This is a genomic window from Propionivibrio limicola (genome assembly GCF_009469695.1).
GTDB lineage: Bacteria > Pseudomonadota > Gammaproteobacteria > Burkholderiales > Rhodocyclaceae > Propionivibrio > Propionivibrio limicola.
In genome coordinates this window covers 1-57,671 of record NZ_SSSR01000013.1, presented here as the reverse complement: position 1 = coordinate 57,671, position 57,671 = coordinate 1, and the positions used below count along the sequence as shown (strand labels likewise).

At 61.2% G+C, this 57,671-nt stretch carries 42 protein-coding genes and 5 tRNA genes (1 of these 47 running past the window's edge); 33 read left to right on the top strand and 14 right to left on the bottom strand.

Annotated elements, in window-relative coordinates:
• Positions 1-197, bottom strand: partial view of a hypothetical protein gene (locus tag GH659_RS10050; protein ID WP_153111272.1) — the 5' end (the start) only. It extends 466 nt beyond the left edge of the window; 197 of the gene's 663 nt are visible here — the first part of the coding sequence; it begins with the start codon at positions 195-197; its stop codon lies off the left edge, out of view.
• 15 nt (positions 198-212) lie between these two features.
• Positions 213-1,115 carry a LysR family transcriptional regulator gene (locus GH659_RS10045; RefSeq protein ID WP_153111271.1) on the bottom strand — a complete coding sequence of 301 codons (903 nt, stop codon included), beginning with the start codon at positions 1,113-1,115 and terminating at the stop codon, positions 213-215.
• 158 nt (positions 1,116-1,273) lie between these two features.
• On the opposite strand from GH659_RS10045, the gene GH659_RS10040 reads away from it, so the two are divergent.
• The 3 genes from GH659_RS10040 to GH659_RS10030 are packed head-to-tail and all read left to right on the top strand — an operon-like array spanning position 1,274 to position 3,067.
• Positions 1,274-1,843, top strand: a complete 570-nt coding sequence (locus GH659_RS10040; RefSeq protein WP_281349732.1) for a cytochrome b — start codon at positions 1,274-1,276, stop codon at positions 1,841-1,843.
• A 34-nt stretch (positions 1,844-1,877) separates the two neighbouring features.
• Positions 1,878-2,459, top strand: a complete 582-nt coding sequence (locus GH659_RS10035; protein ID WP_153111269.1) for a YceI family protein — start codon at positions 1,878-1,880, stop codon at positions 2,457-2,459.
• A gap of 44 nt (positions 2,460-2,503) precedes the next feature.
• Entirely contained in the window at positions 2,504-3,067 is a 564-nt protein-coding gene (locus tag GH659_RS10030; RefSeq protein WP_153111268.1) for a YceI family protein, read from the top strand.
• Positions 3,068-3,129: 62 nt separating this feature from the next.
• On the opposite strand, the gene GH659_RS10025 is transcribed toward GH659_RS10030, so the two are convergent.
• A complete protein-coding gene (locus tag GH659_RS10025) occupies positions 3,130-3,855 on the bottom strand; it encodes a DUF6933 domain-containing protein (RefSeq protein WP_153111267.1) in 726 nt (241 codons plus the stop codon).
• Between the two features lie 19 nt (positions 3,856-3,874).
• Positions 3,875-6,187, bottom strand: a complete 2,313-nt coding sequence (locus GH659_RS10020; RefSeq protein ID WP_153111266.1) for a Tex family protein — start codon at positions 6,185-6,187, stop codon at positions 3,875-3,877.
• A 180-nt stretch (positions 6,188-6,367) separates the two neighbouring features.
• Between GH659_RS10020 and fliW the strand changes: the two genes are divergently transcribed.
• The 9 genes from fliW to GH659_RS09980 all read left to right on the top strand — a co-directional run bounded on the left by fliW (position 6,368) and on the right by GH659_RS09980 (position 14,154).
• Positions 6,368-6,796, top strand: coding sequence for a flagellar assembly protein FliW (gene fliW, locus GH659_RS10015; RefSeq protein WP_153111265.1), 429 nt, complete (start codon positions 6,368-6,370; stop codon positions 6,794-6,796).
• 275 nt (positions 6,797-7,071) lie between these two features.
• Positions 7,072-7,383, top strand: a complete 312-nt coding sequence (locus GH659_RS14795) for a hypothetical protein (protein ID WP_170285868.1) — start codon at positions 7,072-7,074, stop codon at positions 7,381-7,383.
• Positions 7,384-7,477: 94 nt separating this feature from the next.
• On the top strand, positions 7,478-7,753 hold the full coding sequence (locus GH659_RS10010; RefSeq protein ID WP_153111264.1) for a hypothetical protein: 276 nt from the start codon (positions 7,478-7,480) through the stop codon (positions 7,751-7,753).
• Positions 7,750-8,754, top strand: coding sequence for a glycosyltransferase family 4 protein (locus GH659_RS10005; protein ID WP_153111263.1), 1,005 nt, complete (start codon positions 7,750-7,752; stop codon positions 8,752-8,754). Before GH659_RS10010 ends, GH659_RS10005 begins: the two co-directional genes overlap by 4 nt.
• A 265-nt stretch (positions 8,755-9,019) precedes the next feature.
• Positions 9,020-10,207, top strand: coding sequence for a PQQ-dependent sugar dehydrogenase (locus GH659_RS10000; RefSeq protein WP_211364193.1), 1,188 nt, complete (start codon positions 9,020-9,022; stop codon positions 10,205-10,207).
• Positions 10,208-10,217: 10 nt separating this feature from the next.
• The gene (locus GH659_RS09995; protein ID WP_153111262.1) at positions 10,218-11,330 is read left to right on the top strand and encodes a VIT1/CCC1 transporter family protein; all 1,113 of its coding nucleotides are present in this window, start codon (positions 10,218-10,220) and stop codon (positions 11,328-11,330) included.
• Positions 11,331-11,735: 405 nt separating this feature from the next.
• Positions 11,736-12,746, top strand: coding sequence for a pyridoxal phosphate-dependent aminotransferase (locus GH659_RS09990; protein ID WP_153111261.1), 1,011 nt, complete (start codon positions 11,736-11,738; stop codon positions 12,744-12,746).
• Positions 12,739-13,383 carry a class I SAM-dependent methyltransferase gene (locus GH659_RS09985; protein ID WP_153111260.1) on the top strand — a complete coding sequence of 215 codons (645 nt, stop codon included), beginning with the start codon at positions 12,739-12,741 and terminating at the stop codon, positions 13,381-13,383. The genes GH659_RS09990 and GH659_RS09985 overlap by 8 nt, the downstream gene beginning before the upstream one ends.
• A gap of 36 nt (positions 13,384-13,419) precedes the next feature.
• Positions 13,420-14,154: a ZIP family metal transporter gene (locus tag GH659_RS09980; protein ID WP_153111259.1), complete on the top strand. Its 735-nt coding sequence runs from the start codon at positions 13,420-13,422 to the stop codon at positions 14,152-14,154.
• Between the two features lie 220 nt (positions 14,155-14,374).
• Here GH659_RS09980 and GH659_RS09975 read toward each other — a convergent pair whose 3' ends face one another.
• Together GH659_RS09975 and GH659_RS09970 are read right to left on the bottom strand one after the other, a co-directional pair.
• Positions 14,375-16,573 (bottom strand): PAS domain S-box protein, encoded by a 2,199-nt coding sequence (locus tag GH659_RS09975; RefSeq protein ID WP_153111258.1) that lies wholly within the window; start codon positions 16,571-16,573, stop codon positions 14,375-14,377.
• Entirely contained in the window at positions 16,566-17,753 is a 1,188-nt protein-coding gene (locus tag GH659_RS09970) for an FIST N-terminal domain-containing protein (RefSeq protein WP_153111257.1), read from the bottom strand. The genes GH659_RS09975 and GH659_RS09970 overlap by 8 nt, the downstream gene beginning before the upstream one ends.
• 277 nt (positions 17,754-18,030) lie before the next feature.
• On the opposite strand from GH659_RS09970, the gene GH659_RS09965 reads away from it, so the two are divergent.
• The 17 genes from GH659_RS09965 to GH659_RS09885 all read left to right on the top strand — a co-directional run bounded on the left by GH659_RS09965 (position 18,031) and on the right by GH659_RS09885 (position 41,858).
• Positions 18,031-18,990 (top strand): DnaJ C-terminal domain-containing protein, encoded by a 960-nt coding sequence (locus GH659_RS09965; protein ID WP_153111256.1) that lies wholly within the window; start codon positions 18,031-18,033, stop codon positions 18,988-18,990.
• A gap of 2 nt (positions 18,991-18,992) precedes the next feature.
• Positions 18,993-19,325 carry a chaperone modulator CbpM gene (locus GH659_RS09960; RefSeq protein ID WP_153111255.1) on the top strand — a complete coding sequence of 111 codons (333 nt, stop codon included), beginning with the start codon at positions 18,993-18,995 and terminating at the stop codon, positions 19,323-19,325.
• A gap of 9 nt (positions 19,326-19,334) precedes the next feature.
• Positions 19,335-20,285 (top strand): M48 family metalloprotease, encoded by a 951-nt coding sequence (locus GH659_RS09955; RefSeq protein ID WP_153111298.1) that lies wholly within the window; start codon positions 19,335-19,337, stop codon positions 20,283-20,285.
• A gap of 89 nt (positions 20,286-20,374) precedes the next feature.
• Positions 20,375-21,664, top strand: a complete 1,290-nt coding sequence (locus GH659_RS09950; protein ID WP_153111254.1) for an EAL domain-containing protein — start codon at positions 20,375-20,377, stop codon at positions 21,662-21,664.
• Positions 21,665-21,786: 122 nt separating this feature from the next.
• Complete coding sequence (locus GH659_RS09945) at positions 21,787-23,925, top strand: methyl-accepting chemotaxis protein (RefSeq protein ID WP_153111253.1); 2,139 nt, start codon at positions 21,787-21,789, stop codon at positions 23,923-23,925.
• A gap of 65 nt (positions 23,926-23,990) precedes the next feature.
• Positions 23,991-26,156, top strand: coding sequence for an ABC transporter substrate-binding protein (locus GH659_RS09940; protein ID WP_153111252.1), 2,166 nt, complete (start codon positions 23,991-23,993; stop codon positions 26,154-26,156).
• Positions 26,157-26,232: 76 nt separating this feature from the next.
• A complete protein-coding gene (locus GH659_RS09935; protein WP_153111251.1) occupies positions 26,233-27,438 on the top strand; it encodes an AAA family ATPase in 1,206 nt (401 codons plus the stop codon).
• Entirely contained in the window at positions 27,435-28,019 is a 585-nt protein-coding gene (locus GH659_RS09930; RefSeq protein ID WP_153111250.1) for a DUF4276 family protein, read from the top strand. Before GH659_RS09935 ends, GH659_RS09930 begins: the two co-directional genes overlap by 4 nt.
• Complete coding sequence (locus GH659_RS09925) at positions 28,016-29,488, top strand: DUF3375 domain-containing protein (RefSeq protein ID WP_153111249.1); 1,473 nt, start codon at positions 28,016-28,018, stop codon at positions 29,486-29,488. Before GH659_RS09930 ends, GH659_RS09925 begins: the two co-directional genes overlap by 4 nt.
• Positions 29,489-29,513: 25 nt before the next feature.
• Positions 29,514-30,209 (top strand): DUF4194 domain-containing protein, encoded by a 696-nt coding sequence (locus GH659_RS09920; RefSeq protein ID WP_153111248.1) that lies wholly within the window; start codon positions 29,514-29,516, stop codon positions 30,207-30,209.
• Entirely contained in the window at positions 30,199-33,630 is a 3,432-nt protein-coding gene (locus GH659_RS09915; protein WP_246167799.1) for an ATP-binding protein, read from the top strand. Before GH659_RS09920 ends, GH659_RS09915 begins: the two co-directional genes overlap by 11 nt.
• A 206-nt stretch (positions 33,631-33,836) precedes the next feature.
• Entirely contained in the window at positions 33,837-34,976 is a 1,140-nt protein-coding gene (locus GH659_RS09910) for a J domain-containing protein (protein WP_153111246.1), read from the top strand.
• 27 nt (positions 34,977-35,003) lie between these two features.
• On the top strand, positions 35,004-36,203 hold the full coding sequence (locus GH659_RS09905; protein WP_153111245.1) for a DUF3322 domain-containing protein: 1,200 nt from the start codon (positions 35,004-35,006) through the stop codon (positions 36,201-36,203).
• Positions 36,204-36,252: 49 nt separating this feature from the next.
• Complete coding sequence (locus GH659_RS09900) at positions 36,253-37,290, top strand: PDDEXK nuclease domain-containing protein (RefSeq protein ID WP_153111244.1); 1,038 nt, start codon at positions 36,253-36,255, stop codon at positions 37,288-37,290.
• Positions 37,291-37,293: 3 nt separating this feature from the next.
• Complete coding sequence (locus GH659_RS09895; RefSeq protein ID WP_153111243.1) at positions 37,294-38,271, top strand: ABC transporter permease; 978 nt, start codon at positions 37,294-37,296, stop codon at positions 38,269-38,271.
• Between the two features lie 114 nt (positions 38,272-38,385).
• Positions 38,386-39,813: an ABC transporter permease gene (locus GH659_RS09890; protein WP_153111242.1), complete on the top strand. Its 1,428-nt coding sequence runs from the start codon at positions 38,386-38,388 to the stop codon at positions 39,811-39,813.
• Positions 39,810-41,858 (top strand): ABC transporter ATP-binding protein, encoded by a 2,049-nt coding sequence (locus GH659_RS09885; RefSeq protein WP_153111241.1) that lies wholly within the window; start codon positions 39,810-39,812, stop codon positions 41,856-41,858. The genes GH659_RS09890 and GH659_RS09885 overlap by 4 nt, the downstream gene beginning before the upstream one ends.
• Before the next feature lie 76 nt (positions 41,859-41,934).
• Here GH659_RS09885 and GH659_RS09880 read toward each other — a convergent pair whose 3' ends face one another.
• Both GH659_RS09880 and GH659_RS09875 read right to left on the bottom strand, forming a co-directional pair.
• The gene (locus GH659_RS09880; protein WP_153111240.1) at positions 41,935-43,356 is read right to left on the bottom strand and encodes a TonB-dependent receptor; all 1,422 of its coding nucleotides are present in this window, start codon (positions 43,354-43,356) and stop codon (positions 41,935-41,937) included.
• A 317-nt stretch (positions 43,357-43,673) separates the two neighbouring features.
• Positions 43,674-45,428 (bottom strand): LysM peptidoglycan-binding domain-containing protein, encoded by a 1,755-nt coding sequence (locus tag GH659_RS09875; RefSeq protein ID WP_170285867.1) that lies wholly within the window; start codon positions 45,426-45,428, stop codon positions 43,674-43,676.
• 313 nt (positions 45,429-45,741) lie between these two features.
• On the opposite strand from GH659_RS09875, the gene GH659_RS09870 reads away from it, so the two are divergent.
• The 4 genes from GH659_RS09870 to GH659_RS09855 are packed head-to-tail and all read left to right on the top strand — an operon-like array spanning position 45,742 to position 55,324.
• Entirely contained in the window at positions 45,742-48,492 is a 2,751-nt protein-coding gene (locus GH659_RS09870) for a PAS domain S-box protein (RefSeq protein WP_153111239.1), read from the top strand.
• A complete protein-coding gene (locus GH659_RS09865) occupies positions 48,489-52,490 on the top strand; it encodes a response regulator (RefSeq protein WP_153111238.1) in 4,002 nt (1,333 codons plus the stop codon). Before GH659_RS09870 ends, GH659_RS09865 begins: the two co-directional genes overlap by 4 nt.
• Positions 52,491-52,492: 2 nt before the next feature.
• The gene (locus GH659_RS09860) at positions 52,493-54,112 is read left to right on the top strand and encodes a GAF domain-containing protein (RefSeq protein ID WP_170285866.1); all 1,620 of its coding nucleotides are present in this window, start codon (positions 52,493-52,495) and stop codon (positions 54,110-54,112) included.
• A 21-nt stretch (positions 54,113-54,133) separates the two neighbouring features.
• Positions 54,134-55,324, top strand: coding sequence for a response regulator (locus GH659_RS09855; protein WP_153111236.1), 1,191 nt, complete (start codon positions 54,134-54,136; stop codon positions 55,322-55,324).
• A gap of 91 nt (positions 55,325-55,415) precedes the next feature.
• Here the strand turns inward: GH659_RS09855 and GH659_RS09850 are convergent.
• From GH659_RS09850 to gltX, 6 genes are all read right to left on the bottom strand, one after another.
• Positions 55,416-55,492: transfer RNA gene (locus GH659_RS09850), tRNA-Asp, on the bottom strand.
• Between the two features lie 59 nt (positions 55,493-55,551).
• A tRNA-Glu gene (locus GH659_RS09845) sits at positions 55,552-55,627 on the bottom strand.
• 31 nt (positions 55,628-55,658) lie between these two features.
• Positions 55,659-55,735: transfer RNA gene (locus GH659_RS09840), tRNA-Asp, on the bottom strand.
• 59 nt (positions 55,736-55,794) lie between these two features.
• Positions 55,795-55,870, bottom strand: a tRNA-Glu gene (locus GH659_RS09835).
• A gap of 23 nt (positions 55,871-55,893) precedes the next feature.
• A tRNA-Ala gene (locus GH659_RS09830) sits at positions 55,894-55,969 on the bottom strand.
• A gap of 102 nt (positions 55,970-56,071) precedes the next feature.
• The gene (gltX, locus tag GH659_RS09825; protein WP_153111235.1) at positions 56,072-57,466 is read right to left on the bottom strand and encodes a glutamate--tRNA ligase; all 1,395 of its coding nucleotides are present in this window, start codon (positions 57,464-57,466) and stop codon (positions 56,072-56,074) included.
• Between the last annotated feature and the right edge of the window lie 205 nt (positions 57,467-57,671).

Genomic DNA, 57,671 nt, shown 5'->3' with positions numbered 1-57,671 from the left:
AGCACACGTTGGTTGCTTTGCAGTTCTTTGCGGGCGAGGACGGTGATCGACTTGTAGTCGTAAGAGGTATTCAGCGTCACCGGCTCTTCGATCCGGCGCAGGGTGACCGAAGGCGGTGGCAGATCGCCGCACGCTTGTGCATGGGCGGGAAGGGGCTGGGTGAGCAAGCTCAGGAGCAGCAATGTGGCGTATCTCATCCGTCTACCTTCTTGTCATTTTTCCCATTCCGGAATTGGACCCAGATGATGCGCCAGAAAATCCATCAATATGCGGATCCGGTGCGGCACGAGCCGGTTGCTGGGAAGCACGGCGTAAATGCCCAGTTCAGCGATCGGGAAATCGTTCAGTACCTGTCTCACCTGACCGCTGCGTAGCGCTTCGGCGGCAATGAACATCGGCGCGCGGGTGAGCCCGAAGCCGGCGATGGCGGCTTGCAGCAGAACGTCGCCATTGTTGGTCTGCAGGCGGCTGCGTATCGGAAAGGCGTGTGCGCGGCCATCGACGATGAACGGCCACTGGCTGGGTGTTGGCGCGGCGGTGTAGCCGAGGCAGTGGTGGTTGACGAGTTCCGAGGGATGGCGCGGTTCGCCATGCCGGGCCAGATAATCTTCCGACGCGACCACGGCCAGCCGGCTTGTACTGATCCTGCGGGCGATGTCGCTGGTGTCGAGCCGGTCGGTGATGCGCACGGCCAGGTCGATGCCTTCCTCGAACAGCTTGCTGCGCCGGTCGGTGTAATCGACATCGAGCGTAACCTCCGGGTATGTTTTCGCAAATTCGAGCAGAAGCGGACTCAGATGGCGCAGGCCGAAGCTGAGCGGGACGCTCAGGCGGATTGTGCCGCGTGGCGTTTGGTGCTCGCCACCGAGGTCGGTTTCCGCGGATTCGACGAGGGCAAGGATTTCCCGGCACTTTTCCAGATAGGCGGCGCCGGCCGAGGTCAGGGAAAGGTGGCGCGTGCTGCGCGCCAGCAGCTTGACGCGCAGGTGCGATTCGAGGGCGGCGATCTGCCGCGTTACTACCGAGCGGGCAACATTCATCTGCTGCGCGACGGCGGAAAAGCTACCGGCGTTGGCAACCCGCACGAACAAGTGCATGGCATCGATTCGGTCCATTGTTGCTCCATATGCAACCAATAATTGCAGATTGTCATCTATTTTCAGGCGATTTGTTCGGCTACATTGCCGATACGTCGCCGGCAACTGGAACTGGCGCGGAACAAAGGTAGAGATACGACAATCTGATTGCCAGCAGCGCCAAGCGAAAGCGAATCCTGTCCCATGCACTGGAGAAACCGATGAACGAACGCTATACGGGAACTGCCATCACCCTGCATTGGCTGATGGCAGTGCTGCTGATCACGCTGGTCGGTGTCGGCTTTTACATGCAGAACCTGCCTGTTTCACCGTGGAAACTCAAGCTGTATTCCTGGCACAAGTGGGCCGGCATCATTGCTTTTGCGCTGCTTCTCGTGCGCCTTGGCTGGCGTGCTACGCACCGTCCGCCCGAACTTCCCGCCACGATGACCCCGTTGATGCGCCTTGCCGCCCACGCCGGCCACGGCCTGCTTTATCTGCTCATGCTGGCGATTCCGCTGTCGGGCTGGCTGATGAGTTCCGCCAAGGGATTCCAGACGGTGTTCTTCGGCGTGCTGCCGATCCCCGACCTGTTGAGCAAGGATCTTGAGCTGGCGCACACCCTCGGTGAAGTGCATGAGGTGTTGAACTTGCTGCTGATCGCCGTCGTGGCGGGACATGTCCTGGCCGCGCTCAAGCATCATCTGATCGACAAGGACGACGTGCTGACGCGCATGGCGCCGCGTCATGGTTGCCGCCAAGGGTGATACGTCGCTACGCCGATTTTTCATGGAGTCAAAAATGACCAGATTTTCCGTATTCGTTGCCAGTTTTTTGTTTCTCGCCGGAAGTGCCGGCGTGAGTAACATCGCCCATGCCGCGGAGTTGAAAGCCATTCAGCACGACAAAAGCAACCTCACCTTTGTCTACAAGCAGATGAACGTGCCTGTCGAAGGGCGGTTCAAGAAGTTCGCCGGCCAGCTCAGTTTCGACCCGGCCAAGCCGGAGAGCGCGAAGGTCGTGCTCGATATCGACTTGATGGGCATCGACGCCGGCTCGCCGGAAGCCAATGCGGAGGTGGCGGGCAAGGTCTGGTTCAACACGGCGGCTTTTCCGCAGGCGAAATTCGTTTCCAGTAGCTTCAAGCCGCTGGGTGGTAACAAATACGCCGTGACCGGCAAGATGACGCTCAAAGGACGCACGCAGGAGGTTACCGCCCCCTTCACCTTTACCCCGCAAGGCAGCGCCGGCCAGTTCGACGGCGCGCTCGTCCTCAAGCGCGCCGACTTCGCCATCGGCGAAGGGCCGTGGGCCGATTTCGGCACGGTGGCCAACGAGGTGCAGATCAAGTTCCGCCTGTTGGCGCATACGACGGCGAAGTGAGCCGCCTTGCTTTAATCCGCAACATGATCACAAGGAGTCGCCCCATGAAACGCCTCGCCATTCTTTCGCTGTTCGCCGCCCTGTCATTGCCTGTACTGGCGGCGCCGGAAACCTTTGCCGTCGACAGCATGCATACGTTCCCGAGTTTTTCTTACAGCCACTTCGGCTACAGCGTGCAGACCAGCCGCTTCAACAAGACGACGGGCAAGGTCGTGCTCGACAAAGCCGCGAAAACCGGGTCGGTCGAGGTCGTCATCGACATGAAATCGGTCGAGACGGGCTCGATCCTGAACGAGCACATTCAGGGCGAGGATTTCTTCGATACCGCCAAGTATCCGACGGCAACCTTCAAGTCGATCCGCGTGATGTTCGACGGGGATAAACCGGTTGCCGTCGAGGGCAATCTCACCATCAAGGGCGTCACCAAGCCGGTGACGTTGAAAGTGACCGGCTATCAGCTCATGCCGCATCCGATGATGAAGAAGGACGTGCTCGGCGCCAATGCCACGACCACCGTCAAACGCAGCGAGTTCAACGCCGGGAAGTACGCGCCGTACGTCGGCGACGACGTGACCATCACCATCGCGATCGAAGCGATCAAGGAGTAAGGAATCGGCCGGAGGGGGCGAGCGGCCGGCCTTCTGCGAACAGCGCCTGGCCGCCTTGGCGCTCAGGAGTTGAGCGCTCCTGTCGTCGGCAGCGGCATGGCTGTTGCGGCGGCTTCGTGGTTGCCGGCCCGCAAGCGTTCGCGAATCGCGGCGGCGCCGTCCGGCGTCAGACCGCCGAACGTCGCCATCCATTGACACAGCATTTCGGTCGCGGGGACGAAATGGTCCCGCCGGCCTTTGACGCCACGCAGCAGCTGGTTGATCGACGCATCGACAACGGCACACTCTTCATGCGTTTCCGGCCATTGTCCGGTGCTCTCGACGTGGTCTTCGAACGCGCGGGCAGCATCGAGAAGATGCGTCATCGTGCTGCGATCGTAACGCAGAAAGAACTGGAAGCGTGCGTGGTACTCCAGAAATTGCGCCCACATCGTTTCGAAGTCAGCCATCATGCCGACGCTCTGCGCAGCGAACACCATCTGATTGACCAGCCGCTCGGCAAAGGTATTCAAGAAACTCGCGGTATTTCCCTTGCCAACGTTGGTGAATACCATCGCATAGCGGGTATCGATATCCATTGCCAGCACGCACGGCTTGCCGCGCACCTCGATGAGATGGGCCAACCATTGCTGCACATGGCGCGGCGGTTCGCCGTCGGCGTCGATGAGGTGCGGCCCATCTTCCGAAGGGCGCGGAGAAGGCGGTTCGCCCACCAGTCGCACTTGCCCGGTGGGCGCCTTCGGTTCGATGAACTCGGCAAACGCCTTGCTGCAGTTGAAGATGAGCATGTCGTGACGGGCGTCCCGGTTAGCGTTTGAGCTTGGCGAATGCGGCGGCCATCGCCCCGGCCGGTTCCGGTTGCCGGGTCTGTTGCTGCCTGGCCTTGTTCGTCATCGGCACGTTGCCTTTCTTCTGCGCCGGAGCCGCGTCGTCGGTCAGGCGCATGGTCAGCGCGATGCGCTGGCGCGGCAGGTCGACTTCGACAACCTTGACCCGGACCACGTCGCCGGCCTTGACGACTTCGCGCGGGTCCTTGACGAACTTGTTGGCGAGCGCCGAGATGTGCACGAGGCCGTCCTGATGCACACCGATGTCGACGAAGGCGCCGAAGTTGGCGACGTTGGTGACGACGCCTTCGAGGATCATGCCTGGTTGCAGATCCTTCACTTCCTCGACGCCATCCTTGAATACGGCGGTCTTGAACTCGGGGCGCGGGTCGCGGCCGGGTTTTTCGAGTTCCTTGAGGATGTCCTGTACGGTTGGCAGACCGAACTTCTCGTCGGTGTATTTCGTCGGCTGCAGCGACTTGACGAGGCGTGAATCGCCGATCACGTCCTTGATGCCCTTCTTGATGTCGGCCAGGATGCGCTCGACGAGCGGGTAGGCTTCCGGGTGCACCGAGGAGGCGTCGAGCGGGTTGTCGCTGCCGTTGATGCGCAGGAAGCCGGCGGCCTGTTCGAAGGTTTTTTCGCCGAGACGCGGCACCTTGAGCAGCGCCTTGCGGTTCGGGAAGGCGCCGTTTTTGTCGCGGTAACTGACAATGTTCGCGGCCAGCGTGCTGTTGAGTCCGGAAACGCGAGTGAGCAGCGGCGCCGAGGCAGTATTCACATCGACGCCGACGGCGTTAACGCAATCCTCGACGACGGCGTCGAGCGCGCGCGCCAGCTTGGTCTGGCTGACGTCGTGCTGGTACTGGCCGACGCCGATCGACTTGGGATCGATCTTGACGAGTTCGGCGAGCGGGTCTTGCAGGCGGCGGGCGATCGAGACGGCGCCGCGCAGGCTCACGTCCAGCTCGGGGAATTCGCGGGCCGCGTATTCCGAGGCGGAATAGACCGAGGCGCCGGCTTCGGAGACGACGATCTTCGTCATGCGCAGTTCTGGCACCATGCGGATCAGGTCGGCAGCGAGCTTGTCGGTCTCGCGTGAGGCGGTGCCGTTGCCGATGCTGATCAGGTCGACGTTGTGCTTCTTCGCCAGTAGCGCCAGCGTGTGCAGCGCGCCGTCCCAGTCGCGGCGCGGTTCGTGCGGGTAAACGGTGGCGGTGTCGAGCAGCTTGCCGGTGGCGTCGACGACGGCGATCTTGCAGCCGGTGCGGATGCCGGGGTCGATGCCCATGGTGGCGCGCTGGCCCGCTGGGGCGGCCAGCAGCAGGTCGTGCAGGTTGGTGCCGAAAACGCGGATCGCCTCTTCCTCGGCGCGCTCGCGCAGGGCGTTCATCAGGTCGAGTTCGAGGTGCATGAAGACCTTGATGCGCCAGGTCCAGCGCACCGTGTCGGCGAGCCATTTGTCGCCGGCGCGGCCCTGGTCGGTAATGCCGAAATGCTTGGCGATGCGGCCTTCGCAGGGATTGTGTCCGACCGGTTTGTTCGCCTCGTCGAGTTCGGAATCGAGCACCAGCGCAACCTGCAACGCGCCTTCGTTGCGGCCGCGGAAGAGAGCCAGCGCGCGGTGCGACGGAATCGCGGTGACCGGCTCGGAATAGTCGAAATAGTCGCGGAATTTCGCCCCTTCGGTCTCCTTGCCTTCGACGACGGTCGATTTGACGACGCCGTGCTCCTCCAGATACTCGCGCAGCTTGCCGAGCAGGGCGGCGTCCTCCGAAAACTGTTCCATCAGGATTTGCCGGGCGCCGTCGAGCACGGCCTTGGTGTCGGCGAAGCCTGCATCCGTATTGATGAACTTCGCTGCTTCGTCCTCCGGCTTCAACGTCGGATCGGCGAGCAGCGCCTCGGCGAGCGGCGCGATGCCGGCTTCGCGGGCGATCTGCGCCTTGGTGCGGCGCTTTGGCTTGTACGGCAGGTAAAGGTCTTCGAGGCTCTGCTTGGTCTCGGCACCGCTGATTTGCGTGGCGAGTTCCGGAGAGAGCTTCCCCTGTTCGTCGATTGACGCGAGGATCGCGGCGCGGCGCTCTTCGAGTTCGCGCAGATAAGTGAGGCGCTCGTCGAGCGTGCGCAGCTGCGTGTCGTCGATGCCGCCGGTGACTTCCTTGCGGTAGCGGGCGATGAACGGCACGGTGGCGCCTTCGTCGAGCAGCGTGACGGCGGCGAGGACTTGTTCCTTCTTGCAGCCGATTTCTTCGGCGATTTTCAGGATGATGCGGGTTTCGGCGGCGGACATCGGCGTTTGTGGGAAGCGAAAAAAGGGCGAACTATGCGCAATCGGATAAGAAAACTCAAGCGCGCAGCATTTATCCGAGGGCTGGCGCCGATGCGCCACCTTGTCGGTTGCGCGGACTATTCGCTTCGGGTTAAATGGGCCGTTCTATAACCCGGCAGTGCCGCAAGGAAGGGAGTGTCAATGAAAGTCGATATCGAGCGTTTTGGCCTGAAAAACGTCACCGTTGATCCGGAAACCTTATTCACGTTTCCGGAGGGCGTGGCGGCTTTCGAGCATTGCAAGCGTTTCAAGCTGTTCCACGAGGAGGGAAAATCGACGGTTTTCTGGCTGCAAAGCGTCGATGACCCGACCGTGATGTTCCCCATCGTCACTCCCGATTCGATGGATCTGGCCTATGAGATCGAGTTGTCCGATGCCGATTGCGCGTTGATTGAGCTGGACAACCCGGAGGATGTGGCGGTCGTCGTATTCATTTACCGTGATGCAGCGAATGGCGGAAAAATTGCGGCCAATACCCGTTCACCGGTGATCCTGAACCTCAAGAAACGCAAGGGTATGCAGAAAATTCTGCAGAATATCCGCCCGTCCGTGGTGTATCACGCAAGCTGAACGCGCGGGGAAAATAAATCCGCTGCAAACCCGCTACGGTGCCAGGCCGAAGCGGGTTTTTTTGCGCGTATGTTCCGGCGCCGGCCGGCAAATTCGAATTTCGCGTTTTGTGTCTATAGTGAAAGCGGAATGTGGAATGAGCCGTACAAGGCGAATGCCGGTTTCGCTCCGGTTTTCGGAGTCGGTCCGGTCTTCGGATGACAAGGATTCCGCTGCGGTTGCTCGTCTCCGATCGTTCTGGCGACCTTGCCAAGAATCTTTGAGGGAGAAAAGAAATGACCCCGCCTTCACTATTTTGCCGGTGCGCGACAGTGCTTCTTCTTTGTCTCGCCTGCAATGCCGGGCCGCCGGTGGTGCTCGCGGCCGAACCGGAGCGGTCTGCATCCTCAAGTAGCGCGCCAAGCGACAGCGCTCGCACCGCGCCGGAAGATGAAGCGGTTGCCCCGGAGGGGGCAGGCAGGGACAGAGCCGGCGAGGCGAAAGAGAGCACAACGGCGGCGGAGACAAAAGAGAAGTCCCGTCAGCGGGAAGGTGAACGTACCTTCTCGACGCTGCTTCTGCTGGAACTGTTGCGCTGCCATCGATGAAGCGGTCGCCAGAGAGGCCGTGACATATCCCTGTAAAGTCGGGGCGTAATCATCACGCCAAGCGGCTATTTCGCCGGTTGGAGAAGGGACTGCGATGATTACGATCACGGACGACGTGTTTTGCTATCACTGCCGGCGTTACCATCCGGCGGCTGAAATGACCCTTGTCGAGACCAAAGGCGCCAAGCGGTGGCGGTGCCGCAAGAGTCTCGAACATGGCCGGACCAGTCCGGCCCGGCGCGATGACTTCGGGCGCTTGATCACCGAACAGAACCAGCGTATCCGTGCGAGCAGCACCGCCAAAACCATCCCGTATTGCGTCAAGGAAATGCTCGGCTTCGGCGCCGCCTCGACCAGGGAGACGGCATGAAGGTTCTGATTGTGAGCGATGCGTGGGAGCCTCAAGTCAACGGCGTTGTGCGTACGCTACGGATGACGCGGTGGGAACTCGAACGGCGCGGGCACGAAACCGGGCTTATCTCGCCGCAGGAGTTCCGTTCCGTGCCCTGTCCGACCTATCCCGAAATCCGGCTGGCGATGACCACGCCGCGCGCGCTGGCGCGCCGGATCGACTGTTTTTCCCCCGATTGCCTGCACATTGCCACCGAGGGGCCGCTCGGATGGATGGCGCGGCAGATCGCGATCAAGCGCGGCTGGCCGTTTACCACGGCCTACCACAGCCGCTTTCCCGAATACGTCGAAGCCCGTTTCCGGATTCCTGCCGACTGGACGTACCGGCTGCTGCGTCGTTTCCATAACGCCGCACGGTTTACGCTGGCGCCGACGCCAGCCATTGTGGACGACTTGCTGGCGCGCGGTTTTCGCGGCGCTCGTCTTTGGTCGCGCGGTGTCGATCTTGAACTGTTCAGCCACATTGGCGAGCGCGAGAAAACGCCGGGTCGGCCGGTGTTCCTCTATGTTGGCAGGATTGCCGTCGAAAAACAGGTCGATGCATTTCTCGATCTCGATTTGCCGGGCGAGAAATGGGTCGTCGGCGACGGCCCGGAGCGGGCGCGGCTGCAGGCGCGCTATCCGGAAGCGCGCTGGTTTGGCGTGCATAAGGGCGAGTCGCTGGCGCGCCTGTACCGCTCGGCCGATGTGATGGTGTTTCCCAGCGTGACCGATACTTTCGGATTGGTGATTGTCGAATCGATGGCCTGCGGGACGCCGGTCGCGGCGTTTCCCGTGCCGGGGCCGATCGACGTCATCGGCGAATCGGACGGTGGCGTGATGCATTCCGATCTGGGGACGGCCTGCCTGAAGGCGCTCTTTCTGTCGCGGGAAGCGGCCCGGAAAAGAGCCGAGCAATTCTCCTGGCCCGCGGCCACCGAGCAGATGCTGGCGGCGTTGCAGTTGATCCCCGGTCGTTGAGGGTTGCATCTGGGCTGTTAGCGAATCTCAAGATAGAAAGCAGGCTGGTTTTTGCTATCGTGTAGAGAAGGGCCGCGGTTTTTCTTGTCGGTAGTCCGTCATGTTGAAAGCCAAGGATAACCACGTCATTCCGGTGGATTCCGGATCAAGTCCGGAACGACGGATTCTCTCAGGTCGTTTTGATCCATCATGACCACCTGCTGGCGGCTAGGTCGGCTCGCTCAGCTTCTTGCTTGCGATTTGGGGATGCTTGATCGGGGGTGCTATGAATAACCGACAGTCTTTCGCCCTGCTACGCCTTCGGCACCCGATTTTCCACACGGTAGCAATGTTTCTGGCGTTGCTTGGGGCGGTTGGTCCGGCCCTATCGGTCGAGCCCGCCGAATCATCCTTCCAGACCGTCGTTGTTGCCGAAGGGCTTGAACATCCCTGGGGAATGGCTTTCCTGCCCGATGGGCGGATGCTGGTGACCGAGCGCCCCGGGCGCTTGCGCGCGGTGACGGCCGCTGGCCAGCTTGACCCGCGCCCGGTTTCGGGGCTGCCTTCCATCGCCGCCGTCAATCAGGGCGGCTTGCTCGATGTGGCGTTGCACCCCGATTTTGCGAAGAACGGCTGGTTGTATCTTTCTTACGCCGCCCGCGGAACGGGCGGGTATGGGACCGAGGTGTTGCGGGCGCGGCTGGACGGCCATGCATTGCGTGACGTGAAAGTCATCTTCTCGATGCGGCCGAAAACAGTCTCTGGGCATCACTTCGGTTCGCGCCTCGTCTTCGACCGCCAAGGCTATCTCTACATCACGCTCGGCGACCGCGGCGAGATGGAACGGGCGCAACGGCTCGACGACCACGCCGGCTCGGTGATCCGGCTGCACGACGATGGTCGCGTTCCGGTGGGCAACCCGTTCGTCGACCGGCAAGGCGCGCTGCCGGAGAAATACACCTACGGGCACCGTAACATCCAGGGTGCGGCGCTACATCCGGAAAGCGGTCGGCTCTGGATTCACGAGCACGGCCCGCAGGGTGGCGACGAGATCAACATCATCCGGGCCGGCGCGAATTACGGTTGGCCGGTAATCACCCATGGCCGTAATTACGTGACCGGCACGCGGATCGGCGAGGGCACGGCAAAGCCGGGGATGGAACAGCCGCTGCTGCAATGGACGCCGTCCATCGCCCCGTCCGGCATGGCCTTCTATACCGGCGATGAGTTCCCGGCTTGGCGCGGCAGCCTGTTCGTCGGTGCCTTGCGCGGACAGATGCTCGTACGCCTGGAACTGGATGGCGAGCGCGTCGTCAGCGAAGAGCGTTTTCTGGAAGGCAAGGTCGGGCGTATCCGCGACGTTCGCAGCGGGCCGGATGGGCGGATTTACCTTCTGACGGACGAGGCGCGCGGGCGCCTGATCCGCCTCGATCCCGTCCCGGGCACCGGCCGCCTGACTTCGCGCCCTTTGTAAGGAGAAACGTATGGGTGAGATTCAACGTTATCGCGACAATCTTCAGGACGAGATCGACGGTGCCGCGCTCTATGCCGCCCTCGCCGAATCGGAGGCCGATCCAACGCGCAAGGATTTGTTTTTGCAACTCGCACAGGCCGAAAACGAGCACGCCGATGTCTGGCGCGGCAAGCTGCTGGCGGCCGGCGTGCGCGATTTTCCCGAGCGGCCGGGCCTCAAGACACGGTTCATGATCCGCCTCGCACGGTATTTCGGGCCGACTTTCGTTCTGCCGGTGGTGGCGGCCAATGAATATTCCGACCGTAATAAATACGCTGGCCAGCCCGATGCGTTGGCGCTTTCTGCCGAAGAGCAGGGGCATGCGGCGGTGATCCGCGCGGCGGCCGGCCATGCCGGGATGGCGGCGGATGGCTCGGACATCGTACGGGCGGAAAGCTGGCACCGCGGCGCGTCCGGCAACGAACTGCGCGCGGCGGTGCTCGGCGTCAATGACGGCCTCGTTTCCAATTTTTGCCTCGTGATGGGCGTTGCCGGGGCCGGCAGCGCCTCGCCGACCGTTCTTTTGACCGGACTGGCGGGTTTGGTGGCCGGTGCCCTGTCGATGGCGCTTGGCGAGTGGTTGTCGGTGACCAACGCCCGCGAACTGGCGCGTACCCAGATCGACAAGGAAGCCGAAGAGCTGGAACAGACGCCGGAAGCCGAGAAAAAGGAACTGGCGCTGATCTATCAGGCCAAGGGCATCGCGCGCGACCAGGCCGTGCAGATCGCCGCCAAGGTAATGGAAAACCGCGAAACGGCGCTCGATACGCTGGTGCGCGAGGAACTCGGCATCGACCCGGCCGAGCTGGGCGGCAATCCGTGGAGCGCCGCCGGCGTTTCCCTGCTGCTCTTCGCGCTCGGCGCGATTTTCCCTGTAGCTCCCTTCATGTGGCTGGAAAACTCGACAGCCATTGCTGCCAGTGTTGCGTTGAGTCTGCTCGGGCTTGGGGCGGTCGGCATGGTCACGGCGCTTTTCAACGGCCGCAGCTTCAGCTATTCGGCCCTGCGCCAAGTCCTGTTCGGCGGCGTGGCGGCGGCGATTACCTTTGGCGTCGGTATTATGTTCGGGGCGTCGATTGCCTGAGGGCGGTTCTGGCTGTCTTGAAATTCAGGGTCCAGGGCGGCTAATCAGGGTAACGCCAGGCCTGCTACATGACTGGGGTTCTTCCGCTCAGATAAAAGTGCGCGCTGGTCCGGTGAGGCCAAGTAGTGAGTTGGACAAAAGGGGATTCTCTGGCTATGGTAAATATGCCAGTCGCACTTCTGCAAAAAGGAGAAAAAATTCCCGGACTGAGAAGAGGATCATGTCTCTTTGAGCAGAAATCCACCCAACGGGGTCTCCTTGAAGGAGCGGGGGGATACAAAAATGGCGCGGGGTGAGCGCATCTGTCCCAACTTGCTGCCAGACAGTTCCATGCGGGGGCTTGAATGAGTGCAGCCCCCGATGCGGCGCGCCTTCCCGTTTCGCCTCTTTGGATAGGACGGAAACATGACGAGTCAGGCGGAAAAAGGCGGTGGTACCTTCCAGGGTATAAAGCTCCTGCTATGCGAAAACCCCCTGCCACCGATTGAAGAGGCAATCGCAGCGGCCCGAGCCGAGGTGCCACGCAGCAACTATTACACCGAGCCATATTCGGCGCCCTTGCGCAGCCTGATCAGCGAGCGATTGGGTATCCCTCAACGGTTCATCCACATCAACGCCGGTTCCGAGTTGATTCTGCGCCAGTTGTTCGATCGCTTTGGCCAGCAGGTGCACCTGCTTACGCCGACCTATGTGCTCTTTCCCGAGATCGCCCGGCACTACACGGAACAGCGCTTGCCGCCGGACAGGGACTTTGCCTTCGATCTGGCCGATCTGGACATCCCCGAGGGCACTACCCTTGCGGTCATCGTCAACCCAAATAACCCCAACGGTGGCGTCTTCGATATGTCGCCGCTACCGGACCTGTTGCGTCGTCACCCCAAGACCCTGTTTCTGGTGGATGAAGCCTTCATCGGTCTTGCCGGGCAGTCGGTCGCGCACCGGGTGCCTGAATTTTCCAACCTGTTGGTGACTCGCACCCTGTCCAAGGCGCACAGCCTTGCCGGTTTCCGCATCGGCTACGGCGTCTTCCCCGGGGCCGTCGCCGACGACCTGAACGGCCATAACGACGCCTATCCATTGACCCGGCCGAGCGAGGCGGCGGCCATCGCGACCTTGTTGCACGAGGAAAAGATCCGCGCCCGCAGCGTGCAGTTACGGGAATGGACCGAGGAACTCGCGGCGGCGCTGCGCGCCCTGGGCGTGCGTACCTTCCCGACCCAGACCTATTTCTTCCTCGCCGACTTCGCGCCCCATGACGCAGCAACGCTCTCGGCCAGCCTCAAGGCGCTGGACATCCTCGTCAAGCCCCTGAACGACCCGTTGCTCGGCCCCGGGTATATGCGCATCACCACGGCGCTGCCCGAGGACAACCGTCGCTTTATCACCGCCCTGCGGGAGTTGCTTGACCATGCCTAGAGCCGCCACCTTCGAGGCCCACCACGAGCGATACGAGGCGTGGTTCGGCAGACATGAGGCTGCCTATGTTTCGGAGTTGCTCGCCTTGCGTCCCTTCTTGCCTTGGGAGGGACTGGGCCTCGAGATCGGGGTCGGCAGCGGTCGCTTTGCCGCGCCGCTGGGCGTACAGGTGGGAGTGGATCCTGCTGCGGCGATGCTTGCCCTCGCCGCAGCGCGCGGCATCGCGGCCGTGCAGGGCGTGGCGGAGGATCTGCCTTTCCAAGCCGATGCATTCGACCATGTCCTGGTAGTCACCACCCTCTGCTTTGTCGATTCTCCGGAAAGGATGCTCGTTGAGGCGCGCAGAGTGCTCAGGCCAGGTGGCCGTCTGGTGATCGGCTTCGTTGACCGTGACAGTGCTCTAGGCTTGGACTATCGGGCGCATCAGGCTGAAAACGTGTTCTATCGCGAGGCCACGTTCTATTCTGCCAACGAGGTGGCGCGTCTGCTGCTGGAGGCCGACTTTGCGGTGGATGCCTGGGGCCAGACATTAGGGAGGCCCCTGGCCGAGACGAGGGAGATCGAACCTCTGCGGCGGGGTTACGGACAATGCGCATTCGTGGTGGTGGCGGCAAGCAATCGTAAAGGCCAGCTCTGATCGGGCACTATTCCGCCACAGTGGGAGAGGACAGATATGGGAAACACATTTTGGACGGCACTGGCCACCAGCACCGTCGCCGCTTTGGTCACCTCCCTGGGTATCTACACCATCCGGCGCTTCGCTGATTGGGGATATCGAAACACTACCTATTTCATGTGCTTTGCCGCCGGGGTGCTGATCTCAGCCTCTTTTCTGCACATCATCCCGAAGTCCCTCTCCATGAATCCCGAAGCGCCGGTCTGGCTGTTGGCCGGCTTCCTGGGGCTGCACCTGTTCAACCGCTTCCTCACCGCCTTCGTATGCGAGCGAGACCCGAAGAATACAGAATACGCCATCGGCGTCGTTCCCATGCTGGGCATCGGCTTTCATTCCTTCATCGACGGCTTTATCTATTCCATCGCCTTCACCGTCAGCATTCTTACCGGCTATTTGGCCACTCTGGGCATGGTGCTGCACGAATTCCCGGAGGGCATCATCACTTACCTGCTACTGGTGCGTGGCGGCTTCGACGAACGCAAGGCGATGGTCATGGCCTTCCTGGCCGCCGCCGCGACTACACCGCTTGGAATGTTAATGTCCTATCCGCTTATCAGCGTCATTGATCGAGAGACCTTGGGCGCTCTGCTTGCCCTTTCGGCGGGCGCCCTGATCTATGTGGGCGCTACCCACCTGTTGCCGAGGGCAGAGCGGGAGAAGAAGGAATTGAGCCTGGTGGCCCTTGCGGGCGGTGTGTTGGTGAGCGCCATCATCGTCGCCTCCAAGCTCTGAGCACGACGGCGCATGGCGCGTGGCCTGTGGCGGATACCGGAGTGAAATTCTTCATCATGGTTCACGAGATGGTCATGATGTTGTCTTTCTCGCCAACTTCGGTTGTCACGAGGAGCACCGGTCCCGGTTCCAGCAGCGTGAACGCCTTGTTCAGTTCCAGCTGACGGATGGGATTACCTCCGATAGTTGAGCCAGGCCTGCCTGAGGCAGCGTTTGTTTTTTAGTGCTCCGACGGCGGTTTTAGCCAGCGTTGCAGGGTTGCGATGAGGTTGTCCGGATCGACGGGCTTGGCGATGTGGTCGTCCATGCCGGCGGCGAGGCAGCGTTCGCGGTCTTCGGCGAAGGCGTTGGCGGTCATGGCGAGTATCGGCAGGCGGGGGCGGTCGGGCAGCTGGCGGATGCGTCGGCAAGCTTCCAGTCCGTCCATGATGGGCATCTGGATGTCGAGCAGGATCAGCGCGTAGTCGTTTGTCCGTGCTTTTTCGGCCGCTTCCTGGCCGTCGCGGGCGATGTCGGCGTGCATGCCGGCATCTTCCAGCAGGAACTGGATGACTTCCTGACTGACCGGGTCGTCCTCGGCGACGAGGATGCGGTGAGTCACCGACGGGGCGCAAGGCGTAGCGCGTGCGCCGGAAGTGCTGCGAGTGGCGACCGATGGCGTGCTTTGCGCGTAGCGCAGGCGGGCGGTAAACCAGAAGGTGCTGCCGCGTCCGGGGCGGCTGGTGACGCCGACGGTGCCGCCCATCAGGTTGGCCAGTCGCTTGGCGATGGTCAGCCCGAGTCCGGTGCCGCCAAAGCGGCGGGTCATCGAATTGTCGGCTTGGGTAAAGGGGCGGAATAGGCGGGTTTGTTGCTCCGGTGTCAGGCCGATGCCCTGATCGGTGACGTCGACGCGTAACAGGAGTTCGTCGCTCCGGTGTTCTACTTCGGCGGGATAGGCTTCAACCCGGATTTCGCCGTGGGCGGAAAACTTGATCGCGTTGTCGATGAAGTTGATCAGCGTCTGCTTGAGCCGCAGGGAATCGCCGCAGAGGGCCGCGGGCAGGTCAGGCGAGATGTGCAGCGAGAGGGCGATGCCCTTGGCGCGGGCGCGTTCTTCGTGCATGAGAAACGCTTCGTTGAACACCTCGACGAGCCGGAAATCATTTTCTTCGAGCGTCAGGCGGTCGGCCTCGATCCGGGAAATGTCGAGAATGTCGTTGATGATGGCCAGCAGATGCCGCGAGGCGCGGGTGCTTTTTTCCAGCTGATCGATCTGGACCAGATCGGTGGCCCGGCGCAGGGCCAGGTCGGTCATGCCGAGGATGCCGTTGAGCGGCGTGCGCAACTCGTGGCTCATGTTGGCGAGAAAGATGCTCTTGGCCCGGTTCGCCGCTTCCGCCGCATCGCGCGCTTCGGCGAGTTCAGAGGTGCGCGCGAAGACGAGGTCTTCGAGGTGGTTCCGGTGTTGTTCAAGTTCGGCCAGCGTTTGTTTTTGCGCGGTGATGTCGCGGATGACGCCGATGAAGCGGATTGGCTGTCCCGGTTCCTGATAGGCCGGCAGCAGACACAACTCGTTCCAGAAGGTGCTGCCATCCTTGCGGTAGTTGATCAGTTCGCCGACAAACGGTTTGCCGTTCCTGAAGGCGCTGGCGATGGCTTCGTCGGCGTTCGGCTCGGTCAGCGGCCCGTGCAGGGAATGGTAGGTGCGGCCGAGTATTTCCTCCTCCTCGTAGCCGGTAATTGCGGAAAAGGCGTTGTTGACGCTCAGGAAGCGGCCGTCGGCATCGATGGTGACCACGCCTTGCGTAATGGTGTTGAGCGCCAGATCGCTCATCAGCAGTTTGGCCTCGGCTTCCTTGCGTTCGGTGATGTCGTGAATGATGGAAAAAAGCTGGGTCGTGCCGCGTGCCGTGATGGGGGCGCTGTGGACTTCAACCGTCCGTATCTCGCCCGAGGCGATGCGGTGCGGAAAGATAAACGTGCTTTTTGTGCCGACCGCTGCGGCGCGGCGTTCGCTCTCGATCTGACTGGTCGGAAGCATGTTGATGTCGCTCGTCCGCATGCCGATCAGCACGTCGGGCGGGTAACCGTAAAAACGGATCGCGGCCTGGTTTGCGTCGAGGATTCGGCCGCTTTCCGGTTCGATGAGCAGCATGACGGCTGCGTGGTCGCGGAACATGCGGGCAAAGCGCTCTTCCGACTCGCGCAGGCTAACGTTGATGCGTTCGATCTCGTGCAGGGCGTTTTCCAGTTCCGAGGTGCGCAGCCTGACGCGGTCTTCCAGCATGATCGCCGTCTGGAAAAGGGTGAAATCGGAGTCTTCAAAGCGTCCGGCCTGTTCGGCGCGGTCCATCAGGGCGTCGATGATCTTGTGCAGACGGGCGATTTCGGCGTGGAGTTCCGCCTCGCCCATCGTGGTGCAATCTTGCTTACGCATGGTTTGACTCTTCTGCTATCTGGAGCGGAGCGTCGACGGGCAATGAGCCCCCAAACGCCACGCCGACAAATGTCTGGTTCATGTGCGCGCCGCGGTATTGCTCGCCGTAGGTGCAAAAGCCGGTGGTGCCGTTATTGACGAGCAATTCGACGATTCGATCACGGTCGGCGTTGCATTCGATGTCCAGACGGCGATGTATGCAGTCGAAACCAAGGATGAAATGTGGCGGGCCGATTTCGGCGTGGATGCGTGAAAAAAGCTGTTCGAGGTTCTTTAGCAGGTCCTTGCTGCGGGTGGCCCGCAGCACCAGCCCGCGCTCAATGGCGCAGAAGAAAGTGAGGCTACCGTCTCCATTGATTTTCTGGACTGAACGGACATGGCTTTCATCGTTCACGAGGACTGAAACGGAGTGGCAGGCGAAGTGGCTGATGTCGAGTTCCCGCTCGGCGAGGCCGAGAATATTCGCGAATTCTTTTGCGGCGGGGCGTCCGTTCAGTTCGTAAACGATGCGGCGGGCGGGATCGGCGGCGGTAACGACCAGCCGTTCGTTCATCGGCTCGAAGTGGTGGGTCATGAACGGCGCGAAAGGGAGCGGTGTGGCGAGCAGGACGAGTACGGCCGTGTCGGATAGAAAGCGGCCGCCGAAATAGATGCGGGTGTGTTGTAAGCCCATGTCGTCGCCGGCCGAGCCGCCGACGAGCGGTGTGCCGCCGAGCGCACTTTGCAGGCTGCGGGTGACGGGCTCCTCGCGCACCGAAAGTCCGTCGATCAGTTGCAGGGCGACGCACTTGCCATTTTTCGGGCCGGCTGGCTCTGCGGCCAGACGCTGCTTGAGCTGATGCACGAGTTCCTGGCCTTGCACCGCTTGAAAACTCTGGAGGTTTTCGATGCAGCCGCTGACGGCCCTGAAATGGCTGGCAGGAAAACTCGCGCCGTTGAGCGTGGCGCTGACGTAACCCGCCGGGCCGATTTCGCCAGCCGTTGTGCATCCAACGACCTGGACGCCGGCAAAACGGCGCTGCATTTCATCGGCGATAACGTCGAGATCGTAAGTGCTCGAACAAAAGAACAGCACCAGTGCCGTGTCCGGCTGGTTGACGGCGGCGTGAAACTCGCGCACCGCTTCGCGTGCGTCGCGGGCGTGGGACTGCCCCCTCAGGATGCCGGTTTGACAACTCATGCCGGATACCTCCTCTTTGACGTTTTTCCCTGAATGCCTTGTTGGTCTTGGTGCGGCTTTGTCTTGTTGCCCGTAGAACGTCGGGATAAGCGCGGCGACCGCAGGCAACAGTTTCTGCAGTGTATGAAACGAATCTGACGCCGTCTACCTGTGGGGAAAGGTTTGGGAAAGGTTTCGGCGGACTTCGCTATTGCATCGGTGGTCTTGAATTACCCGATGAGCGGTGCCATTTTGAGAACGTAGCGGCCATTCGAGAGCCCGTAGAAATGGAGCTTTCATGCAATTCAAGGACTATTACCAGACTTTGGGTGTCAAACGCGAGGCGACGGCGGAGGAGATCAAGAAGGCCTTCCGCAAGCTGGCGCGCAAGTATCACCCCGACGTATCCAGGGAGCCCGACGCCGAGTCGCGGATGAAGGAGCTCAATGAGGCGTACACGGTGCTGTCCGATCCCGAGCGGCGCGCTGCCTACGATCAGGTTGGACAGGGCTATCAGCCGGGGCAGGATTTCCGTCCGCCGCCCGACTGGGACGCCGGTTTCGAATTCTCGACGCACGGTTTTTCGCCCGGCGAGGCGGCCGATTTCAGCGACTTCTTCTCGCAACTGTTCGGCCAGATGGGCGGGCAGTTCCGCCCGCATCGCGACGCATCCAGGAGACGTGGCGAAGACCATCACGCCAAGGTGTTGCTCGACATCGAGGACGCTTTTCTTGGCGCGACGCGGCAGATTTCGCTGCGCGTTCCGACGATCGACGCGCAGGGGCACGTCTCCCTTGAGACGCGTACGCTGAACGTGAAGATCCCGGCCGGCGTGCGCGAAGGACAGGTGATCCGGCTGGCCGGGCAGGGAGCGCCCGGATTGAACGGGGCGCTCTCCGGCGATTTGCTGCTCGAAGTCCACTTCCGTCCGCATGAGCGGTTGCGCGCCGAGGGGCGCAACCTGCATCTCGATCTGCCGGTGACGCCGTGGGAAGCGGCGTTGGGCGCGGTCGTCGGCGTCGATCTGCCGGGCAGTCATCTGAACGTGCGCGTGCCGGCCGGGGCGCAGAGCGGCGGGACGTTGCGCGTGCGTGGCAAGGGGATCCCCGGCAATCCGCCGGGCGACCTGATTCTTGCCTTGCAGGTGGTGTTGCCGCCTGCCGATACGCCGAAAGCGCGGCAGCTCTATGAAACGATGGCACGCGAGATGGATTTTAATCCACGGGCCTTCAATCCACGCCGCCCGTTCGGGAGTTGATCATGCACGAAAGAGAATTACGCGAGTTTCCTGCCGACATCCTGGTCGGCACTTTGCTCGAAGAGAGCTGGCTGACGCTCGAACAAATGGCGTTGGCGTGCCGCGTCGAAACCGACTGGTTGCTGTACCACATCGACGAAGGCTTGCTCCCCGGTGCCGAGCGCGTGGCCGGCATCTGGCGTCTTTCCGCCGCCAGCCTGCAGCGCGTCCGGCGCATGCGCGAACTTGAGCGTGACTTCGATGCGGTGCCCGAATTGGCGGCGCTGGTCGCCGATCTTCTCGAAGAGATGGACGAGCTGCGTCGAATCGCCAACCGTCCGTCGCGGCGCGGGTGAGGCGTGTCGATGCTGTCCGAGCGCTGGCAGCGACACGCGTGGAGCAACCGGCTCCAGACGGCGCTGCTGATCGGGGCGATGCTCGGCATTGGCGCGCTGGCCGGCTATCTGCTGACCGGGCCGGATGGTCTGTGGGTGGCGCTGGTCGCCAGCGCGATCGCCCTGCTGGTCGAGCCGTCGACAGCGCGGCTGACCTTGCGCCTGTATCGCGCGCGGCCGATCCATCCGCACGCTGCGCCCGGTCTCTGGCGGCTGATGGAGGAAATCGCCGGAAGGGCCGAATTGCCCGCTGTGCCCGAACTGTATTACGTGCCGAGTCCGTTCATTAACGCCTTTACCGTCGGCAACCGGCGCGAGTCGGCGATTGCGCTGACGCATGGGCTGCTGGAACAACTGACGCCGCGCGAAATTGCCGGCGTGCTGGCGCACGAGACGGCGCATATCGCGCACGGCGACTTGCGCGTCATGGGGCTGGCCGATTACGTCAGCCGCCTGACCAGCGTTTTCGCCTTGCTCGGCCAGTTCATGATCCTTTTTTCGTTGCCGCTGTGGGCGAGCGGCGAGGGGGAAATCAACTGGCCTGCGTTCTTGCTGCTGGTTTTCGCGCCGCACTTGGCCATGCTTTCGCAGCTTGGCCTGTCGCGCGTGCGTGAATTCGATGCCGACCTCACGGCGGCGGCGTTGACCGGCGATCCGCGCGGACTGGCTTCGGCATTGGCGCGCATCGAACGCGGCAGCCGGTCGTGGCGCAGCCTCCTCATGCCCGGTTGGGGCAACCCGGAACCGTCCTGGCTACGCACTCACCCGGCGACGGAAGAGCGCATCCGTCGCCTGCTCGAACTCGCTCCCGAAGGTGATCGGCTCGATGCCGGGATGGAGCGAACGCTTTATGAACCGGGGGCGCTGGCCAGCCGTGTCCGCTCGCATCCGCGGTGGACGATCGGTGGTTTGTGGCACTGACTGAAAAAGTCCGCAAAAAGTTGAACTTTTTTCTGGCCTGTTAATTGCTTATTGGCTGCTTCCGATTTTTGCATGAGCCAAGGCAAAAAATGCAGTTTCAGGTTTCAACGGCAAGTCATTGCCGTAGCAGTTCCATTCATGCTGCCCGTCCGTTTACCGATTGCGCCGGTTTCGCCGGCCTTTCTTCGCAAACCGCCCAGTTTGGCGGCTATACGCTGACCAGCCATTTTCAGCCGATTTATGGGTTGTCCCATCAGCGTCCCATCGGTTACGAGGCGCTGTTGCGGTCGAAAACGGAAAGCGGAGCGCCGTTTTCTCCTTATTCCCTTTTTGGAAGTCTCCCCGCCGACGGGCGCTCGCGGCTGGACCGGCTGAGCCATCGCCTGCACTTGCGCAATTACCTCGGTGTAGCCGACGAGCGCAGCTGGCTTTTCCTCAACATGACGCCGGAGGTGTTCCTGAACTCGCGCAAGGCGCAGGAGGGGCGTTTCTTCGCCAATCTGCTCGAGGAGCTCGGTTTCCCGCCGCACCGGCTGGTCATTGAGGTGCTCGAAGAGCATGTGCGCGATGACCGCGATTTCGAATCGGCAGTCGCTTATTTCCGCGATTTGGGCTGCCTGATCGCGCTCGACGATTTCGGCGCCGGCAGCTCGAATTTCGACCGCGTCTGGAAGATCCGGCCGCAGATCGTCAAGCTCGACCGCAGCCTGATCGTGCAGTCGGCAAGCAGTCGCCAGATCCGGCGTCTGTTGCCGCAAGTCGTGTCGCTGTTGCACGAAGCCGGGGCGATGGTGCTGGTCGAAGGCATCGAAACGGCGGAAGAGGCGTGCATTGCGCTTGATGCCGATGCCGATTTCGCCCAAGGCTATCTGTTTGGAAAACCGGCCCCCGAGCCGTGCGTCAGTGACGAGACGGACGAACTGGTCGGCAAATTGTGGGCGACGTTCGAAGACAACTGGCGCAAGGATCGCAAGCAGCACAAGGAGTATTTGTCTCCGTACATAAACGCCATCGGCTATGCCTCCGTACTCCTTTCCGCCGGGCGCCCGGTGGCCGAGGCGTGCGCGTCGTTCCTCGAACTGCCGCTGGCCGATTTCTGCTATCTGCTCGACCACGAGGGGCGCCAGATCGGCGTCAACGAATGGTCGGCCGAGTTCAGTCCGGACAAGGATCTGCGTCTCGCGCCGCTGTGGGATTCGAGCGGTGCCCGCTGGGCGCGCAGCCCGTATTTCCGCCGCGCCATCGAGAACTTCGGGCGTGTGCAGGTGACGCGGCCGTATCTGTCGGTATCCAGCGCGCGGCTATGCATCACGGTTTCCGTCAGCTTCAAGATCGGCGACCGGACGTGCGTCATCTGCGGCGATCTGCGCAATCCCTAAGTTCATCCATAGAAGTTGATCAGGCTGGCACACGATTGGTGCGCACATGGCACCAGCATGGTGCGTTTGTCATGGTCGCTACGTGTTTTTTAAGACAAAACAGTTCAAAAAGGGAGTTCTGAATGTTGGCAAGTGATTCGATGGCGCTTTCGACGGAAGAAAAAGGCTGGCTACCGTGGTTCGGGAAAACGGGCAAAGTGGTCATGCGCTGGGCCACGCTTCTCAATAGGCAGCGTTATCCGTGGCTGGAAACGGCGTTCGAAGGCGTCGCCCAGACGCGCGTGCGCATCCTGACCGATTGGGCCAACCAGCAATGGGCCCATCTGGAAGGATTTGCGCGTTCGCTGCCCTGCGAGAAGGCGCTGACCGGCGACTGGCTGGCGGCGCGGCTGCGCATTTGCCGCGACTGCTCGGAACTCTTTGTGCTCGATCCCAAGGGGAGCGTGATCGCGTCGAGCTACGCGCAGCACAAGGGAAAAAGCAGCGTGCCGTCGCGGGTGCTGGATCTCGCCGCCAAACAGCCGCTTCTTTACGGCCCCTACGTCGATCCGCTGACGCTGGAAATCGGGCCGAGCAGTTCCAACTTTCACGACGCCGTGACCCTGCTGTTCTTGCGGCCGGTCGTGCGCGACGGGCAGCTGCGCGCCATCCTCTGCGTCCGCGTGCCGAACGATGTGGTCGGCGACCTGATTCAGCGCGAGGGTGGCCACGTCTTCCACGAATCGGGCGACAACTACCTGTTCATGGCCAGAGCTGTGCTCGATGGCAGCATCCAGCCCGGCGTGGCGCTGTCGCGCTCGCGCTTCGAGGATCGCTCGTTTTCGCTCGGCGACAACCTCAAGGACGGCGTCAAGACCGATTTCGGCGTCGTGCGGGTCAAGGATCACACCGAATTCGAACTCGTCTTCAACGATCCGGCGACCGGGCGACTGCATCCGGGCGTGCGCGAAACGATCCGCAAGGGAAGCAACCTGTTCGTGACTTATCCCGGCTATTCCGATTACCGCCATATCCCGGTGATCGGCAAGGGCGTAACGTTCCAGATGCCGGGCTCGCTCGACACCTGGGGCATGATGTGCGAGGCGGACTTGGAAGAGGTCTATCGCCCGCGCCCGGTGAGCTACCGGGCCAGCAAGGGACTGCTGGTGACCGGTCTGTTCGCCATGAGCGGCGCGGCGGCGCTGACGCTCGGACTCGGTCTGAGCGGCGCCGAGTCGCTTTTTGCACAGGCGGGTTGTTTGCTGGTTGGCGCGTCGCTTTTCCACCAGCTCTTTCTGAAGCGTCTATCGCGCCGCATCAGCCAGATGGCGATCATGGTGCAGAACATCGCCGAGGGCGGCGGTAATCTCTCGCTACGGCTGGAAAAACCTGGCGCCTATCGTGACGAGATCACGGCCACGGCGCAGTGGATCAACAGCCTGATCGACAGCATGGAATCGATGCTGGCGCGCATTCTCGGCATCAACGGCGAAGTCAGCACGGCCAATCAGGCGCAGGTGAAGACGAGCCGGGTGACGAGCCAACGATCGCAGGAAGTCTTCAACTCCATGCGCCAGATTCTCGACTCGCTTGAAGAGCAGATGCTGGAAATCAACACCGCCGCCAACCAGGCGGCGAGCATGCGCTCGGACATGGCGCGGACGTTCAGCGGGACGCAAAAGCAGTTCGAGGATTTGCAGGGGATGTCGGCCGATATTCGCGAGCAGATTTCACATTCGGCGACGACGATCAGCGAGTTGCAGAAAAGCACGACGGAGATTGACCACATCGTGCTCGTCATCAAGGAAATCGCCGACCAGACCAATCTGCTCGCGCTCAATGCCGCCATCGAGGCGGCGCGGGCCGGCGAGGCCGGGCGCGGATTTGCCGTCGTCGCCGACGAGGTGCGCAAGCTCGCCGAGCGCACGCGCACGGCGACCGTGCAGATCGGTGGCATGATCGAAGGCGTGCAGGGCCAGGCCGACCGCGCCGTGGACGCCATGCAGCAGGGCATGGGCGAACTCGAAGCCGGGCTCAAGATGGCGGTCGAGAGCGTCGCCGATCGCGGTGGCATGGAAACGATGGTCAATAACGTCCTGTCGACGATCAACCACATCGCCGAAAGCAGCAACACGCACAGCCACCACATCCGCTCGGTGGCGGGGACGGCCGAGGCGATGCGCATGGCGCTGATCGAATCCGAGCAAAGCCTCGAAGAAACGGCGGCCGCGGTGCATAAGCTGGAGGGGCTGGCCGCGCAGTTCAAGGTGAATCGCGCATGATTTGAGTCGGGCGGGGGAGTGGCCGAAAAAGCGTGATTGGCATCAATCGCGTTAAACTTCACCCCATGCCGTTTCCCCGTCTGATTTCTCTCTTTTTGTGCCTGTTGCTAGCCGCCTGCGGCAGCGAGCAGAACGATCCGTATCCGGCCAGCGAACGCGGGCAGAACATCCTCTATTCGGCGTTCACCGAACGCCCCAAGCATCTCGACCCGGCGCAGTCCTACACAGAGGACGAGGCGACGTTTACCGCACAAATCTACGAGCCACCGCTGCAATACCACTACCTGAAGCGGCCGTACACGCTGGCTCCGGGAACGGCCGAGGCGGTGCCGGTGCCGACGTTCTACGATGATGCTGGCAACGAACTGCCGGCCGATGCGCCATCGTCGGAAATTGCCAGCAGCGTTTATGAAATCCGTATCCGGCCCGGCATCCGTTACCAGCCGCATCCGGCGTTCGCCGTCGATGCAAGCGGCAAGCCGGTGTATGCCGATCTCGATGCTGAAAAGCTGAAAGACATCGCAACGCTGGCCGATTTTTCGCAGACCGGCACGCGCGAACTGACCGCCGACGACTACATCTACCAGATCAAGCGGCTGGCGCATCCGCGCCTGCATTCGCCGATCTTCGGCATGATGGCGGCTCACATCGTCGGCCTCAAGGAGCTGGGTGAGACGCTGGAGAAAGCGGCTAAGTCGAAAAACGATGCGTGGCTTGACCTCGATCAGTTCCCGATCGACGGCGTGACGCGCGTCGACCGCTACACCTACCGCGTCAAACTCGTCGGCAAATACCCGCAGTTCCTCTACTGGCTGGCCATGCCGTTCTTCGCCCCGGTGCCGCGCGAGGCCGACCGCTTCTACAGCCAGCCGGGCATGGCCGAGAAGAACCTGACGCTCGACTGGTACCCGGTCGGCACCGGCCCGTACATGCTGACCGAGAACAACCCGAACAGCCGCATGGCGCTCGAGCGCAATCCGAATTTCCATGGAGAGACGTATCCATGCGAAGGTGAGCTCGGTGACAAGGAGGCCGGCTTGCTCGCCGATTGCGGCAAGCCGCTGCCGCTGATCGACAAGGCCGTGTTCGCCCGCGAGAAGGAAAGCATCCCGTACTGGAACAAATTTCTGCAGGGCTATTACGACGCCTCGGGCATTTCATCGGACAGCTTCGATCAGGCCGTGCGGCTCAACGTCGGCGGCGACGTGCAGTTGTCCGACGAGATGGCGGAGAAGGGCATCAGCCTGTTGACCAGCGTGCGTACCTCGACCTTCTACATGGGCTTCAATCTGCTCGACCCGGTCGTCGGCGGAAAAGAGGGGGTTGGTGAGGAACGGGCGAAGAAATTGCGCCAAGCGCTGTCGATCGCCATCGACCAGGAGGAATTCATCTCGATCTTCATGAACGGACGCGGCATCGCGGCGATGAGCCCGCTACCGCCGGGCATCTTCGGCTTCGAAGAAGGCGAGGCGGGTTTAAACCCGGTCGTCTACGACTGGAAAGACGGCAAGGCCGAACGCAAGCCCATTGAAGTCGCCCGGAAACTGCTCGCCGAAGCCGGTTGGCCGAACGGACGCGACGCCAAGACCGGTGAGCCGCTCGTGCTCAACCTCGACACGACGAGCGGCGGCATGGGCGACAAATCGCGCCTCGACTGGCTCTACCGCCAGTTCGCCAAGCTCGACATCCAGCTCGTCGTGCGCTCGACCGACTTCAACCGCTTTCAGGAAAAACTGCGCAAGGGCGCCGTTCAGCTCTACTACCTCGGCTGGAACGCTGATTACCCCGATCCGGAAAACTTTTTCTTCCTGCTCGCCGGCAACGAATCCATGGTCGCCAAGGGCGGCGAGAACAAGTCGAACTACGCGAATCCCGAGTTCGACCGCCTGTTCGCCGAGATGAAGGATATGGACAATACCCCGGCGCGGCTTGAAATCGTCAAACGCATGAACCGCATCCTGCAGGACGACGCGCCGTGGATCTTCGGCTTCCACCCCAAGAGCTACACCCTCGGCCACGCCTGGCTGCACAACCGCAAGCCGAACGACGTCGCCAACAATATCCTCAAGTACCAGCGCATCGATGTCGCCGAACGGGCGAAGCGGCGGCAGGAGTGGAATTCACCGGTGCTGTGGCCGCTGGCGGTGATTGTCGTGGCGCTGGCGTCGGTCATCGTGCCGGCCGTGGTGACCTATCGTCGGCGCGAGCGTGGCACGGCGAAAAAGCCATGACCGATCAAGTGAAGATCGTGTTGAAACGCAGCTCATCTGCTGCTCTGATTGAATTTTGCTGAATGGGAAGAAGTCGATGAACACATCGGTTTTCATTACAAGAGTGGTGCTCAGGAATTACAAGAGCATCGGGTTCTGCGATGCTCGGTTTGGGCCCTTAACCTATCTTGTTGGAGCGAACGGTTCGGGAAAAAGCAATTTTCTCGATGCGTTGCACTTCGTTCGCGACGCACTTTCCAGTTCGCTTGATAATGCTCTTAATGAGCGGGGCGGCTTGGGGGAGGTGCGACGTCGCTCCAGTGGGCACCCGAATCACTTCGGGATTCGCCTGGAGTTTCGACTCAAGAATGACCTGTACGGTCACTACGCCTTCAATATCGGGGCGCTGGCCGGTCGAGGGTACGAAGTTCAGGCAGAAGAGTGTGTTATCGGAGGTGTCGGCAAAGGCCCTTTTTTTCAGATCGAAGGTGGGCGGTTGAAAGCGAGCAGTGAGCCAACGTTTCCTGCGATTACCGCCGATCGGCTGGCACTGGTTGCGGCGTCGGGTCTGCAGGCCTTCCGGCCGGTTTTTGACGCGCTGACGGCGATGGGTTTCTATAATCTCAACCCCAAATTGATGAGGGAGTTGCAGAAGCCGCAGGAAGGACGTTTGCTCAAGCCCGTTGGAGAAAACATCGCCAGCGTCATCGGCCATCTTGAACGCGTTGCGCCCGAACAACTCGGGATCGTTCAGGAATACCTGCAAACCGTGGTGCCTATGGTGCACGGCGTCGAGCGAAAGCAGATTGGCCCGATGGAAACCCTTGAATTCAGGCAGGAAATGGCAGGAGCGAAGCATCCTTGGCGATTTTTGGCGCAGAACATGTCCGACGGAACCTTGCGAGCCTTGGGCGTGCTGGCTGCATTGTTTCAGGGGAATCCCGATTATTCGCCGAGTCTGGTGGGGATCGAGGAACCGGAAACGGCGCTGCATCCCGCGGCCAGCGCGGCGTTGCGCGAGGCGTTGGGAAAAGCGTCCGGGCAAACCCAGGTGATCGTCACCAGCCATAGCCCCGATCTGTTGGACGATCTGGCGCTGAGTTCGGATTCATTGTTAGCCGTCGTTTCCGATCGGGGAGAAACGCGGATTGCTCCGTTGGATGATGCCTCGCGCGACGCGATCCGCCAGCAGCTTTTTTCAGCCGGTGAGTTGCTGCGTTTAAATCAGCTGGTTCCCGATCCTGCCGATCTTGCGGCACAGGAACAGCGCCAAACCGACCTGTTTGGGGAATCTCTTTTATGAGCGGTGTCGCGGCCATCGTCGAGGGGGATGGGGAGGTTGCCTCATTGCCCATATTGTTGCGGCGTTTGAACCAATGGTTAACGCCGGAAAGGCCTACGCAGGTTCCTGCGCCGATACGTGTACACCGCGATCGATTCCTGAACCGCGAAGAGGAATTTCGCCGGCATCTGCTTCTCGCTGCCGCAAAATGCGGCGAACAAGGCTGGATTCTGGTGCTGCTGGATGCCGACGATGATTGCCCTGCGCAACTTGGACAACAGATTCTGGAACGGGCAAGGCAGGTCGTACCGCATCGGCGCATCTCCGTTGTGCTGGCTAACCGAGAGTACGAGGCCTGGCTTATCGCTGGAGCCCGTTCTTTGAGCGGTCAGCGCGGTTTTTCTTTCGGGGAAGCAGAGGCCATTGATGCCGAAACGCCCAGAGACGCCAAAGGCTGGATAAAAAAGCACATGGCTTCCCGGTCCTATGGCGAAACGACCGATCAACCAGCGTTTTCTTCACGGGTCGATTTACAGCAGGTGTTTGAGGGCAGTCGCTCTTTCCGGAAACTGTGTTCGGAGTGGAAGACGCAAAGCGCATGACCCTCGACTACGCCACCCTCGACGCCCTGCGCAGCCACCATCCCGCATGGCGGCTCTTGCGTTCGGATCATGCGCCGCTCGTTGCGAGTTTTCTTGAACGGGTGTTCGTCATGCCCAACGTGCGCGTCATGGCGGCGGCCGATCTGGCCGAGGCGCTGGAAGATGAGTTGTATGCCTTGCGTCAGCACTTGGGCGACGACGCTTTCCCGAAAAGCGCGCGCGACTACCTGAACGACTGGGCCGCGCCCGACAAGGGCTGGTTGCGCAAGTTTTACCGGCAAGGGTCGGACGAGGCGCAGTTCGACCTGACGCCGGCGACCGAGAAGGCGATCGCCTGGCTCGGCACGCTGACCGAACGCAGTTTCGTCGGCACCGAATCGCGCTTGCTGACGCTGTTTCAGCTTCTGCGCCAGATGAGCGAGGGGAGCAATCCCGATCCGGACAAGCGGGTGGCCGAGTTGCAGAAGCGGCGCGACGAAATCGACGCCGAGATTGCCCGCGTGCTCGGCGGCGACATGGCGCTGCTCGACGAGACCGAACTCAAGGACCGTTTCCAGCAATTCACGCAACTGGCGCGCGAACTCTTGGGCGACTTCCGCGAAGTCGAACAGAATTTCCGCCGGCTCGATCGCCGTGTGCGCGAGCGCATCGCCTTGTGGGAAGGCAGCAAGGGCGCGCTGCTCGAAGAAATCATGGGCGAACGCGACGCGATTGCCGATTCCGATCAAGGCAAGAGTTTTCGCGCCTTCTGGGATTTTCTGATGTCCAGCCGTCGCCAGGAGGAACTGACCGGCCTGCTCGACGACGTGCTGGCGCTCGAACCGGTGGCCGCCATGCGGCCCGACGCCCGTCTGCGCCGCGTGCACTACGACTGGCTGGAAGCCGGCGAGCACACGCAGCGCACGGTGGCGCAACTCTCGCAACAACTGCGCCGCTTCCTCGACGATCAGGCCTGGCTGGAAAACCGCCGCATCATGGACCTCCTGCACGGCATCGAAACCAAGGCACTGGCCTTGCGCCCGCATCCACTGGCCGGCGAGGTGATGCACATCGCCGAAGCAGTGGCCGACATCGAACTGCCGATGGAACGTCCGCTCTACCAACCGGCCTACAAGCCGAGTCTGGCCGACATCGAGTTGCAGGCCGGCGATGACGATCTTGACGCGGCCTCGCTGTATTCACAGATCGTTGTTGATTCCGCGCAACTGGCGCGCAACATCCGGCAGTCGTTGCAGGGACGCTCGCAAATCAGCCTGCACGAACTGATCGACGCGCACCCGCTGCAGCATGGACTCGCCGAGCTGGTGGCCTACCTGCAACTGGGCAGCGGCGCGTTCGTCAGCACCAGCGATGAAACCGTGACCGACGAAATCCGCTGGTCCGTCACTGCCGACGACGGCGCGGTAATCCACAAAACGGCGCGCTTGCCCCGCCTGATTTTTGTCCGAAAAAACGCGGTAATCGCTTGATGGCTGCGTGACCATGCAAATTTCCATGACCTTTCCCGAAAACGATTTGCCGGGTGTTGAGCCCGAGATTCAGCCCCGGCCTGAGCTATCGACGCTCGTGATCTCTCTGCTCAAAGGCGTGATCTACCGCGAAGCCGACGAGCGCTTGTGGGGCGCGCTGCTCGACTTGCGGGTGCCGGTGCGCGATTACGTGGCCGTGCTGGCGCTTGAACTGATCGTCGACGAGGCCGAAGGCTACGCTTTCCTGAAAAGCCGTCAGGAGGCGGGCGAAGACGAGGCTGGTGCTGGCTCCGCCCCCAAGCCGCCGCGTCTGATCGCCCGGCGTCCGCTCTCTTTCCCGGTCAGCCTGCTGCTCGCGCTGCTGCGCAAGAAATTGCTGGAATTCGACGCCGGTGGTGGGGTGGCAAGCGGCGACGGCGGCGTGCGTCTGGTGCTCACGCGCGACGACATCGTCGAGCTGGTGCGCGTCTTCCTGCCCGCGTCGAGCAACGACGCGCGGCTCATCGACCAGATCGAAACGCACATCAACAAGGTCGTCGACCTCGGCTTCCTGCGCCGCCTCAAAGCAGGCGCTGGCAGCCCGCCGACCTTCGAAGTGCGGCGCATCCTCAAGGCCTTCGTCGATGCGCAGTGGCTCGCCGAGTTCGATTCCCGGCTGGCGGGGTATCAGGCCCAACTGGCAGGCGAGTCCGACATGGCCGGAGATACGGGTGATCGATAAGGCGTTTGATGCACCGAGCGGCGAGCTGGATTTTCCGGGTGACGGGGCGGAGGGGAGTCTCTCCGGCTTTCGCCTGCAACGCCTGGAAGTCTTCAACTGGGGTACCTTCGATGGTCGCGTATGGACGCTGACGCTCGACGGACGCAACGCGCTCTTGACCGGCGATATCGGTTCGGGCAAATCGACGCTCGTCGACGCGCTGACCACCCTGCTCGTACCGGCGCAGCGCATCGCCTACAACAAGGCGGCTGGCGCCGATGCCCGCGAACGCACGCTGCGCTCCTACGTACTCGGCCATTACAAGTCGGAACGCAACGAAGTGACCGGCGCCGCCAAACCGGTGGCGCTGCGCGACAACAGCAGCTACTCGGTGATCCTTGGCGTCTTCCGCAACGCCGGCTACGACCAGACGGTGACACTGGCGCAGGTGTTCTGGATGAAGGAAGCGCAAGGGCAACCGGCGCGCTTCTTCCTTGGTGCTGAACGCGAGCTGTCGATTGCCGAGCATTTCTCGAATTTCGGCGCTGATATCACCCGGCTGCGGCGCAAGCTGCGCGGACTCGGCGCCCAGATCGAGGACAGCTTTCCGCCCTATGGCGCCTGGTTCCGGCGTCGCCTTGGCGTCGGGCGGGGCATGGGGAATGACGGTGAACAAGCGCTGGAACTCTTTCACCAGACGGTTTCGATGAAGTCGGTCGGCAACCTGACCGACTTCGTGCGCGGCCACATGCTCGAACCGTTCGACAACGCGCCGCGCATTGGCGCGCTGATCGGGCACTTCGACGACTTGAATCGCGCGCACGAAGCCGTGCTCAAGGCCAAGCGCCAAGTGGAACTACTTACGCCGCTTGTCGCCGATTGCGACCAGCACCAGCGGCTCTCGGCGGAAATCGACGCCCTGCGCGCCTGCCGCGAGGCGCTCAAGCCCTATTTCGCCGAACTCAAGCTCGGCTTCATCGACCGGCGTTTGCAACTGCTCGCCGCCGATGGCGAACGCCTGACGACGCAACGCGATCGCCTCGCCGAGCAGCGCGACACCCAGCGGCGCGAGGAAGATCGCCTGAAGCGTGCCGTGGCCGAACAGGGCGGCGACCGGATCGAACAACTGGCAGCGGAAATCCGCGAGCAGGAGCGCGAGCGTACCCGCCGCCAGCAACGCGCCGAGCGTTTTTCCGCCTTGCTCGACAAGCTGGACGAGCCGGCGATCACCGACGAGCCGGCCTTCGCCGCGTTGCGTCAGGCGGCCGGTGCGCGCCGCGAAGCCTTGGCGCAGCAGGAAGCCGACCTCCAGAATCGGGTGATGGAATGGGGCGTCGCCCTGCGCGACGGCAAACGTGAGCACGACGCGCTGCGCGCCGAAATCAACAGTCTCAAGACGCGGCTGTCCAACATCCCGGCGGCGCAGGTGGCGATGCGCGCCGCGCTGTGCGAAACCATCGGGATTGACGTCGCCGCGATGCCGTTTGCCGGCGAGTTGTTGCGCGTGCGCGAGGAGGCACGCGTCTGGGAAGGCGCGATCGAGCGCGTGCTGCACAATTTCGCGCTCGCCTTGCTGGTGCCCGACGCCCATTACGCGGCGGTGGCGGCGTGGGTCGACCGCACTCATCTGGCGGGGCGGCTCGTGTATTTCCGCATCCGGGGCGTGCGCGCCGACGAATTGCCGGCGTTGCACCCCGATTCCCTCGTCGTCAAGCTGGAGATCAAGGACGATTCGGCCTTCTTCGGCTGGCTCGAACGCGAACTGGCGCACCGCTTCAACTATGCCTGTTGTGCGACGCCGGAACAGTTCCGCCGCGAGACGCGCGCGCTGACGCAGAACGGCCAGATCAAGGCGCCCGGCGAGCGCCACGAGAAGGACGACCGGCACCGCCTCGACGACACCAGCCGCTACGTTCTCGGCTGGAGCAACCTGGCGAAGATCGCCGTGCTCGAAGTTCAAAAGCGAGTAATCGAGCAGAAGCTCGGCAAGATCGCCGGCGATATTTCCCGAACGCAAACGGCGCAACGCATGTTGCGCGAGCAGCTCGAAGCGCTGGCGGCGCTGGCCGAATTCATTGATTTTCGCGACCTTGACTGGGGCGCTTGTGCTGCGGCGATTGCCCGCCTGCAGGAAGAAAAAGACCGGCTGGCGCGTGCCAGCGACACGCTGCGCGAACTCGCCGCCCAGCTCGCGGCCGTGCAGACGACGCTGGCCGACAGCGAGGAGGCCATGACGCGGCTTGTCGGCGAGATCGGTGGCGTCCGCGTGAAAGCCGAAGCGGCCGAAGCGCTACGGCAGGAGACCGCCGCGCTCGTCGTGAACATTGCCCCGGCGCCGCGCGAGCAACTGGCGGTCTTGCGTGAGGAAGCACTCGGCGAGCATCAGCTATCTGTCGAATCCTGCGACAAGCGCGAACACGAACTGCGCGACTTCATCCAGACGCGGATGGATGCGGAGACGCGCCGGCTGGCGCGGCTGGCCGAAAAAATCGTCAAGGCCATGTCGGCCTTCAAGGAGGACTACAGGCTCGAAACGGCCGAATTCGACGCCAGCGTCGACGCGGCGGCCGAGTACCGGCAACTGCTCGATCAACTGGGGCGTGACGACCTGCCGCGCTTTGAAGCGCGTTTCAAGGAACTGCTCAACGTCAATACGATCAACGAAATCGCCAATTTCAACGCCCAACTGGCGAAGGAGCGCGAAACGATCAAGGAGCGCATCGGGCGGATCAACGAATCGCTGACGCAGATCGACTACAGCCCGGGGCGCTTCATCGTGCTCGAATCGCAGCCGACTCCCGATGCCGACGTGCGCGACTTTCAGGCGCAACTGCGCGCCTGTACCGAAGGCGCTTTGTCCGGTGCGTCGGGGGACGAAGACGCCCAGTATTCCGAAGCCCGCTTCATGCAGGTCAAGGCCATTATCGACCGGTTTCGCGGGCGCGAAGGCTTGTCGGACCTGGATCGGCGCTGGACGGCCAAGGTCTGCGACGTGCGCAACTGGTTCCTCTTCGCTGCCAGCGAGCGCTGGCGCGAGGACGGTAGCGAATACGAGCACTACTCCGATTCCGGCGGAAAATCTGGTGGGCAGAAGGAGAAACTGGCCTATACGGTGCTGGCCGCCAGCCTTGCTTACCAGTTCGGTCTCGAATGGGGTGAAATCGGCAACACGCGTGGAGCCGCGCGTTCGCGCTCGTTCCGCTTCGTGGTCATCGACGAAGCCTTCGGGCGCGGTTCCGACGAATCGACACAGTACGGGCTGAAGCTGTTCCGGCAGCTCAATCTGCAACTGCTGATCGTCACCCCGCTGCAAAAAATCCACGTCATCGAACCCTTTGTCGCCAGCGTCGGTTTCGTCCATAACGAAGACGGCCGCTCGTCGCGCCTGCGCACCCTGTCGATCGAGGAGTACCGGGCGGGGAAAACGGAAGCGGTGCCATGAGACGGGTAGTCATTTTGGGCGGAATGGATCAAATCTTTACCACCAAGCCACCAAGAGCACAAAGATTTACCAAGAAAACAGGGATTTATCTTGGTGCTTTCTTGGTGTCTTCGTGACTTAGTGGTTCGCCTTTTTCGTGGACCATTTGCTAAGAAATATCTGCCGTCTTCCACCCCAATTCTTTTTTAGTGAACACTCGAATAACCGTGCGTAAAACTCACCTCCAACCGATCGGCGTTGCTTCGTCCGATGAAAAACCGCTCTTGTCGAAAGCGCAAAAATCCTTCAATTCCTTGATCAAGCAAATCGGGACGCAGCGTGCGTTGCTTGCGGAATGGGAGCACGCGATTCCCCGCTATCAGGAGAAATACACGCGCGAATTCGTGCCGTTATCGGAGGCTCTTACAGACTTTCAGGAGAAGATGGTCTATCGCCTTGACGTCGCGTGGGACGGGAAAGGGCTGAGCAAGCCCGAGAAAAGTTTTCTTTCGATGTTCATCGCCGATATGGCATTGGTGCTTTGCCAGCAACGGGAAGGTAACGAGGCGCTCAAAGCGATCTACACCAAGCATTCCGGGGAGGATTACGACCGGAAGGAAGCCGAGGGCATGCAAGACATCCACGCGATGATGGAGGATGTTCTCGGGATCGACCTGGGCGAGGAAGCGAGCACGATGTCGCCTGAGGAATTGCTGGCGCACGCGAAGGCGAAAATGGAGCAAATGGCGCAAAGTCGGGCCGAAGCGGAGGAGGCGCGTCGAGCTACGCGGAAAAAATCGGCCAAGCAACTGGCCAAAGAGGCAGAGAAAGAATCGGCCGAAAAACAGGTCAGCCAGTCAATCCGCGAGGTTTACCGGAAGCTGGCCAGCTCGTTGCATCCGGACCGCGAATCCGATCCTCTGGAGCGCGAGCGCAAGACCTTGCTGATGCAGCGCGTCAACGACGCTTATGCGAGCAACAACCTGCTGACCTTGCTCGAACTTCAACTCGAACTGGAACACATCGACCAGTCTGCCATCGATTCGATCAGCGAAGAGCGGCTTGTCCATTACAACAAGGTGCTCAAGGAGCAGGTTGCCGAATTGAAGCAGGAAAATCTGCGTGTCGAAGGCGAATTCAAGATTCGGTTCGGCATTGATCCGTTTGCACGTCTATCGCCAAGAACGATCCTGCGCGACCTTGAAATCGACATCATCGAATTACACACCGCGAATCGCGGGATCGAGGAGGATTTGGAGATGTTCGGCGAGATCAGGAACATTAAGGCCTGGCTCAAGGAGATGAAGAAGGAGATGGCGCAGGATGTCCCGCATGATTTGTTCAGAGATCTACTGGGCGGTTTTTGAGCCAATCAATGAAACTCAAGTTCTGACATGGCCTGGACGACGGCAAGCGATCTGAAAGCGCAGGTGGCGCGCCTTTGGGAGCGAGGCGAGTTGTTGCGGACGCTGGTTGGTGGTGAATCACGCTGTTCATCCCATTTTCCGCTGCGCCTCACGCTCAAGGGGCCGGATTCGTCGGAGCTTGCCGAACGCTTCGACGCCGTGCGCCAATGGATCGCCGCGCTCGCCGCCGTGCCGCGCCTGCGCATCGAATGGCGCGAACTCAATCACCGCGTGCTCGGCGCGCAGCGGCTGCCGCAGTCGCTCTGGCTCGATACGGTCGACGATGCGTTGGCGATGATCGGCAAACGCGGCGAAGCGGCGCGTTTTCTGGCGCTGTTTGCGCAAACAGCTGAGCGGAATGCCGCGCTGCTCGCGTGGCTCGTCAAGCGTCCGTTGTCGGCGCTCGAACTCGCGGACGACTGGCCGTGCCTGCTCGATGTCGTCGACTGGATGGTCGCGCATCCGCGCCCCGGCCTCTATCTGCGTCAGGTCGACCTGCCCGGTATCCACAGCAAATTCATCGAAGCGCATCGCGGCGTGCTCGCCGAGTTGTTCGACCTCGCGCTGCCGGCGTCGGCCGTGGCCAGCGAGTACACCGGCGTTGGCCGTTTCGCCGCACGCTACGGCTTTCGCGAAAAACCGGAGCGCATCCGCCTGCGCGTGCTCGACGAACGCATCGCCCTGTTACCGGGCGTCGCCCTGCCTGATCTCACGCTCGATGCCGCCAGCTTTGCCCGACTTGATGCACCGATCAAACGCGTCTTCATCACCGAGAACGAAACCAACTTCCTCGCGTTTCCGCCGGCCGAATCGGCCATTGTCATTTTCGGCGCCGGTTACGGCTGGGAGGCGCTGGCTGGCGCGCAATGGCTGTCGCGCTGCGCGATCCACTACTGGGGCGACATCGACACGCACGGCTTCGCTATCCTCGACCAACTGCGGCGGCGCTTCGCCCATGTCGAATCGTTCCTGATGGACCGGGCGACGCTGCTCGCGCACCAAGCGCTGTGGGGCGAAGAGCCGGAGCCCGTCGTCCATGACCTGCCGATGCTCACCGAAGCCGAGCGCGCCCTGTACGACGAACTGCGCGACAACCGGATTCGCGAGCGTCTGCGTCTGGAGCAGGAACGGGTGGGGTTCGCGTTTGTCCGTTCGGTCGTGGCGAACCTTGTTGTCGGATCCCTATAATGACGGCCATTTCCGCTTCTCAGAACCCGTTCCGACAAGGAATCAGAGTATGACTGACACCGTACCCGTCAAACTCACCAACCCGCCTCCCGGCTACGCCGACTGGCTGGCCGAGCTGAAATCCCGCATCCATACCGCCCAGCAACGCGCCGCGCTGGCGGTCAATCGCGAGTTGGTGCTGCTTTACTGGCAGATCGGCCGCGATATTCTGGCGCGGCAGGCCGAGCAGGGCTGGGGCGCGAAGGTGATCGAGCGGCTGGCGCTGGATCTGCGGAATGCGTTTCCGCTGATGAAGGGTTTTTCGCCGCGCAACCTCAAGTACATGCGGGCGTTTGCCGAGGCGTGGCCGGATTCTGAATTTGTGCAAGAGGTGCTTGCACAATTGCCTTGGTATCACCAGTTGGCGTTGCTGGACAAACTGCCTGACAGCGAAAGCCGCCGCTGGTATGCCGCGAAGGCCATTGAGCACAACTGGTCGCGTAACATCTTGGTGATGCAGATCGAAACCCGGTCACGGGAGCGCAGCGGCGCGGCGGTCACCAACTTCGAAACTCGCCTGCCCAAGCCGCAGTCTGACCTGGCTCGTGAGTCGCTGAAAGATCCTTATCGTTTCGACTTTTTGGGACTGACCGATGAGGCGCAGGAGCGTGAAATCGAAAATGCGTTGGTCAGGCACGTCACCGAGTTTCTGCTGGAGTTGGGCGCGGGGTTTGCGTTCGTCGGACGGCAGGTGCTGCTGGATGTGGGCGGAGACGAGTTTTTCATCGACCTGCTGTTCTATCACCTGAAGCTGCGCTGCTATGTGGTGATCGAACTCAAGGGAGGTAAGTTCAAGCCCGAGCACTTGGGGCAGCTTGGATTTTATCTGACGGCCGTGGATCGCCAGGTCAAGAGCGAGCAGGACAATCCCACCATTGGCCTCTTGCTCTGTAAAAGCAAAAACAAAGTGGTCGCCGAGTACGCCTTGGGCGACAAGACCCAGCCGATGGGTGTTGCCGAATATAAACTGCTTGAATCGTTGCCTGCCGAGTTGCAAACGAGCCTGCCAAGCATCGAGCAGATCGAGCGCGAACTGGAGGGGCTGTAAACCGTGCTTGCCTATCTTCTTCGTCGCCTGCTCTACGCCATCCCGATCCTGATCGGCGTAAACCTCATTACCTTCGCTTTGTTCTTCATCGTCAATACGCCGGACGACATGGCGCGCATGCAGTTGGGCGTCAAGCGCGTGACGGCGGAGGCCATCGAAAAATGGAAGGCGGAGCGCGGTTACGACAAGCCGTTGTTCGTGAATGCGAAGGCGCCGGGTGTCGACGTGGTCACCGATACCATCTTCTTTTCCAAGTCGGCGCGCATGTTCGTCGGCGACTTCGGGCGCGCCGAAGATGGGCGCGACATCACCAAGGAAATTACGTCGCGCATGGGGCCGTCGCTGGCGATTGCCTTGCCGACTTTCATTCTCGGGCTGTTCGTCACGGTGAGCTTCGCGCTGTTGCTGGCGTTTTTCCGTGCGACCTATCTCGACTTCTGGGGCGTCGTGCTGTGCGTGGCGATGATGTCGATTTCCGGGCTGTTCTACATCATTGGCGGGCAGTATCTGATCAGCAAGCTGTGGCGGCTGGTGCCGATTTCGGGCTACACAGCCGGGCTGGATGCATGGAAGTTTCTGATTTTGCCGGTGCTGATCGGCGTGATTTCCGGCATCGGCTCGTCGGCGCGCTGGTACCGGACGATTTTTCTGGAGGAAATCGGCAAGGATTACGTGCGCACGGCGCGCGCCAAGGGGCTTTCCGAAATCACTGTGCTGTTCCGCCATGTGCTGAGGAACGCCATGATTCCGATTCTGACCGGCGTCGTCGTGGTGATCCCGCTGCTGTTCATGGGCTCGCTGCTCACCGAGTCGTTCTTCGGCATCCCCGGCCTCGGCAGTTACACCATCGACGCGATCAACGCACAGGACTTCGCCGTGGTGCGGGCGATGGTTTTCATCGGCTCGGTGCTCTACATCGTCGGGCTGATCCTGACCGATATTTCCTATACCTTCGTCGATCCGAGGATTCGTTTTGAGTAAAAATCTTCACCACCAAGCCACCAAGAACACAAAGAGGCACCAAGAAAAGCAAAAGTCTTTCAAGGTTTTTCTTGGTGAAACTTGGTGCCTTGGTGACTTGGTGGTTCGCTTTTCATGACTTTGCTTCCCATCCTCCTTTGGTCCGACCTGTTGATCTGGCTGCTGGTGCTGGCCGGCGCGGTGCTCGGTGTGTTGTCGTGGCGCAATCCGCCGTTGCGGGCGGCCTGGCGGCGGGTTGGGCGCAGTCGGCCGGGGATGGCGTCGGCGACGGTGCTGGCAGCTTTCGTTCTGGTCGGATTGCTCGATTCGTTGCACTACCGGCCGCGTCTTGAAAATGGCGATCTAGGCCAGCCGGCGGCCTATGCGATCGAAGTGCTTTCGGCGCTCGACGCCATCGCCGAACCGCTGCGCTCGCGCAACGAAAAAACCTATTCGGCGCCGCTGGCGACGCGGGCTTACGCCAAGGAGTCAATCGAAGTGCGCGGGGCCGATGGTCGCGTGCAGACGACGCGCGAGTTTCCGCGCCTGAAGTTCGGCGGGTTACATCTGGGCGAGGAAGAGGGCACGCGCGATGGCGACGTGCTAACTCGTGTGCTGACGGCGGAAACTTTCGCACTCGGGATTCTGGCCGTGGTATCGCTGGGCGCCGCGTGTTTTGTGGCTCGCCGAGGACGGGTTACGGTCGGTCGCGCATGGCGCAACCTTTGGCGCGGCGAAACGGAATTCGCCTGGAACGCCGTGCTGGTGACGCTCGGCGTGCTGTTGCTGACGCTGCTGCCGGTGCTTTTCCTGTGTGTCGATTACCACGTCTTCGGCACCGACAAGGTCGGGCAGGACGTCTTCTATCAAATCCTCAAGAGCGTGCGCACGGCGCTGGTGATCGGGCTGGTGACAACGCTGGTGACGCTGCCGCTGGCCATCGGGCTGGGCATCCTTGCCGGTTACTTCCGTGGCTGGGTCGATGACGTGATCCAGTACCTCTACACCACGCTTTCTTCGATCCCCGGCGTGCTGCTGATCGCCGCCGCCGTGCTGATGATGCAGGTGGTCATCGACACGCATCCGCAATGGTTCGCCACCGCCGCCGAGCGCGCCGACCTGCGCTTGCTGGCGCTGTGTTTCATTCTTGGACTGACGAGCTGGACCGGCCTGTGCCGTCTGCTGCGCGGCGAGACGCTGAAGTTGCGTGAGCTGGAATACATCCAGGCGGCACAGGCGTTCGGCGTTGCGGATTTCCGTATCCTGTTGCGCCACATCATGCCGAATCTGATGCACATCATCATCATTGCGCTGGTCATGGATTTTTCCGGGCTGGTGCTGGCTGAAGCGGTGCTGTCCTACGTCGGCATCGGCGTCGATCCGAGCATGATCAGCTTCGGCACGATGATCAACAATGCGCGCATGGAGCTGGCGCGCGAGCCGATGGTCTGGTGGTCGCTGGCCTCGGCCTTCACCTTCATGTTCGCGCTGGTGCTCGCCGCCAACCTGCTCGCCGATGCGGTGCGCGATGCTTTCGACCCACGCATGGCAGGATCGTCATGAACGAAGAACAGAACCCGATTCTCGCCGTGCGCGATTTGCGCATGGGCTTTGCCAACGGCGTGCGGCATGCGCAGCGCGTGCTGGCCGCCGTCGATGGCGTGAGTTTCGACGTGCATGCTGGTGAAACGCTGGCGCTGCTCGGCGAATCCGGTTGCGGCAAGTCGGCGACGGCATTGTCGCTGCTGCGGCTGCTGCCGGCGGCCGGGCGCGTCCTCGGCGGTGAGGTGCGCTTTGAAGGCAGCGATCTTCTGCAATTGCCGGAAGCCGACATGCGCGCCGTGCGCGGCGGTGGCATGGCGATGATCTTCCAGGAGCCGGCGACGAGCCTCAATCCGGTGCTCACCGTCGGCCGGCAGATCGACGAAGTGTTGGAAAAGCATTTGAGGCTGACCGGAGCGGCGGCGCAGGCGCGGGCGCTGGAACTGCTCAAGGCGGTCGGTATTGCCGATGCCGAACGGCGGTTGTCGGAGTATCCGTTCCAGCTTTCCGGCGGCATGAAGCAGCGCGTGATGATCGCCGTGGCGCTGGCCGGTAATCCGCGCCTGCTGATCGCGGATGAACCCACGACGGCGCTCGACGTGACGATCCAGGCGCAGATTCTCGACCTGTTGCGCCGGCTGCAGGCCGAGCGCGGCATGGGCATGCTGTTGATTACGCATGACCTTGGCGTGGTGGCGCAGATGGCGCACCGGGTCGGCGTCATGTACGCCGGCGAAATCGTCGAGGAAGCGCCGCGCGAGGCGTTTTTTACCGAGCCGCGCCATCCCTATACGCAAAAGCTGTTTGCTGCGCTGCCGGATTTGTCGCGCCGCGGTGGAAAACTCGAAACCATCGCCGGTCAGGTGCCGCCGCTTTCGGCGATGCCGGCTGGTTGCCGTTTCGCGGCGCGTTGCCCGCATGCGTGGGAGCGCTGCCGAGAGGAATCGCCGGCATGGACCGATCTGCAGGACGGCCACCGCGTGCGCTGCCACTGGGTGGAGGAACAGCAGCGAGGAGAATCCCGTCATTCCGGCGAAAGCCGGAATCCAGAGGCGCATCCCTGGATCCCGGCTTTCGCCGGGGTGACGGTTGCAGTAGAGCGGCTGTTGGAGGTCGATAACCTCCGCGTGCATTTCCCGATCCGGCGCGGTTTCTTCCAGCGCGTTGTCGGTCATGTGAAGGCTGTCGACGGTGTTTCGCTGGAACTCGCGCGTGGCCGGACGCTGGCACTGGTCGGCGAGTCGGGTTGTGGCAAGACGACGGTTGGCAAGGCCATCCTGCAATTGATCAAGCCGACCGAGGGGTCGGCCGTGCTCGACGGACTCGAACTGACCGGCCTGTCGCGTAGGGCGCTGCGGCCGCTGCGCCGCCGCATGCAGATGATTTTTCAGGATCCGTTCGCTTCGCTCAATCCGCGCCTGTCGGTCGGCGACATCATCGCGGAAGGGATGAGTGCGCTAGGCGTGGTCGGTCGGGCCAAGGAGCTGGAGACGGCGATTGGCGCGTTGCTGGAGCAGGTGGGTTTGCCCGCCGATGCGGCGCATCGTTACCCGCACGAATTCTCCGGTGGTCAGCGGCAGCGCATCGCCATTGCCCGCGCGCTGGCCGTGCAGCCGGAGCTGATCGTCTGCGACGAGCCGACGTCGGCGCTCGATGTGTCGGTGCAGGCGCAGATTCTCAACCTGTTGAAATCGCTGCAGGAGCAACTCGGGCTGGCCTATCTCTTCATCACGCACAACTTTGCCGTGGTCGAGTATCTGGCGCATGAGGTGGCGGTGATGTACCTCGGGCGCATCGTCGAGCGCGGCACCGTTGATGAAGTGCTGCATTCTCCGCGGCACCCTTACACGCGGGCCTTGCTGTCGGCGGTGCCGAGTCCGCGTCTGGATGGTTCGCCGGAGATCATCCGTTTGCCGGGTGAGACGCCTTCGCCGGCCAAGCCGCCGAAAGGGTGCCACTTCCACCCGCGCTGTCCGCAGGCGTTCGATGTGTGCCGCGTCAATTACCCTGAGCCGCGTCAGGCCTCACCGACACAAGTGGTCCGCTGCCATCTGGTCGCGCCGTAGCCGCGCGTAGATCCCTGAGAAAAAGGCCGGGGATCTTTCCTCCGGCCTTTTGCACGTTCCTTTTGCCTTTTCTGTCTTACCGTGTGTTGTAGTCGAGCAACCGGCCTTCGATGATCTGGCGTGCCACTTCCTCCGGCACTTCTTTTTCCCAGTCGCCGCGACCGTGTCTTAGCCCTTCGAGCACCTCGGCTGCATCGGTATGCATGTGGCTGTCGTCGAGCGGGGTGAGCGAGATCATCTTGCCATTGACCTTGAGGTGTTCGAGCAGGTAGCGCAGATTGGCCGGTACTTGCACGTTGTCGAGCGTGATCTGGTCGGAGGCGTGCGTGCCGCTCGGGCGCGAGGGGTAAACGTAAACCACGGTGTTGTCCGGGAACAGTTTGCCGAAGGCTTCGAGAATGCCGCCTTCGAGGCCTTCGTAGTATTTTTCGTCGAACAGGTAGTGGAAATCCCGCACCGAGAGAACGAAGCCGATCGGCTTTTGCGTGTAGCGGCGCAGGTAGTCGCGCAGACGGAAGTAGCGCAGGTAGTCGGAAATCATCACCGTATAACCCTGTGAGCCGAGAAGCTCGATGCGGGCGAGGAAGTCGGCATCATCGACGTTGTCGTCCCTGACCAGGGAATTCATCGTGACTTCGGCCAGCGAGATGATCTTGTCCTGGCTATCCTCAAGTGCGGTGTGCTCTTGAAATTGGTTGAGCGCCGACGACATCATGTCGACGTTGACGCAGGTGAGCGGCTTGAAATGGCCGCGCATGATCATCACCGGGTGGCGATAGAACAGCTCGCCGGGTACGACGACTTCGCCGGCCGGATTGAAGACCACGGCCCGCGTCAGCCAGCTGCGGATGAGGTGGAGATTCATCAGACGGTTTTCGACGTCGTCGAAATAGGGGCCGGAGAAGTTGATCAGGTCGATCTCGATCCGGTCCGAGCCGAGGCCGTCGGCCAGGCATTCGACGATCCATTCCGGTTGCTGGTAGTAGTAGAAAGCGCCGTGGATCAGGTTGACGCCGAGAATGCCGAGCGCGTCGGCCTGCTGGGCGTTGTCGTTGTCGAGCATGCGCACGTGCAGGATGATGTCGCTCGGTTCGGCGCCGGGGTGAAGCTGCAGGCGGATGCCGATCCAGCCGTGACATTCGTTCGTTTGCTTGAAGCTGCGGGCGGTCACGGTGGCGGCGTAAGCGAAATATGTCGTGTTTTTCGGACGCGAAGGGCCGACACGCGTGACGACCTTGGTGAATTCCTTGTCGAGCATTTGCAGTACCCGCTCGCGGCTGACGTAGCGGTCAACGTGCCCATAAACGTCGTCGCTCACGGCCATGTCGTAGGCTGACATCGTTTTTGCGATCGTGCCTGCCGCTGCGCCCACGCTGAAGAAACGGCGGGCAACTTCCTGACCGGCACCGATCTCGACGATCGTTCCATACTTGTATTTGTCGAGGTTGAAGTTGAGCGCTTTCTGGTCCGTGGTAAGTGACGTGTCACGTTTAAGCATGAATATCTCCGGTTCGATGGATCGATCGTGCGATGGTTTGCCCAGGGTGGGGGCGGCTTCCCGGTTTGTTGACGGAAGCGGAAATGCGGGGCATGACTGACACCGTCATGCCGATGGCTGACCATGAAGGACGCCGTCAAAATATCACCGAGGAAGTAGCCGTCGCAAGCGTAACGGAAGGAAGCCGTTTCGCTACCGTGGCGAGTGTTGCTTCCTGTTCGAAATGTGGGTGAGAAGAGATACTGAAGGCCGGCCCAATCCGAATTGGGCCGGATCGGGCCAGTGCTTAACGCCGTGTTTTTTTCCGACCGTCGGCTTCAGTCATTCCGTGCCAGCTGGATGGTCAGCGTCTTGCCGGGCTTGAGCGTGGCGGGGGTGATGCGGTTGGTGCGCATCAGGTCGTTCGTGCCGACATTGAAGCGTTTGGCGATCGAATAGATCGTATCGCCCGGCTTGACGGTGTAGCGGGCGACCTTCGAGGATTTCGCAGTGTCTTTTTCTTTGCCCGATTTGTTCGCTTGCTTCGCGGGCCTGTCATCCTTTTGTGCGCCGGCCTTGCTGGACTTTTCCTCCGCCTTCCGGACGACCTTTTCCTGTTTTTCTTCAGTCTTCTTCGATGGCTTCTCGGCGGCGAGTTGCAGGCGGGCGCCGGCGGTCAGCTTGCCACTCTTCAGCTTGTTGAGTTTCTTGATTTCGGCGACCGTCATCCCATAGCGCTTGGCGATGGCCGGTAGCGTGTCGCCCTTGCGGACGGTGTGGGCACGCGGCGCGGGTGCTGATGCTTCCTTGGGCTCGGCGACGACGGGTTGTTCCGGCAGGTCGGGCAGGGCGTCGAGTGAACCGCTGCCGTCGTTGCCGGCGACCAGAAGAGTCAGTCCGGGTTTCGGTTTTATCTTGCCGTTGAGGCCATTGACGGCCCGGAGGTTGGCCACCGTCATGCCGAAGCGGGGCGCGACCTTTTCCAGCTTGTCGCCGGGGCGCAGTGTGTAGGCCTGCCAGGACGAGAGCGGCTTGTTGCTGTTTTCGTGCTCTTCAAGGTTGTTGATGAAGGTGTCGAGCTTTTCGGCCGGAATCACCATTGGCGTGTCGGATTGGATGACCGGGCGGTTGTGGGCCGGGTTGAGTGCGACAAATTCCTGCACCGGCATTTCAGCGAGTTTGGCGGCTACCTTGATGTCGATGTCGGTGTTTCTGGTGACGGTCCCGAAATACGGCTGGTTGGGAACGCGCGGGATGCGCAGTTCGGCCATCAGCGCCGGGTCGCTGAAGATGTTCTTGAGCGCCTGCAGCTTGGGGACGTAATTGCGCGTTTCGGCCGGCATGGTCAGGCTCAGGTAATCGGTCGGCAGCCCTTGCGCACGATTTTTGGCGATGGCACGGCCGACGGCGCCTTCACCCCAGTTGTAGGAGGCGAGCGCCAGATGCCAGTCGCCGTGCATTTCGTAGATCGACTGCAGGTAGTCGAGGGCGGCGCTGGTCGACGCGACGATGTCGCGGCGCTCGTCCTTCCACCAGTCCTGATCGAGCTTGTAGCGTTTGCCGGTGGCGGGGATGAACTGCCAGAGGCCGGAGGCGTGCGAGCGCGAGTACGCGGTCGGATTGAAGGCGCTTTCGACCATCGGCAGCAGGGCGAGCTCGGTCGGCATGCCGCGCCTTTCGAGTTCCTCGACGATGTGGTGCATGTAGAGGCGGCCGCGTTCGACCATCCGGCGCAGGTAATCCGGCCGGTTCTGGTAATACTGCATGTGGTGCAGCACGAGGTCGTTGTAGATGTCGGGCATGGCGAAGCCCATGCGGACCCGCTCGAACAGATCGGACGTGTCGGCCGTCAGGTCGATCGTTTCGGCGGTGGCCGGGGCGACGGGTATTTCGACAACCGGCAGCGGTTGCCCGGCCGAAGCCTGGGAGAGCGCGGCCAGCGTTATTGGCGGCTCGCGGCCTTCCGCTCCGCGGGGCGACAGGGTGAGCGAGGAAGAGAGAGAAGATTCGCCGGTATCAAGGTCGACGGCCATGGCCGGATGGCTGGTGGCTAAGGCGAGTCCAGCCATTGCAAAAAAGATTCGTAGCGTCATCCGTGATTCCTGTACTTGTCCGCTCCGGAAGCGTCGGGAGAAGCGGCCGTCCCGCAACGCCGGGATCGCCGAGCGAATTTATGTTTGCAATCGCGGGATTATAGCCCACGCTGAAATGATTCAGCCCGCTGAAATCAATCGCTTTTTACGGCGTTTATCCATCAATTATTCGAGCGGGGACGAATCGATGCTCGTCGGCAAACGAGTAAATCAGGTCATATACTGAGATCGTGCTTCTCGGCTCCCGTCGGGATGTTTCCCCCCAAAAACGTCGGTCGGCGGCCGAGAGCGTTGATGTCATCGAGGATCACCCATGACTAGTCAGACGGATGATCGAAGCGCAGCGCATGAAAGAGTGTTGAGCGCTACCCGCCTGCACCGCTTGCTGAACAGGCTGGGGTGGATGATTCCGCTTATCGTCGTGGTCGCCATTCTTGGCGTCGGCGCCGGTTTTTATTTGCTGCAGGCCAAACCCTTGGCAAGAGCCAACGCACTGGCGCGCGAGCAGGTGGTGGCTGAAGACGTCAAGGCTCGGCTTGCGAGCATGATCGGCCAGATCGAGCGTGGCTTGCTGACTACCCAGGAATGGGCGCTGGAAGGAGTGCTGGCGGTGGATGAACCGGAGCAGTTCAACCGGTTGTTGATCCCGCTGATTGGCAAGTGGCCGATCGATGGTGTCTGGCTGGTCGACGACGGCGACCGCGCATTGTCGCTGCAGAAAACGACCTCTGGCTGGGCCAATCGTCTCTCCGGCATTCCGGGGACGGGACGGCAGTACCGGTGGCTGCGCTGGATCGATGCAAATTCCCTGATCAGCGATGAGTGGAAGGAAGATGACTGGAACCCGCGCGAACAGCCATGGTACATGGGCGTCATGGCGCTGCCGGAAATGGAAGCCTTTTGGAGCGCGCCCGAAATTCTTGCCGCGGGCAACGAGCCGACGATGGCCGTATCTGTTCGTTGGCGGGACGGCCGGACGGGGCGCAAATGGGTGCTGGCGTTCTCGGTCGATTTGATCGAACTCTCGCGTTTTACCTCGCAGCTTGGCATTGGCGAACACGGCCAGGTGGCGTTGCTGACCGCCGACGGGCGCGTGCTTGGCCTGCCGCGCCATCGCGCATTCGAAAGCGACGATTCGATCAGAAAATCCATTCTCCAACAGCCAACGGCGCTCGGGCTGCCGGTGCTTGAGCAAGCGTTCCAGTTGGACATGAAGAGAAAACTGGCCGGCGTGAACGGCGGGCATCACGTTGCGGTCGTTCCGCCGGATGAGAGCGGTGACGGAAAGGAATGGCTGGTCAGCGTTCAGCCGTTTGTCGTGCATAACCAGAGTTTCCGTTTGGTGACCATGGCCCCGACCGGTGGCTTTGCCGCCGTTTCCATGCAACTCGGCGCTGCACTCGTTACCGTCATGCTCGTCATCGGCGTGTTGGCCGCCACTGTATCCCGTTTTACGGTTGTCGCCGTCCGGCGCCCGCTGACCGGGTTGTTCGCCTCGATCGAGCGTGATCGTATGGAAGCCGAGCATCAGGTCGAACGTCGCAATATCGTGGCCGCCATCACGTCCCGCATGCAACGGGCGCTCAATCCGCAGGAACTCGCCGTCGCCTTGCTTAGCGAACTTGCGCCGCGCCTCGAATTGGGACAGGCCATTTTCTGTCTATGGGACGACGATGCCGAGGAGTTGCGCATCGCCGCCAGTTATGCGGACGGTGGTGGCGTTATCGAGGACATGCCGCTTGCCGGAGGGGCGCTTCTCTGGCAGTGCGCCAAGGACCGCACGCCGACGGTGATTCATGATCCGGGTCCGGATTATCTGCGGATTCGTTCCGGCCTGGGCGACATGGTGCCCGCGACGGTTGTGATCCAGCCGGTGCAATATGGGGGCCGTCTCTTTGCCGTCGTGGAACTGGCCGGACTGCGCGACTTCACGGAAAACGACCGTCTGTTGCTCGCCGATCTCGAACCGATCATCGCCATGAATCTCGATATCCTGCTGCGTGCGGAAAGGACTGCCTCGCTGCTGGTGCAGACGAATGCCGATGATGAACGCAATCGCTTGATCCTTGCGGCGGTCGGCGACGGCATCTGGGGAATGGACGTGGAAGGGCGCACCACCTTTGTTAACCGCACCGCGCTCGAACTACTCGGCTACACAGAAGACGAGGTCGTGGGCAGAAACATGCATGAACTGATCCACGCGCGCTATCCCGATGGTCGTTCATTCCCGCCTGAGGAATGCCCGATGCGTTTGACCGCTGGCGATGGCGTTCTCAGGACCGTCGATAGCGAAGTGTTCTGGCACAAGAACGGGCGTGCCATCCCCGTCGAATATTCGACGACGGCGCTGCACCACGACGGTCAGATCGTGGGGGTGGTGGTCGTTTTCCGCGACATCAGCGGCCGCCTGGCGGCTCAGCAGATGATGAAAGACAATGAAGCGCTGCTGTGGCAGATTCTCGAAGACAGCCCGGCGGCGGCCGCCATCGTGACCGAAGAGGGGCGCGTCCTCAAGTGCAATCGCCGCCAGGCCGAAGTACTGGGGGTTGCGCCGGATTACTTCGAAACTCACTCGATTACCGAGTTCTGGGTGCATCCGGAGGAGCGGGCCGCGTACGTCGAAGAGCTCAACAGGACGGGCGTCACCCGAAATTACGAAACGCGTTTCCGCCGGGCCGACGGCGTCACGATCTGGGTGGTGGTCAATTCGCGCTGGGTACAGCAAGGCGGCCGGCGACTGCTGCTTTCCTGGCTCGATGATGTGACCCGCCTCAAGGTTGCCGAGGAAAGCGTGCGCCGCTCAATGCATGAGCGCGCGGTTGCCAGTTCGCCGGCTTGTGAAGAGGTTGGCCGCCTTGAAGCGCTGCTCGCCGATTCCGATGCGGCCGCGGTGGAACTTTGGGACAGCCATGCCGAGCGATTCAAGGCCTTGCTTGGCGTTGAAGCGGCCGAGGTCAGCCGTGCCATTCATGACTTCGACTTCGACCGGGCCTTGCGCTGTCTGGCCGAGGCGAAGCGTGCCGCAGGCTCTGTGCCATCGGCCACACCGGAGGAGCCGACATGAAATTGCTGCGGGCCAACCGGATCGTCATTGCTATTTACGTGGTGTTGATGCTGCTCAACATTGCGAGCTTTGTCGTGCTCGACCTCGTGCGGGACGAACAGAATCAGGCCGTACAACGAAAGAGCGTGGCGACGCGTCAGGCCGAGATTCTGGCGGCTGGCTCGAAACGGCTTACGGGTGATATCCGGGCTTTCGCGGCTACGGGCGAAGTGCGTTACGAGAGCGATTATCGGGACGAACTGCGGGTTGAGCGGAGTCGGGAAAAAGCCGAAGCCGCCTTGCGCGAGATGGGGTTGTCCGGACAGGAAATTTCTCTGATCGAAATAGCCAAGCGAAATTCCGACCGCCTGATCGAGATCGAGGAACTGGCGTTTAGCGAACGCAAGCGCGGCAACAGCAGCCGGGCCATCGAACTTGTCTTCGGGGAAGATTACGAACGCGCGCTGACCGGCATTTATGGCCCGGTCGAGCAATTCCGCGAGCAATTGACGCTGCGGCTTGACGACGAACTGGCAGAGGCCGACCGTCGCCTGAATGTGGTGTGGCTGGTGAGCATTGGCTTGACGTTGGCCAACGCCGTGCTGGTCGTTGCCGTTCTCGGCGTCTTCTACCGTTTGCGCGTCATTCTTCCGCTGACGGTTCTCAATCGACAGATCAAGGCGCTCAACGCCGGCGAGGGCGCTGAAACGCTCGGCTATCTGAAGGATCAAAGCGAAATCGGCGAGTTGGCCCGTTCTTTTGCCGTTTATCGCGAGACCGGTGTACAAATTGCGGACGAACAATGGGTCAAGACGCAGCAGGCGCGGATTGCCGCCGAATTGCAGGTCGCCTGCAGTTTCAGCGAACTGGCGAAAAACTTTCTGTCGCAGGTGGCGCCGTTGTTGCAGGTCGGACACGGGGTCTTTTATATCTACGACGACGAGCGTCGCATCCTGCGGCTGATTGCCCACTATGCGTACAACGAGCGCAAGGGGCTCGCGCAATCGTTCAGTTTGGGCGAAGGCCTGGTCGGCCAGTGCGCCCTTGAATTGGCGCCGATCATCATCACCCGGCCACCGCCCGATTATGTGCGCATCTCAGGCAGTCTGGGCGAAGCCGCGCCAGGCGCGATCATGGCCGTGCCTGTTCTGAGCGGGAAACGGGTGCTCGCGGTCGTCGAACTCGCCAGCTTCCGGACGTTCGGCAAACGTGAGCACAGCCTGCTTGAAGCACTCATGCCGACGCTCGGCATGAGCCTCGAGATTCTCGAGCGCACCGTAAAGACGCATCGCTTGCTTGAGGAAACCCAGGAGCAGGCGCGACGGATGGAAGAGCAGGCGGCTCAGCTCGAACAGCAGACCGAGGAACTGGATGCCCAGCGCAATTCGATTTCGGCGCTGCTTGACGAGCAAAACGCGATTTTCGAATCGGTATCGAACGGGATCGCCGTTATCCAGAATCAGATCATCATCAAGGGCAACGACCAGCTCGGCAAGATTTACGGGCAGCCAACGGAGCTGCTCATTGGCGTGCACACCAAGGATTGGTATCCCGATGACGCGTCGTATCGGCAGTCGCTCAAGGATGAGGAAGACATTGCGCGCGGGGCCGTCATCCGGCGCGAGTTGCAAATGCGCCGGGCCGACAGGTCTACTTTCTGGGTGCGTTTGCGCGGGCGTGCCATCGACGTCAAGGCGCCGATGCTCCGAACGGTGTGGACCATCGAGGACATCAGCGATGAGCGCGCCGCCGCGGACGCCATGCGCGAGGCGCGCCAGATCGCCGAGGACGCCGCCCGGACGAAGAGCGACTTTTTGGCCAACATGAGCCATGAAATCCGGACGCCGATGAATGCGATCATCGGCATGGCCCATCTGGCGCAGAAAACAGACCTCAATCCGCGTCAGGCGGACTACATCCGCAAGATCCAGCAGGCCGGGCAGCATCTGCTCGGCATCATCAACGACATCCTCGATTTCTCCAAGATCGAGGCCGGCAAGCTTTCGATCGAAGCGACCGATTTCGAACTTTCGCGCGTCCTCGACAACGTGGCCGTCTTGATCAGCGAGAAAGCCGCGGCCAAAGGGCTCGAACTTATCAACGAGGTGGCGCCGGAGGTGCCGGACGCGCTGATCGGCGACCCGTTGCGCTTGGGGCAGATCCTGATCAACTACTGCAACAACGCCGTCAAATTCACCGAGCGCGGCGAAATCGCCATCAAGGTGAGCAAGCTTGAGGAAACCGAAACGGATGTCCTGCTGCGTTTCGAAGTGCGGGATACCGGCATCGGTTTGTCTGTGGAACAGAAAGACAAACTCTTCCAGAGCTTCACGCAAGCCGATACGTCGACCACGCGCAAGTACGGCGGGACGGGGCTTGGCCTGGCGATTTCGAAGAATCTCGCCTCGCTGATGGGCGGCAGCGTCGGCGTCGACTCGGTTCTCGGCAAAGGTTCGACATTCTGGTTCACGGTGCGGCTTGGCAAGAGCCTGCGCAAGAAAAGGGTGCTTTTGCCCAAGCCCGATCTGCGCGGCCGCCGGCTGCTGGTCGTGGACGATAACGAGAATGCACGTACCGTCTTGTCCGGAATGCTCTCCGGGATGAGCTTTGTCGTCGATACCGTCGATAGCGGCGGGAAGGCGATTGCGGCCGTGCGCGAGGCCGCCAGCGCCGGACGACCCTATTCGATCGTTTTTCTTGATTGGCGGATGCCGGAACTCGACGGTATCCAGACCGGCATCAAACTGCGCGAACTGGGACTGGAACCGTCACCGCACCTCATCATGGTGACGGCGTACGGGCGTGAGGAAGTGATCAGCGGTGCCAAGGCGGCCGGTTTCGAGGATGTCCTGATCAAGCCGGTCAATCCTTCGATCCTCTTCGATGCGGCGGTGCGGGCGCTCGGTGAAACATCGGAGGAGGGCGTTGTCGACCATGGTGAGCCGGTGGCTATCATTGATCTGTCGGCCATTGCCGGCGCCCGGCTGCTCCTCGTCGAAGACAATGAAATGAATCAGGATGTGGCGGTCGAATTGCTGCATGAGGCCGGTTTTGCTGTCGAAGTGGCGGCGCACGGGCAAATTGCGCTCGACATGCTGCAGCAACACGGTCCCGGCTATTACGACGCTGTCCTGATGGACATGCAGATGCCGGTGCTGGACGGTATCTCAGCTACGGTGGAAATTCGCCGCATGCCGCCGTTTGCCGCGTTGCCCGTGGTGGCAATGACGGCCAATGCGATGGAGCAGGACCGGGAGCGCTGCCTGGCCGCCGGCATGAACGATTACGTCGCCAAACCAATCGACCCCGATACGCTATGGCGCGTTCTCCTCAAATGGATTCCGTCGAAGCCGGGTCGTCAGGCGATCCACGTTCAGGCGGAAACGCCTTCCGTAGCGGCGCCGGATCTGCCGCGCCACATCGGCGGGCTCGACGTCGACGCCGGATTGAAGCACGCCAACGGCAAACATGGACTTTACATCTCCATGCTCCGCAAATTTGTCGCCGGGCAGCGCTCCGCGATCAGCGAAATCGCCGCCGCCCTCGATGCGGACGACTGGACGACGGCCGAACGGCTGGCGCATACGCTCAAGAGCACGGCGAGCAATATTGGCGCGACCGGTCTGCCGGTGGAGGCGGCCGCCCTCGAGGCGGCGTTGCGCAGCAAGCAGGCGCGCGAGGTGATTGAAAGCCTCATGGTGGCGCCGACGGCCCAGCTCGATTTGCTGGTGAGTGGAATCTCCGGTTGGTTGCCACCCGAGCCTGAGGCAGCCTCCGGAGGGGCGGCGTCTACACCGATTGATCCGGAGCTTTTGAAAATGATGTTGCCGCGCTTGGCCCGCCTTCTGGTCGATAGTGACTCCGAGGCCAGCGAAGTCTGGGATGCGCAGGCCGGGATGTTCAGGACGGCGCTGCCGGATCATTGGCGCAAAATCGAAATGGGGATACGTCAATTCGATTACGAAGCGGCTTTGGCGGCCCTCCGGGAAGCTGCGGCCACCCAAGGATGGGAGGTCTGACCATGCGCAGGGTATTCGATTGGCTTTTGTGGCTGACCCGGTTCCGCTCTTCTTACCTGATTGCTGTCGCCGTATCGCTGTCGATCGGCTTTGCCGCGAGCGAGGTTTTTCGTCTCAACATGGAGGACGACTTCCGGCAACATTTTCAGGATCAGGCGTGGTTTACCGCAACGAACCTGGAGGCGGAGACGATGAATGGCCTGGCGATGGGTACGGCGGCCTTGCTTGGCTTGAATGAACTGCTGCTCAAGGAGGTGGCGATTGGCAAGCGGCCGCCCGACGACCCCGAATGTCTGAGTCGACTGCGGGCGGCGCGGCTGTTGTTGGGAGCGGACGGGATTCACGTTGTCGATAGTCAAGGTATCGTCGTGGCGCACGAAACGACGCACAAACGCCTGACCGGCACGAGCGTCGGCTTCCGCCCGTACTGGCAGCAAGCCATGCGCGGGAACAAGATTGCTTATCCGGCGGTGGGATCTGACCTGCAAACGCCGGAGCGCGGCCTGTATATTGCAGCACCGATCCGCGGCGCTACGACCCCGGCAAGCGAGCTGATCGGAGCCGTTGTGGTGGAGATTGTCGCCGGCTATCTCGATCACCGTCTCGGCTTGGGTGGTTACCACGCGCTCCTGCTGTCACCCCAAGGCGTTGTTTTTGCGTCTACCGACATGGATTGGTTGTTCCGTACCGCGGGGCAGCCGTCCGCCGAAGCGCTTGAAGAAATCAAAAGGCTGCGACAGTTCGGAAGCGTGTTCGCCGACAGCGGTGCGCCTCGTGTGTTGGCTTTTGATCTCGGCGGCGAGATCGTCAAATTTGCCGGCAAGCGCTATGCCAAGGCCACCGCGCCGGTGCGCTGGAACGATCCGGCCGGTGATTGGTTGCTGGTGATGCTGGGCGATCTCAAGCCGGAAGTGTCGCAGAACGCCCGATGGACGGTCGGTCTCCTGGCAACCCTGATGGTGCTTGCGGTGATGGAACTCATTCGGCGCGCGATTCATTACGAAGCGGAACGTCGCGAGGCTGTCGAGCGCGCCGAGTCGGTTGCCGAAGAATTGGCGGCGGTAGCCCGGCATAAAGCACAACTTTCGGAAATGACTTTAAGTCTCCAGCGGGCGCGAGATCTTTCCTCATTGGCTGACGTTTTCTTCCGTCAATTGGCCGTTTTGATGCCCGTCCATCAAGGGAGTTTGTATTTTGTCGATTACGCCGCGGATGAGGGTGACGCAACCGTCCGACGTGCGGTGCTTCGTCTCGCGGACGGCTTTGCGACGACGGAGGTGCCCGAGACCATCAGTATCGGGGAAGGGCTGCTTGGTCAGTGTGCGCTGGAGCGTCGTGCGCTTGACCTGTCGGACGTCCCGCCTGGGTTTTGGCGGGTCTCGTCGGGCTTGGGGGAATCTACGCCGGGAGCACTTATGGTCTTCCCGATCCTGAACAACGAAGTCTTGCTCGGCGTGCTTGAAATCGCCTCGCTCGAGGGCGACTTCAGTCGTCGGAAGTCTGTGATCGAGAGTCTCCTGCCGGTGCTGGGGATGAATATGGAAATTCTCTTGGCTGAACGGGGTGAGAAAGGTGAAGCGCGCCCGCTTTTTGAACCGGTGAGAGAGTTGGGTGGCGCCTAGCCGCGAAAGGAGAGAGCGGAAATGGAAACGAATCTCGATTTCGTCGATAAACCGATCATTCCGACCGTCCTCGTCGTCGACGATACTCCCGACAATTTGTCGCTGATGAGCTCGCTACTGCGCGATATCTACCGCGTCAAGATCGCCAATAATGGAGAAAAGGCTCTCAGGATTGCACAGTCGGATTCTCCACCGGACTTGATCCTTCTCGACATCATGATGCCGGGGATGGATGGCTATGAAGTTTGCCAGCGCCTCAAGCAGGACGGCGCGACGCGTGAGATTCCCGTGATTTTTCTGACGGCCAAGGCGGAGGTCGAAGACGAAAAGAAGGGCTTGGAACTGGGGGCGGTCGACTACATCACCAAACCGATCAGTCCACCGATTGTCCTGGCGCGTGTCAAAAACCACCTGGCGCTGAAAGCCAGCGCCGATTTTCTGCGCGACAAGGCCGAATATCTCGAAGGCGAGGTAGCCAGCCGAACCCGGGAAGTCAGGGCGATTCAGGACGTAACGATTCTTGCAATGGCGTCGCTGGCGGAAACGCGAGACTCGGATACGGGCAATCACATCCGCCGCACCCAGTTCTACGTAAAGGCCTTGGCCGAAAAATTGAAAAAAAATCCCAAGTATTCATCGGTTCTCAATGACTATTACATTGCGATGCTGTTCAAGTCGGCGCCGTTGCACGATATTGGCAAGGTAGGCATTCCGGACCGTATCTTGCTCAAACCGGCCAAGCTCGACGCGGCTGAGTACGAAATCATGAAAACGCATACGACGCTCGGGCGTGACGCCATTCAGGCGGCCGAGAATCAACTGGGCATGAAGGTTGAGTTTCTCAATTTGGCCAAGGAAATTGCGTATGGCCATCACGAAAAATGGGACGGTACAGGGTACCCGTGTGGTTTGGCCGGTGAGGCAATCCCCATATCAGCACGTTTGATGGCATTGGCCGATGTTTACGATGCCTTGATCAGTCGGCGTATCTACAAGCGACCGATCCCGCACGATGACGCGGTGAAAATGATTTGCTCTGGCAAGGAGGCGCATTTCGACCCTGACGTCGTCGATGCCTTCCTCGAACTCTGCGAGGAATTCCAGACAATCGCACGGCGTTTCGGCGATACGGACGCCGACATGGCGGAAAAAAGGCGGCAATTCGAAATATTTTCCGGGCTTGGCGCGGAGGCGAACCAGAAAGACGCCTGATCGGCGCAGAAATGATCGCAAAAATTCTCCATACGACGGGCTCTGAACTGGCCCCGATCTCAGGAAAAATTTTGGAATATATTCGAGGTGTTGGCGGAGTGGACGGGACTCGAACCCGCGACCCCCGGCGTGACAGGCCGGTATTCTAACCAACTGAACTACCACTCCAGCTTCAATACAACTTTAGAAACAAAACGCTGCCGATGAAAAGCAACTTCTTGTATTCTTGGCGTCCCCACGGGGATTCGAACCCCGGTACCTACCGTGAAAGGGTAGTGTCCTAGGCCTCTAGACGATGGGGACCTAGACTGTTTTTATTACTTACTACATAAGTTGGCGGAGTGGACGGGACTCGAACCCGCGACCCCCGGCGTGACAGGCCGGTATTCTAACCAACTGAACTACCACTCCAGCTTCAATACAATTTCAGAAACAAAATGTTGCCGATGAAAAGCAACTTCTTGTGTTCCTGGCGTCCCCACGGGGATTCGAACCCCGGTACCTACCGTGAAAGGGTAGTGTCCTAGGCCTCTAGACGATGGGGACCCGGACTATTTCTTTCGAGGCTTTGGTGGAGGTAAGCGGGATCGAACCGCTGACCTCTTGCATGCCATGCAAGCGCTCTCCCAGCTGAGCTATACCCCCTCGCTCGAAAGAAGGCCGAATTATAGAGAGCTATAACGAGCTTGTAAAGTGTTTTTTCATTTTTTTTGTTGTTGAGTCGGAAATACGGATGGGGTTTCGTCTTTAGATGGTCTGGGCGACGGCCAGGCGTTTAAGAACGAGTTCGCGCGGGAAGAGGGTGATCAGTGCGTCGACCGACGGAGTTTGTGCTTGTCCTGTGAGTAGAACCCGTAGCGGCATCGCCAGTTTCGGCATTTTCAAGCCATGTGCGCCAATGCAGTGCTTGATCAGGGCGTTAATTGCCGGCGCCTCCCAGCTGACTTCAGCGATTCCGGCAACAAAGTCTCTCAGTGCGGGAAGTGACTCGGGCGTTAGGTGCTGCGCCAGGATTTCGGGGGTGGGCGTCAGGTCGATATAAAAGACCTCGGCCGCATCAGCCAGTTCGTTGAGGTTGGTGATGCGCTCCTTGTACAAGGAGATGATCGCTTCCAGCGACGGGCTTTGGGCAACTGTTACGCCTCGTGCTTCAAGGCGAGGTTTGACCAAGTCTGCCAGTCGGGCATTGTCTGCCTGCTTGATGTAATGAGCGTTGAGCCAGTTTAGTTTTTCGGTATTGAACTGGGCTGCAGAAGGAGTTATGTGGTCGAGATCAAACCAGCCACAGAATTCGCGCATCGAGAAAATTTCATCGTCACCGTGTGACCAGCCCAGGCGTGCCAAGTAGTTGAGGACGGCTTCAGGGAGGTAGCCGTCCTCATGGTATTGCATGACGCTGACGGCACCGTGCCGCTTCGATAGCTTTTGGCCATCGTCGCCGAGAATCATCGAAAGGTGCGCATAAAGCGGGACTTCCGCGTCCAGCGCCTTGAGGATGTTGATCTGGCGCGGGGTGTTGTTGACATGGTCGTCTCCGCGGATGACATGCGTGATGCGCATATCCCAGTCATCCACAACAACGCAAAAGTTGTAGGTAGGGGTTCCGTCTTGGCGGGCAATAATGAGATCGTCGAGTTCGCTGTTGGCGATTTCGATGCGGCCTTTGACCAAATCGTCCCAGCCGACAACGCCTTCCGTTGGGTTCTTGAAGCGTACTACGGGTTGTACGCCGCTCGGGGCGGGCGGTAGTGTCTTTCCAGCTTCCGGGCGCCATGTGCCGTCGTAGCGGGGTTTCAGGCCTTGGGAGCGTTGTTCATCGCGCATCCGGTCGAGTTCTTCCGGTGTTGTGTAGCAGTAATAGGCAGTGCCGGACGCCAGCATTTTTTTGATCACTTCTTTGTAGCGATCCATGCGTTGCATCTGGTAGAAAGGGCCTTCGTCATGTGTCAGGCCTAGCCAGTTCATGCCATCAATGATCGCCTGAACTGCCTCCGGCGTGGATCGCGCAACATCGGTGTCCTCGATGCGAAGGATGAATTGTCCGGCGTGATGGCGAGCAAAGGCCCACGAGAACAAGGCGGTGCGCGCGCCGCCAATGTGAAGATAACCGGTTGGGGAAGGAGCGAAACGGGTGCGAATCATGATGGTTGGCCAATAAGCAAAAGCGTCATTTTAATGGATGCGTTGCCCGGTAAGTATCGTTGTGTGATTGCAGACAACTATTCGTGTGGGCAGATTGTTTACTCTACAGGGCAATCGCATCAAACCTACCCGAGTCCAAGGATGGACTCCCGGTAGGCATCAGAGGAGGCGGCGAGGATTCTGCGCGTATGAATGCCAGCCTTTC

What these genes read in the sequence shown, in the direction of transcription:
- GH659_RS09935 (WP_153111251.1), top strand. Translation starts at nt 26,233, where the DNA reads ATGAACACATCGGTTTTCATTACAAGAGTGGTGCTCAGGAATTACAAG.
- GH659_RS09975 (WP_153111258.1), bottom strand. Translation starts at nt 16,573, where the DNA reads ATGCGTAAGCAAGATTGCACCACGATGGGCGAGGCGGAACTCCACGCC.
- GH659_RS09970 (WP_153111257.1), bottom strand. Translation starts at nt 17,753, where the DNA reads ATGAGTTGTCAAACCGGCATCCTGAGGGGGCAGTCCCACGCCCGCGAC.
- GH659_RS10005 (WP_153111263.1), top strand. Translation starts at nt 7,750, where the DNA reads ATGAAGGTTCTGATTGTGAGCGATGCGTGGGAGCCTCAAGTCAACGGC.
- GH659_RS09955 (WP_153111298.1), top strand. Translation starts at nt 19,335, where the DNA reads ATGCTGTCCGAGCGCTGGCAGCGACACGCGTGGAGCAACCGGCTCCAG.
- GH659_RS09940 (WP_153111252.1), top strand. Translation starts at nt 23,991, where the DNA reads ATGCCGTTTCCCCGTCTGATTTCTCTCTTTTTGTGCCTGTTGCTAGCC.
- gltX (WP_153111235.1), bottom strand. Translation starts at nt 57,466, where the DNA reads ATGATTCGCACCCGTTTCGCTCCTTCCCCAACCGGTTATCTTCACATT.
- GH659_RS09950 (WP_153111254.1), top strand. Translation starts at nt 20,375, where the DNA reads ATGCAGTTTCAGGTTTCAACGGCAAGTCATTGCCGTAGCAGTTCCATT.
- GH659_RS10010 (WP_153111264.1), top strand. Translation starts at nt 7,478, where the DNA reads ATGATTACGATCACGGACGACGTGTTTTGCTATCACTGCCGGCGTTAC.
- GH659_RS09980 (WP_153111259.1), top strand. Translation starts at nt 13,420, where the DNA reads ATGGGAAACACATTTTGGACGGCACTGGCCACCAGCACCGTCGCCGCT.
- GH659_RS09885 (WP_153111241.1), top strand. Translation starts at nt 39,810, where the DNA reads ATGAACGAAGAACAGAACCCGATTCTCGCCGTGCGCGATTTGCGCATG.
- GH659_RS10025 (WP_153111267.1), bottom strand. Translation starts at nt 3,855, where the DNA reads ATGCTCATCTTCAACTGCAGCAAGGCGTTTGCCGAGTTCATCGAACCG.
- GH659_RS09875 (WP_170285867.1), bottom strand. Translation starts at nt 45,428, where the DNA reads ATGACGCTACGAATCTTTTTTGCAATGGCTGGACTCGCCTTAGCCACC.
- GH659_RS10035 (WP_153111269.1), top strand. Translation starts at nt 1,878, where the DNA reads ATGACCAGATTTTCCGTATTCGTTGCCAGTTTTTTGTTTCTCGCCGGA.
- GH659_RS09995 (WP_153111262.1), top strand. Translation starts at nt 10,218, where the DNA reads ATGGGTGAGATTCAACGTTATCGCGACAATCTTCAGGACGAGATCGAC.
- GH659_RS10020 (WP_153111266.1), bottom strand. Translation starts at nt 6,187, where the DNA reads ATGTCCGCCGCCGAAACCCGCATCATCCTGAAAATCGCCGAAGAAATC.
- GH659_RS09920 (WP_153111248.1), top strand. Translation starts at nt 29,514, where the DNA reads ATGACCTTTCCCGAAAACGATTTGCCGGGTGTTGAGCCCGAGATTCAG.
- GH659_RS09925 (WP_153111249.1), top strand. Translation starts at nt 28,016, where the DNA reads ATGACCCTCGACTACGCCACCCTCGACGCCCTGCGCAGCCACCATCCC.
- GH659_RS09860 (WP_170285866.1), top strand. Translation starts at nt 52,493, where the DNA reads ATGCGCAGGGTATTCGATTGGCTTTTGTGGCTGACCCGGTTCCGCTCT.
- GH659_RS09905 (WP_153111245.1), top strand. Translation starts at nt 35,004, where the DNA reads ATGGCCTGGACGACGGCAAGCGATCTGAAAGCGCAGGTGGCGCGCCTT.
- GH659_RS09880 (WP_153111240.1), bottom strand. Translation starts at nt 43,356, where the DNA reads ATGCTTAAACGTGACACGTCACTTACCACGGACCAGAAAGCGCTCAAC.
- GH659_RS09865 (WP_153111238.1), top strand. Translation starts at nt 48,489, where the DNA reads ATGAAATTGCTGCGGGCCAACCGGATCGTCATTGCTATTTACGTGGTG.
- fliW (WP_153111265.1), top strand. Translation starts at nt 6,368, where the DNA reads ATGAAAGTCGATATCGAGCGTTTTGGCCTGAAAAACGTCACCGTTGAT.
- GH659_RS09900 (WP_153111244.1), top strand. Translation starts at nt 36,253, where the DNA reads ATGACTGACACCGTACCCGTCAAACTCACCAACCCGCCTCCCGGCTAC.
- GH659_RS09965 (WP_153111256.1), top strand. Translation starts at nt 18,031, where the DNA reads ATGCAATTCAAGGACTATTACCAGACTTTGGGTGTCAAACGCGAGGCG.
- GH659_RS09890 (WP_153111242.1), top strand. Translation starts at nt 38,386, where the DNA reads ATGACTTTGCTTCCCATCCTCCTTTGGTCCGACCTGTTGATCTGGCTG.
- GH659_RS10030 (WP_153111268.1), top strand. Translation starts at nt 2,504, where the DNA reads ATGAAACGCCTCGCCATTCTTTCGCTGTTCGCCGCCCTGTCATTGCCT.
- GH659_RS09870 (WP_153111239.1), top strand. Translation starts at nt 45,742, where the DNA reads ATGACTAGTCAGACGGATGATCGAAGCGCAGCGCATGAAAGAGTGTTG.
- GH659_RS10000 (WP_211364193.1), top strand. Translation starts at nt 9,020, where the DNA reads ATGAATAACCGACAGTCTTTCGCCCTGCTACGCCTTCGGCACCCGATT.
- GH659_RS09855 (WP_153111236.1), top strand. Translation starts at nt 54,134, where the DNA reads ATGGAAACGAATCTCGATTTCGTCGATAAACCGATCATTCCGACCGTC.
- GH659_RS10045 (WP_153111271.1), bottom strand. Translation starts at nt 1,115, where the DNA reads ATGGACCGAATCGATGCCATGCACTTGTTCGTGCGGGTTGCCAACGCC.
- GH659_RS09990 (WP_153111261.1), top strand. Translation starts at nt 11,736, where the DNA reads ATGACGAGTCAGGCGGAAAAAGGCGGTGGTACCTTCCAGGGTATAAAG.
- GH659_RS09960 (WP_153111255.1), top strand. Translation starts at nt 18,993, where the DNA reads ATGCACGAAAGAGAATTACGCGAGTTTCCTGCCGACATCCTGGTCGGC.
- GH659_RS09945 (WP_153111253.1), top strand. Translation starts at nt 21,787, where the DNA reads ATGTTGGCAAGTGATTCGATGGCGCTTTCGACGGAAGAAAAAGGCTGG.
- GH659_RS14795 (WP_170285868.1), top strand. Translation starts at nt 7,072, where the DNA reads ATGACCCCGCCTTCACTATTTTGCCGGTGCGCGACAGTGCTTCTTCTT.
- GH659_RS09930 (WP_153111250.1), top strand. Translation starts at nt 27,435, where the DNA reads ATGAGCGGTGTCGCGGCCATCGTCGAGGGGGATGGGGAGGTTGCCTCA.
- GH659_RS09985 (WP_153111260.1), top strand. Translation starts at nt 12,739, where the DNA reads ATGCCTAGAGCCGCCACCTTCGAGGCCCACCACGAGCGATACGAGGCG.